Here is a 55,845-nt window from a genome sequence, read left to right as displayed (position 1 = left end):
TGATGCTGGCCCAGCCATCCACGCATGGCGTGGATCTACTGCCGAGTGGCTTCTACTGCCCGGCCTGCTTTGGTGGGTGCCGACCTTGGTCGGCACTGATGCTGGCCCAGCCATCCACGCATGGCGTGGATCTACTGCCGGCCGCGATCGTGCCGACCAAGGTCGGCACCTACCGGGATCGTTCGATGCCTACCGACGCTGCGTGCCGTCGTCGCGGCTGGCCTGCGGGAACTGGAATGCGCTGTCGGCGTCGTAGCCGCTGTTGGCGGTAGTGCCGCGCGCCGGCGGCGCTACGCTGCTGGTACCGCTGCCGAAGCCCAGGATCTGCACGCTGATCACCGACGGCTGGTTACGCCGTGCATCATCCTGGCTCTTGCGCATCACGTCCTGTGCCGCCTGGCTGGCGCTGTTGGCTGCCGCACTGGCCGCGGCCAGTGCATTGACGTTGACCGATGCCAGCACCGGCAGGCCCTTGCTCTCGCCCTGTACCTGGATGTTGGCCGCGTTGAGCACCTGCAGCGCGGCCAGATTGATGTTGCCGGAGACGCGTATACCGGCCTCGCCCGCATCGATGGTGCCCAGCGGTGCGATCAGATCGACGTCGCCCGGCGGCACTTCGGCGATGGGGTTCAAGGTCGCGATGCCAGCACCGCTGGCCGGGGCCTGCGGCGACAGGATCACATTGCCCCAACCGTCATAGACGCGGCGCGGTGGCGTGTACAGCAGGGTCGTGCGCGAACCACGACCGGCATTGATGTCACCCTGCTCCGACCACGCCAGGATGTCGCCGCCGAACGTGGTCATCACCCGCGACAGGCCCAGCAGCACGCTGTCCTGGCTGAACAGCCGGATATCGCCCTGCCCTTGGGTCACCAGTCCGGCACTGGCCGGGGGCACCACGCCCTGCACACCGATCACGATCTGCCCACCCGGTGCCATCAGCTCGATGTTGCCGCCCGCCTCGGTGCGCACGCCGGAGCCGCCGTACATCACGATATCGCCGGTACGGTCGATCGTCGCGCCGGTCGCAGCCTTGTCTGGCATCAGCGTAGCGATGGCCTCTCGCCCACGCAGGTAGGAGCCGAAGCGGGGTCCTTCTGCATCGGTATATTCCCGTCCACCTTCGCGCAGCTCGGCGTAATAGATCTGGCGCAGGAAGATGTGCTGCTGTTCCTGCGGCAGCGCATCGAAGGCAGCCAGCGCCCCGTCGCCGTCGGCAGCCACGCCGAAGCGCTGCTGCAGCCACTGCTTCAGTTCCTGGTCGTAGACCTTGACTGCCTTGCCCGGCTGCGACGCAAGCGATTGCGCGGGATCGGCAAGGTTGACGGGGTCCAGATAGCGGGCACGCAGGGCCGCGAAATCGATCTGCTGGTTGCCGGCCGTCAGCGCGATGCTGGCGCCGGGACGGGTGTCGCCCTGCACGATGCCACCGAGGCTGACGATGCTGCCCGCATCCTCCTGGCGCAGCTGGCGGCCGGCACTGATCTCGGTGTTGCCGGGGCCGGCGATGGTCGCGTTCAGATGCACGACGTCGCGGCCCGCCGCTGCCACCGTGATGTCGGTGGGCGCGGTGTTCAACGCGGTCATCGACACCCCGAGGATGTCCCGGCCTGCCCGCAGTTGCACGGCGCCGGCGGCCTCGAACCAGTTCAGCTGGGTGCGCTGCCCCACGTTGGGATTCAGCGTGCGCCGGGCGCCGGTGGCCAGACCGATGATGTCGCCCTGCACCGCGTAGAAGCGGCTCGGCGCCAGGGCCGCAGATACGGTGGACAGCGGAGAATTCGGACCGAACGCAAACAGCGGAAGCGACGCGTCCGGCGATGCAATGTTGCCGTCAACCGACAGGTTGTGCCGCGAGCGGGTCACATTGCCGCCGGAATCCCCCTGCTGGGCCAGGAATGCGGGGTCGAAGGGTCCCGGCAGCCGCGCGTCCGCACCCGAGCGTGCGATCTGGGTCGCGCCACGTTGGGCGAAGATGCTGCCACCGGCCAGCACGTCCAACCGTCCCGTTGCTGAGGGTGCCAGCAGGATCACATCCTGCGTCCCCGGCGTGGCGCTGATCCGGTCCAGCTTGATGTCGCCCTGCGCAGCAATGGCGCTGAAGCGCGAAGGATAGAGCCAGTAATTCAGCAGATCATCACCGCCACGCACATCAAGCTGGACCTGCTCGCGCCACAGATTGCTGCCGGTCACGTTATCCGGCCCGGCGAGGCCTGGCGCGAGGTCTCCACCGGCACTGAACAGATCCACGGCCGTGCTGGCGGTCCACAGGGAGAACCACGTGCTGCCTGCAGCGCGCGCGCCATCATCCTGCAGCACCGCGCTGTAGTTGGCCAGCGGAACCCGGCCTGCATCGGCAACCCCGCCAAGCACCACATCGCCCCGTGCCTGCAGCTGCGCGACCGCATCGCCCAGCACCAGCACCGGTCCGCCCATTGCGCGGGCGGCGTCGGCGGCGAACAGATCGGCCGCACGCAGCTGGCCCAGCGTCGCGTAGTTTTCCAGGGTGACGCCCATTGCACCGATGCGCCCGGCATCCAGCTGCAGGCTGCCACGCAGATTGCTGAAGGTACCGTTGAGGTCGAGATTCTGTCCCGCCCTGGAGGCATTGAGGCTGGAGAACGTCGCCCGCAGATTCGGATTCAGTGCGCCACCGATGCGCAACCGCAGGTCGCCGCCACCGGTCAGGTGCAGCTGGCCATTGCTGACGCGGCCGGTCGATCCCACCGCCGCGATGATCGCGCCCGAGCGTGGTGCGCTCAGCGAGCCCAGCGCGTCGCCCATCGGATCGCGGACGCCGGCATTGCGCCCGGCCTCAAGCGTCAGGTCGCCGCCACCCAAGGTGCCGAAGCCGGTGAAGCCGACCATCCGCGGAGAGGCGCCAGCGGCAGCGGACACGTTGGTGTAGGTACCAAAGTTCACCCACCAGCTGGTCGGCACCGGCTCCACGCCGGTGGTGCTCCCGGTTCCCTGCCGCCACAGCCAATTGCCGACCGCGGCACTGGAGTACAGCGCCCAGTCGCGCTCGCTGGTGCCCGACTCCGCGCGCGCGGTCCAGGCGTCGCCGACGATATCGCGCCCGGCTTCGACCCGCAGGTTGCCACCATGATCGGGATACCAGGCCTGGTAGCCTGCGATCGCTGCGTCATAGCTGCCCGGCACCAGGTTCGGCCCCAGCAGTGCAGTGTTCCAGGGAGCCGCTGCACGGGGCGAATTGAAGGCAGCGTCGTGGCCCCCACCCAGCGCGGTGGGAGTGCCGGCGGTGTAGACACCGAAGCCTGACTTCATCACGACGTCACCGGCAGCGAGCAGTTCCATGTCCCCCTTGCCGGTGCGCAGCACGCTCCACGCCGGCGTGCCCGCGCGCTTGCCGTAGGTAGTCACTTCGGTCTGCGTGCCGCCGCCGGCGCAGTAGGTGGGCGCGGTACTGCAGAACTCGTCTTCGGTCATGCCGAACATCGCGGCGAAGTCCTTCGCAGGGGTGCCCACGTAGGACTCGTCACCCCAGTAATCCAGCGAGCCCTGCGCGGCCACCTGGCGGGGTGCCGGGCCGCAGTAGTCGGCCGACATCGCGCAGAACTCATCTTCGGTGAAGCCGAACATGTCGGCCAGCTCTGCGATCGGGCGGCCCGCATAGGACGTGTCGCCGATCCAGTCCAGCGATGCCCGCTCGGTCAACGCACGATCACCCACCCAGATGATCTCGGTCTTGACCGTACCGATCGAGCCCTGGTGGGTATCGGCCAGCACCACGCTGCCTTCGCTGCCCCAGCGCCGGCTGCGTGGATCGGCCGCCCCGGCATCGGCACCGGCAACCACGGTCAGGTCCCAGGAGGTGGTGCCCTCGGCCAGCATCGGCGCCAGCGCCCAGTTGCGCCCCTGGTTGCCATTGGCATCGGCCGGCCTCAGATTCACCGGCGCGTCGCCGGGCAGCTCCACCTTGGTCAACGAGGGAATGTACGCGCCCACCTTGAGCGCGACTTCCCGTGCCAGGCGCAGCGCAACCGGCAACACCGCGCCGGCGGGCCACTCCTGTGCCGCCACCTGTACCGCACTGCGCAGGCGGAAGCCGGCTCCCAGCCGCGCACCTGCCGCCAGCACCAGCGGCTCCTGCAGCACGGTGCCCGCGGCCAGCGTCTGCCCGGTGTCGGTGGTCACTGCCGCACCCAGTACGGTACCCGCGGGCAGGCGCAGATTCTGCGAGATCACCATCGGCGCGGGCAGCACGGTACCAACCGGAAGCGTTACCGATTCGACCGGCACGTCGTAGTTCAGGCGGGTGCCGGCCTGGAACTCGGTGCCGGGCTGCAGCTTCACTCCGTCCACCGGCACCACCAGGCCGCTGCCGAAGGGGGTGTGCCCCGCGCTGCCATTGCGGCCCTCATACAGCTGCCAGCCCCCCTCATCCGGCGTGGGCGGTGGCGGTGCGAAGCCATCGTTGATGCTGCCGTAGACGTTGATGTTGCCTTCGGCCCGCAGCACCAGCGAGGCCGATTCGCCGAAGCCACGCCGCGATGGATCGGCGCGGTTGGCTTCGGGTCCGTAGCGGTAGCCGGACAGATCGATGTCGCCGGCAATGGTCAGGTCGCCGTCCGGGTTGGCGTCGCTGCGCCGCGCCACCACCTGCACGCCGGCACGAAGGCGGACGTCACCCAGCGCGCGCGTGCGCTGCTGCAGGTCCGGGTTGCCCAGCACACCATCGATCCACGCCACGCTGTGCGGATCGACCACCTGGTCCAGCCACTGCTGGGTAACCAGCTGCGCGCGATTGCCGCGCACATCAGCGGTGCTGGCCAGGGGCGCATCGTCGTAACGGCGGACACCATTGAGCTGGATGTCAGCCGCGCCATCGATGCGCAGGCCATTGGCCGCGGCAATCGCCGCGTCGTTGCTGCCCACCCGCGGCACATCGATCTTCAGCGAGCCCCGCGCCATGCCGTCGTTCTGTCCAGCGCCGTCGCCGACGGCCACGCCGCTGCCGGCACGCAGGTCCAGGTGCGCCGCGCTGCCCAGACCCACGGCGCCTTCGGCGCTGCCCAGCGTGATGGTGGCCCGGTTCGGACTGTCGATGATCTTGCCATGGCTGTCCACGCGCAGGCCGGTACCGTGCGCGTCCAGCGTGCCGTCCACCTGCAACTGGTCGCGGGCGTACAGGCGGATGCTGCCGACCTGCTCGCCGCTGGCATCGATGCGGCCGGCCACGGTCAGGCTGCCCGCGTCGACACTGATGTCGACCCGGCGCGCCTTCACTTCGTCGCCGATCCGAAGATCGCCTTCACCGATCTGGAAGCTGCGGCCGCCGACGATGCCACCGGCGGTCAATCGCTGGTTGAGGCCGGTAAAGTCCTGCAGCTGGCGTGCCCGCACCACAAGTTCACCACCGTCGTAGGGCACCAGCGTGCCACCGGCATCGTAGCGGCCACCTGCGGCGCCCTGCAGATCACCGGCCAGATCGGCTCGGCCAGCCATTGCGGTGACCGTCATGCGCCCGGCGCGGTTGTTGCGGGCGGAAACATCGATGCGGGAGGCCGCATCGGTGCGGATGTCACCCGTGTCGCTGGACAGCAGGACATCACCGCCCCAGCTGAACCTGTCCACGTCGTACAGCGGGACCTTGCGCCCGGCCAGGTCCAGCACCGCCCGGCCGCCAAGCGTGATGCCCTGGCGTGCGCTCGCCGACAGCCGTCCTGACGCCAGCGCGATCGTGCTGTCCAGCGTGATCCGGTTGGCGTCGATGCTCAGCTCACTGCCCAGTGCATCGCCACCCGCCTTGCCGGTGCCCCCGTGCAGGCGGAACTCGCCGCCGGAGCGCACGCGCAGCTGCGCGGCGGGATCGGCGGTCAACAGCGGGGTATCGATGCCGAGGCTGCCTCCGCTGTACTGCCAGCCCTTGTCGGCCAGATAGTCGCCGCGCTGCTGGAACACGTCCAGCGTGCCCTGCGCGGAGAACGACAGCTGCTCCGAAGCACTCAGGTTCAGCGCACTGAATCCGAGCACCTGCCGGTTCGCAGGTACTTCAGAGCTGGGACGGCTGAATGGCGCCCGCCCCAGCTGCAGCTGGCGGGTGACGATGTCCAGCTGCCCGGCGCCGAGCCGGTCCACCATCGGATCGGCCGGCGGCACCGACGCGTCGCTGCCCGGCGCCTGGCTCGCCGCCAATGCGCCGTCCCAGACCAGCGTGTCCACCAGGATGCGCGCGCGGTCGGTCGCCGCACCGTAGCCGCGGATGGCCTGCGCACCCAGCACGAGCGTCTGCAGGCCACTGCGGCCGGTGGCACTGTCGCGTGCGTCCAGGTCGACGCTGCCGAACACGTTGACAGAATCCCGCGCGACCAGGCTCAGCGTGTCCAGCGCCGGCGCGCCGGTCGCATCATTGCCGCGCAGCAATTGCTGCAGCACGGACTGGTTCATGGTCATGCCACTGGGCAGCGCCCCTGCCGCAGCGGCCTGCGCGATCGCTTCGGCACTGCCGAGGTTCAGCGCCGCCATGCTCAGGCCCAGCTGGCGGGTGCCATAGCTGGCCGAGTCGCGCATCTGCAGCGTGCCATCGGTCGCTACCGTGATGCTGCCATCGGAAACCAACCGGGCCTGGCCGTCGCACGCCGCCTGGCACCCCCCGATGTCGATCGCCACCGGGCCAGCCCCCACGTCGGTGGTGCCGGTGATCAGGTTCAACCGCTGGTTGGACGCTGCAAGCAGGCCGCCGGAGACCTGGTAAGGCAGGGTCGCGTTGGCATCCGCATTGGCGGATGCAAACGGCAGTGTATCGAGGGTCGCGCCGGCCTCGACCAGGATGCCGCTGCCACCGGAGGCCGCTGCCACCAGCACTTCCGGTGCGTTCAGGGTGACACCGGAACGCACCGCCACGCTGCGCGCCTGGCCGGTCACCGCCACCTGCGAGGCGACCTGGTTGAACTGCCCGCCGATGATCATCCGCGCCGGCAGGAAGGCATTGAGCGCGTCGTCGCTGAAGGTGGCGCCGCGATCACGCGCCTGCGATCGCGCGCTGCCGCCAACGATCTCCAGTGAACCGACCGCCGGGCTCGCCAACGTGGCTGCCAGCGTGCCGCCGCGCCCCTTGTCGGTAGCGGCGCCGAACCGCGCGGTGCCGGCGAAGCGGATGGCAGGCGTGTCTGCGCGACCGGCGCCTTCGCCCAGCGCAAGCGTCAACCCGAGCGCATCGATGGTCTGCCAGCCACGCGACTCGCCTCGACGGTCGGCCACCGATTGCGCGAAGCTGTTGTAGGAGGTTTCGTTGTAGCCCGAGTGCCGGCGCACCACTTCGGCGGGCGTCAGCAGGATGTCGGTGAGCAACGGCGAAATTGCCGCACCCAGTGCCGTGCGCTGCTGCCCGGACACGCGCCAGGTGCCGGTGCCGGTCGCCATCGGTTGCACGATCCCCGAGGTGCCGGTAGCGCCCAGCTCCACCCGGAATGCGCCGGGCTGCAGCGCATAGCTTGCCGGCATCAGCGTGTAGGTGCCGGCCGCCAGCCCGGGCACGCCAGCCGGCACGGTGATCTGCTGGCCCACCGCCGGAGCTGCGAATCCTTCTTCCCCGCTGGGGGCGAACGCCCCGGCGCGCCCCGGTACGATCGCGTACACCGGGTTGCCCGACGCACTGAACGCGTAGCGCGGATTGGCGTCGGCCAACGCCGTGCGCAGCACGTCGACAGAGCCGCCGCGCCCGGACACGAAGGCCGCACCGGTCAACTCACCACCGCCGGACATGTCCAGCAGTGCCCCCGACGCCACCTCGATCTCATTGGCCTTCAGGGTCACCCCCATCGAGGAGATGCCGGCCGGCGTCAGCGAGCTCAGGCTGCGCGTGCCTACCCGCCAGTCGACACCATCGACGGTGCCACCATAGGGCAGCGACAAGCCGGCACCGCTGGTGGAGGTAGCGCTGCCTGGCAGCAGTTCCACCCTGCTGCCGATGGTTCCGTTCTGGATCAGACCGCCCAGCTGCAGCGTGCCCATCGGCGCCTGTACGTTGCCGCCCTGCTGCACCGTGGCGGCCACCAGGCGAAGCGTGCCCAGCGCCGATTCCGGCGCCGGCTGCGTGGCCGCACCTGTGCCGTGGATTCGCAGCACGGCAGCTGGATCGGCCCAGTAATCAGCGGTCTGCACGGTCTGCGCCGAAGCGCCGGCCACCAGCGTGCCGACCGCGCCTGCGGTGGGGTACAGGCGCGCAGCGGTGACGTCCATCGAACCGGCCGTCATCAACGCGCTGGTTTTGCCACTGCTGGCAATGCCGTTGGTCAGGCGCACGTCGCTGCGGCTTTCCAGCGCCACGTGCCCGAAACCCGGCAACCAGGTGACGTCGCGGATATCGATCAGCGCGGCCTGCACCGCCAGCGCGTGATCGTCCGGCCCGGCCGAAGCGACCGACGCAGTGCCCTGCAGGTTCTCGCCCGCCAGCTGGCCCCAGCGCGCCTGCGCCAGGCGGACGTAGGGCGCACTCAGCCGCAACGCCGACGACGGCCCGGCATCCACGGCCATGCCCAGGCTCGAAGTGCCCTGGCCATGAATGCGCAGGCTCTGGGCCAGGCGCAGGTCGACATCGCCAACGGCGCGGATGTCACCGAACACGGACAGGTTGTCGAAGCCGCCCGCCTGCAGCTGCTCGACCGACAACGCGGCGTGGCCATACTCCAATGCGGCCGGCAGTGGCTGCACCGGTGCGCTGTGCTGGCTGAGGGTGATCGCACGTGCCCGCAGTACCTCCTCGCTGGCGCCACGTGCATGGATGCTGCCGCCGAAGGCCAGCCCAAGCGTGCCACCACGTGCGCCGGCACCACCGGCGGCCGCGTCCATTCCGCCCTCCAGATACAGCGCATTGGCCGAGCGCAGCACGATCTGCCCGCCGTCGCTGTCCACGCGTACGCGGCCTTGGCCGTCGATATCCAGCTCGGCCGACGCACCCCGCGCCTGCAGGCGCGCGCCGCGTTCGACCACTACGAACGCTTCCGGTGGTCGGTTGTCGACGAATGCTGCGGTCTCCCAGTCCAGCGCCCCGCCAATCTCAATGCGTCCGCCCGCGCGCACCTGCCCACGCAGACGGCCGCTGGGATCGGGCAGCGAGATCGCGTCCGCATCGGCATCCAGCAGCGCGCCTTCGGCGAAACGCCAGGTGCGTTCGGTGCGCTGCCCGGCGTACAGCGCATTTTGCGGACGCACATCGTCGATCACGATGCGCCCGCCCCTCGCACGCAGCATGCCTTCAACATCGATGTTGCCTGCACCCAGCAGCGAGATCGTCTGCCCTGGATCGACCGCCACCAGCGCATCCTTGCCGACGCGCAGGTCACCGCCCACGCTGTTGCGGTCCGAACGCAGGCTGATACTCGCACCGGCGCGCTGGCTGACGCGCCCGTTCGACGGATCGGCGCTGTACAGCGGCACATCCCACGCCGCCAGTGCGGACGCCCGATCGGTTGCCATCTGCGCGTCCTGGGTCAGGCGAAGGCCTGGCAGGGCAGCGACCAGCCGCGCGCCATCGGCCACCTCCACGCCTTGGTGGCCATTGATGTCGTACTGCGCGAAGCCACTGCCGAACAAGCCGGTGTCCAGTCGTAGCGACGCGCCCGCCGGGTCCGCATCGCCCACCCGAACGTGGCCACCTGTTCCCAGCGAGAAGGAACCACTGCCCTGTCCTCGACCACTGAACCGGCTCCCCTCACCCAGCTGCACCCGACCACTGCCGTCCGTCGTAACCGTGCTGCTGTTGGCCTGCAGGCTGACGCTGCCCCCTTTTCCGATGCGGGCCTTGCCGCGCAGGTCCAGCGCGGCGCCGGCCTCGACGTCCACCGTTGCCTCGGCGGCCACGACCACGTCATGACTGTTGCTCAGGCTCAGGCGGCCGCCATCCGTCCAGGCACCGCTGGCGTCGAGCGGCATCGGCAGTGACGCGTTGCTCCATTCGCCGGAGAGATCGATCCGCGTGCCACCGGCAATGGCGGTGCGGGCGCGGCCATCGTGCAGCAGCGCCGTCGGCCGCCCCTGGACATCCAGCAGGTTGCCCGCCGACAGCTGGCCGCCGGCAATGCCGATGTCGCCTGCCAGTTCGACCTCGCTGCCGGTCAGGTTGAGCTGCCCACCTGCCTGAAGCCGAAGGCTGCCGTCGATGCGGATGCGATCGGCGGTCGCCAGGTCGATCCGTCCCCACTGCTGGGCACTCAGCGCTGCGATATCCAACCACACCGTGTCACGCCGCTCCTCGTTGATCGGAGCCAGCAGCGACCACGCCGCCTTCGCCGGAGCCTTGTCATCCAGGCGCACATCCGAGCCGAACACACCACTGCGGCCCTGGCCGTCGTAGCGCCCCAGGTACAGCTGCGCATTGCGCGCCACTGCCGTCTGCGCCTGCGCATAGCCATCCAGCGCGGCCTCCGGCCTGCGGTTCTGCTGCGCGCCCTGGAAGGTGGTCGTCTCAACCTTCCCATCCAGCACTGCGGTCGGTGCGGAGACGATCAGCCGACCTGCATCGCGGCCGACGGTGTATCCGTTATCGACACGCTGCGCCGCGAATACGATCGGATCACGGAAGGTCTCAGTGATGCCCCAGCGCTCCTGCTTTACTTCATGGCCGCTGTACAGGCCATCGAACAGCATCTCCGCCGGCGCCTCATCAAGGCGGTAGACCTGGCCGTCGACGCCGCGCACCCAGCTCTGCCGGATCACGCCGCTCTGCACATCCAGGCTGCCGCCGGCAAGGTTGATGCGTGAGCCACCGTTCGTGATCACTTCCCTGCCACCCAGCAGGACGGTGCCTCCCTGCGCAGCCCATTCGCCGATCGAGTGTCCCTGGTTGTCGAGATAGCCACCCACCTCCAGCAGGCCGCCTGCAGCGTACCAGCGCTCCCCCTCGTAGCCCCCGGTACCGGCCGGAACGTGGACCAGCCTGCGGCGATCGACCCAGACTTCACTGCTGGTCAGCTTGCCGCTGTCGCGGTTGTCCAGGGCATCGCGCAGTTCGTTGCCCTGCACCTTGACCTGGACATTGTTGCTTTCCATCGACACCTGCACGCCCACTGCGCCGGACACGTCCACGCGCGCGGCATCGTCTACGTAGCTGCGGGCCGCCGCATCGGCGATGATCTGGCCGCCCGTGGCAACCGTCAGCGAATCCCTGCTGAAATGGATGTTGCCACCCGAGACGATCTCCACCCGCGACTGGTCCCGGCGATCATTGTGCTGGGACAGATTGTCGAAGGTTGCCGAGCGCGCGCCAGCGCGGATCGCGTCCTGCTCTGCCGACTCCTTGATGAGGCTGTCGCGCTGCGTATCCAGCACCGTGGCCTTGCCATCGTCCTCGATCAGCACCGCCGTAGTGGCGCCATCGGCGAGCGTGACGCTGCTGCCGGCATCACTGGCCGAGGCCAGAAGATGCACGGTGCCGCGCTGTGCGAGCGTGGTGCTGGCCACGGCCACACCGGCCTGCTCGACGCTGCGCCCGGCCAGAGTCACGTCACCCTCAAGCGCGCGCAGCAGGCCGGTGTTGCGCACGCTGCCAGCCGTGCTGCCGGCGATGAAGCGCGGCGCGATCTCATTGCCCCGGGTGGTGGAGCTGGTGTTGGTGGCCGTACCCACGCCGCGCCGGATCACGAAACTGTCTCCCGCAGCGAGCTGCACCTGGCCCTTGCGCGCCTCGATATGGCCAGCATTCTCCACGCTGTGCCCGGCCAGCAGCACGTAGCCACCGCCGCGCGTCGCACTGGTCGGCTCATGGGTCGCGATGCGGGCACCCTGCTCCACCATCACCTTGCCGAACGCATCGCTGAGCGTGCTGCTGCTGGCGTCGGCGCTGTACAGGCCATTGTCGCGGAACTGCGCATCGCTGATCCGTGCTGCAGCCGCCAGCAGATTGCGTACATTGACCTGGCTGTTGTTGCCGAACACCACGCCGTTGCGGTTGGCCACGAACACCGTGCCATTGGCCTTCAGCTGGCCCAGGATCTGGCTGGGCCGCGCCTGAGGATCGTTGACGCGGTTCAGTACTGCCCAGTCAGGGTGCTGCAGGAAGTTCAGCGTAGTGTTGCCGCCGATGTTGAAGGTCTCCCAGTTCAGGATCGCCTTGTCCGCGGTCTGCTCGACCGTGACCTGCACCCGCCCGTCGCTGCCCTGCGACTGGATCGCCTCGCGCGCGTTGAGCCAGCCACGGGTCAGCGGATTCTGGTCGACGCTCAGGCCGTCCTTGCCGAGGCCATCGGCAACGATGAAGCCAGCTTCGCGGCGCGCCTGCCGCGCCTGTTCCTGCAGGCGCTGCTGCAGGGCAATCGCCTGCGCCGCCGTGCCAAGATTGTCGATCGACTGCTGCAGCTTCTGCCGTGCTGCGTCCTGCTGCTGGGCCGGCAACTGGAACTGGATCGGCACGCCGTTGGGCATCCGGCCACTCTGTGCCGCGCTGCCCTGGGCCGCGCCCCGTTCGGCGAACCAGCCCGGACTGAACGCCTGCTGCGCCTGGCTGGCCGGGGCCACCATGCTCCCCAGTGCGACTGCGATGGCCCACGCCATCGGATGATTGCGGCGCATCGACGCGGCCGGACGAACAACGGACGGGAGCGGGTGCGACATCGGAACCTCATCAACCTGGTGGGCCGCGGCTGCGGCGACGATCGGGGAGGCACGCGCAACGCATGCCCTGCCACTGATAGACGGTTCACGTGGCACGAAGCCGACAGCGAAACACTGCGGCGGCGGCACCGTCGCGGAAATGGCGACGCCGGCCCAGAGGCCGGCGTCGCGTCAAGCAGGATTCAACCGGTGCTGCGGATTACAGCGGACGACCGATGCCGGCGCAGGTGCTGGGGTTGTTCAGGCCGGCAGTGCTGCTGGCCAGCACGAAGCGGTTGCGGATCGCATCGCGCCAGGCCTTGGTCAGCGGAATGAAGCCGTGGTCGGTGATCGACTTCTCATACGTGACGGTGTAGGTGGCCGGATAGTGGCGGGCCAGGAAGCCGCGCAGGCTGGTGGCAACGCTCGAATCCTTGTAGCACTGGCCGATCACCAGGTTGGTGTAGCCGGCGATCGGATAGCCAGCCGACGGGTTGCCGAACACCGGCACCCAGTTGGCGGGGTTCTCAGCATCGGTGCCGGTCGGCGGAGCGACGGTGTCCAGGGTGGCCTGCACGCTCACCTGGTCCGGCGAGAAGCCCTTGACCTTGGCGACCTTGGTCGCATCGGTCAGGCTCGGGATCACGTCCGGGCCGACGTAGCCGATACGGCCTTCAGCAGCGTAGACCGTGTTGTACAGCGAGGTGCCACCGGTGGCCGGGGCGGCCACCAGGAACGCCGGCAGGTTGCCGTTGGCATCGCGCTTGTACAGGTCGGCGAAGGTCGACTTGATGGCGAACTTGCCGCCCACCAGCTTCGAGGTTTCAGCGTTCTCAGCGGCACAGGCCGCGGTCAGGAAGCGGCTGAACATTTCGCTGGTACCGCTGCTTTCGGCGCGGTACACCACCTGGATCGGGCCACTGCGGTTGGCATCGATGGTCGACCAGTCGCTGATCGCACCCGAGAACACGCCGCAGATCTGCGCCACGCTCAGGTCCACCGCCGAACCGGCCTTGTTGAACGGGATGGTGACCGAGGTGGCCACCGACGGCACCTGGATCAGCGCGCCGTAGCGGTTGGCGTTGGTCGGCTGGTTGAAGTTGGTGGTGTAGTTACTCAGCTCGGTGCTGCTCAGCACCGAATCGCTGCCGGCGAAATGCACGGTGCCGGTGGTCGAGAACAGCGCCGAGTTGTTTTCCAGGAAGGCCTTCTTGCCGGTACCCGAACCGGTCACGGCGTAGGTGAAGTTCGCCGGCAGGATGCTGTCGGCCGAACCCTTGTAGAGGTCGGCCGGCAGCGAGGCACCGCCGCCGGTAACGGTCTGCGCCGAGGCGGCGCCCACGGTAGCGAGCAGCGCGGTGGCAACCAGCGCCGCCAGGGTCTTGTACTTGGTCATGATCTTCTCCTGAAGGGTTTACTGCGAAGGGAAACGCCAAGGGAGGAACGGTCACTACACGCCTGCTGCCGCCGAGGGCCTCCCAGCCCACTCTGCGGCGACGGGTCCATGCTGGTCCGCGCCGATGACAGGCCGCTTAAGAAACCTGTGGAAGATCGGAAAAAGGTGTGGAGGATTGTGTGGAGAAATCCAGGCACCAGTAGATCCACGCCATGCGTGGATGTGCCGCCCATGCGCGCGTCGGTTGATCCATCCACGCATGGCGTGGATCTACTGCACCAGCTGATTCATTTCCATGATCGGCATCAGCACGGCCAGCACGATCGTCAGCACCACGCCGCCCATCACCAGGATCATGGTCGGTTCCAGCAGCGCGGTCAGCGCCATCGCGCGACGCTCGATGTCGCGCGAGATCGTCTGTGCGGCGCGGTCCAGCAGTGGCGCCAGCGAACCCGTCTTCTCGCCGCTGGCCACCAGGTGCACCAGGATCGGCGGATAGACCTTCTGCACCTTCAACGCAGCACCCAGTGCCGCACCTTCGCGTACGCGTGCAGCCACATCATCGGCACAGCGCGCCAGCAACGCGTTGCCCAGGGTCTGCCGCGCCGCTTCCAATGCGCGCAGCAATGGCACGCCGGCATCCAGCAGGATCGCCAGCGTCGAGGCGAAACGCGCACTGTTCACGCCCAGCACGAAGCGCCCGACCATCGGCAGCCGCAGCAGCATCGCGTCCCAGCGCAGGCGCAGTTCCGGCCGGCGCAACGCCAACCGCCATGCCACCACCAGCGCAGCGATGCCGAGCCCCACCCACATGCCCCAGCTGCGCACGAACGCGCTGGCGGCCAGCATCACCTGGGTCAGCATCGGCAGCGTCTGCCGCGCCTGCACGAATGCGGTCACCACCTGCGGCACCACGTAGCTGAGCAGGAAGATCACGATCGCCACCGATACCAGGCTGATCGCCGCCGGGTAGATGAAGGCGGTCAGTACCTTGGCCTGCAGCGCATTGCGTTCCTCGATGTAGTCGGCCAGACGCTCCATCACCCGCGCCAGATCGCCGGAATCCTCACCTGCACCCACCAGCGCCCGATAGATCGGCGGGAAATCGCGTGGCCGCGCGGCCAGTGCCACGGTCAGGCGCTGGCCGGCGCGCACGTCAGCGCGCACAGCGGTGAGTGCCTGGGCCACGTGCGGGCGCTCGGCCTGTTCGATCACCGCACTCAATGCAGCTTCCAACGGCAGGCTGGCCGCCAGCAGGCTGGCCAGCTGGCGCGTGGCCCAGGCCAGCTCGCTGGCCGACAGGCGGCGAGCGCCCCAGCCAGTGCCTGCACTTCGCGCCGCGCTGACCTGCACGGGCGTCAGCCCGCGCCCACGCAGCAGCTGGCGAGCACCGCGCGGGCTGTCGGCATCCAATTGACCTTTCTCGATGCGGCCCTGCGCGTTGGCAGCCTGGTAGTCGAACAGTGCCATGCAGGCCTCAGTCGTCGCCGGTGACGCGCAGGATCTCTTCCAGCGTGGTCACCCCGCTGTCGACCCAGCGCTGGCCGTCCTGCCGAAGGGTCCGCATGCCGGCCCGCCGCGCCGCCTCGCGTAGCGCAGGCTCACCCCGCCCTTCATGGATCAGTGCGCGTACCCGGTCGTCCACCACGAACAGCTCATGGATGCCCGTGCGTCCGCGATAGCCACTGTTGGCACAGGCCGTGCAGCCCACTGCGCGCCATACGGTTCGGCCTTCGCCATCCAGCTCGGCACGCCGGCACTGCGTGCACAGCCGCCGCACCAGCCGCTGCGCCAGCACACCGCGCAGCGACGAGGCCAGCAGGAACGGTTCCACGCCCATGTCGGCCAGGCGGGTCACCGCCGAGACCGCATCGTTGGTGTGCAGCGAAGCCAGCACACCGTGCCCGGTCAGCGACGACTGCACCGCGATCTGTGCGGTCTCCAGGTCACGGATCTCGCCGATCATGATGGTGTCCGGATCCTGGCGCAGGATCGCGCGCAGTGCGGTGCCGAAGCTCATGCCGATGCGCGCATTGACCTGGATCTGGCCGATGCCGGCAAAGTCGTACTCCACCGGATCTTCCACGGTGAGGATATTGCTGGTGCTGCTGTCGAGCTGGCCCAGCGCGGCGTACAGCGACGTGGTCTTGCCGCTGCCGGTCGGGCCGGTCACCAGCACGATGCCGTGCGGCTGCCGGATCAATCCGGTGAACGTGGCCAAGGTGTCATCGGCCATGCCCAGGCGCTGCAGCTGCAGGCGGCCGGCATCCTTTTCCAGCAATCGCAGCACGGCACGCTCGCCATGCCCGGTCGGTACAGTGGAAACGCGGATGTCCAGCGGCCGGCCGCCCACGCGGATCGCGATGCGCCCGTCCTGCGGCAACCGCTTCTCGGCGATGTCCAGGTGGGCCATGATCTTGATGCGCGACACCAGCGCCGCGTGCAATGCGCGCCGTGGCTGTACCATGTCGCGCAGGGTGCCGTCCACCCGGTAGCGCACTACTGAATGGGTCTCGAATGGCTCGATATGCAGATCGCTGGCGCCATCGCGCGCGGCCTGTGCCAGCAGCGCATTGATCATGCGGATCACCGGTGCATCGTCCTGCGCATCCAGCAGGTCGGTGACCTCCGGCATGTCCTGCATCAGCCGGTCCAGATCGACTTCGCTTTCGGCGGCACCGACCACGGCAGCGGCATCACCGCCGTCACGGTACTGCTCACCCAACCGCTGCTGCCAGGTCGCGGCATCCAATGCCTGGAACGGAAGCGGGCCATGCCGCCGGCGCAGCTCGGCCACGGCCCACGCTGCGGTATCGTCCGTTCCCAGCAGCACCGGCTCGCCACCGGCTTCGGTCAGCATCACGCCGTGGCTGCGCACCCACGCGTACGGCAGCGGCACAACGGCGCTCACGGCCCGATCACCAGTTCCGGCGTGTAGCCCAGCCCGCGCAGCTGCTGCAATGCCGGGTCCAACTTCACCGGATCACGCGGCAGCCGCACGCGCAGGCGTTGCCCACTCTCGCCCGGCGTCGCCTCCGCGTAGGCCTGCAGGCCCAGCGCCCGCACCTGCGCCACGACCTGGCTGGCACGGCTCGGCTCCAGCCCCTGTGCGAACTGCACCAGCTGCGCATCGCCGTCACCGGCCGGATACAACGCTGCCAGGCTGGTGTTCTGCAACGGCTGGCCGTGGCCATCGCGCGCATTGCCCTGGCCGAGTACCGTCAGGTCCTGCGGTGGCAGCTGCGGCGCCGACAGCGCGGGCAAGGCCCAGCTCTGTACGGGCTGCGCGCCGGCCTGCGCATTGCGCATGTAGTCGTAGCGGTCGCGGGTCAGGCGCTGTCCTGCGGCCGGGTCGCGTACCACGTGCGGACGCAGGAACACCATCAGGTTGGTCTTGGCGCGCTTGCGCGTGTCGCTGCGGAACAAGGCACCCAGCACCGGGATCTTCCCCAGCCCCGGCACCGCATCACGGCCGTGGCTGACGCTGTCTTCCAGCAGGCCACCGAGCACCATGATCTGGCCATCGTCCAGCAGCACGCTGGTATCGAGTGCGCGCTTGTTGGTGATGATGCCGGCCGTGCTGTTCGCGCTCTGCGCGTCGATGCTGCTGACTTCCTGGTAGATGTCCAGCTTCACCGTACCGCCCTCGGAAATCTGTGGGCGCACCCGCAGCTTCAGGCCCACGTCTTCGCGCACGATGGTCTGGAAGGGGTTGTTGCTGCCGCCGCCACCGTCGGTCACGTAGCGGCCACTGACGAACGGCACGGTCTGGCCGACCATGATGCTGGCTGCCTCGTTGTCCAGCGTCATCAGGTTCGGCGTCGACAGGATGTTGGCGCCCCCCTTGCTCTGCAGCGCAGTGGCCAGCGCCTTCATGTTGAGAATCTGGCCGACACCGGGCAGGTTGATGGTGCCGTCGATCACGCCGATCTTCAGGCCATCCTTGGGCAGCACGTCCAGCGTGGTACGCGCACCGGTATTGAGCCCGCTACCGCCGGTAGCGCCCCCGAAATGGGTGCCGCCAAACGTACGGCCATTGCCCAGCATCCACTGCACGCCCAGCTCGGCCGCGTCGGTCTGGTTGACCTCCACGATCAGGCTTTCCACCAGCACCTGCGCACGGCGCTGGTCGAGCTGGTCGATCACCCGCCGAAGGTTGCGGTACACCGGCTCCGGCGCCGAAATCAGCAAGGTGTTGGTGGCCACGTCCGCCTGTACCGAAATGCCGTTCTGGCTGAAGCCGGTGCTTCCTGCATCGATCGGGTCGCCCCGGCTCGGGTCCAGCCGCTGCGATTCCATCGCATTGCCCCCGGGCTTGGCCTGCTGCGGCTGCGACGTCTGGGTGGGCGTGGGACGGTTGGCGTCACCCGGCAGCGGGGTGATTCCTTGGTTGCTGCCCATCGCCGGTGCATCGCTCTGTCCGGCTACCACGCCACGCAGCACACCGGCCAGCTGGTTGGCCTGGGCGTTGCGCAGGTAGACCACATGCAGGTTGCCGGACTCGTCCTGGGCACGGTCCAGCTTTTCCACCAGCTGCCGCGCCAGGCGGGTGCGGCCCGGGCTGCTGGAACGCAGCAGCACGCTGTTGCTGCGCGGGTCGGCCATCACCACCACCTTCTGGCCCGGCTCGGCACCCTGCGCATCCAGCAGCGGTGAGACCATTGCCGCCACGTCCACCGCAATGCCCTGCTGCAGCTTCACCACATCGGTGTCCATGCCGGCGGGCGTGTCGACGCTGGCGATCACCCGCGCGATGCGATCCAGGTTGTCGGCGTAGTCGGTGATCACCAGGGTGTTGTTGCCTGGATTGGCGCTGATCGGGTTGTCCGGGCTGATCATCGGCCGCAGCACAGCCACCAGCGCCGCCGCATTCTCATAGCGCAGCGCAAAGGTGCGCGTGGCGATCTCGCCCCCTGCACCACCGCTGCCCACCCGTCCACCGAGCAACTTGGCATCGGCCTGCGGCACCACCCGGCTGACGCCGCCGTTCTCGACCACGGCGAAGCCACGCATGCGCAATGCGCCCAGCAGCAACTGGTAGGCCTGGGTACGGCTGACCGGGCCATCGGAAACCACCGTCATCTTGCCGGTCACGCGTGGGTCGACCAGGAACTGGCGCCCGGTGAAGCGCGCCGCCATGCGCAGCACGCCGCCGATGTCGGTGTCGACCAGGTTCAACTGCACCGGCTCATCGCGGGTGTCCTGCGCCAGCACGGGTGCCGGCGCGTGGCCCATGCACACGATCAGTGCCAATGCAGCACTGCAGGCAAGGCTGCGCATCGCCCTCATGGATGGGCACCCGCAGTTGCCACCATCACGATGTGTCCTGAAATCCGTGCCGCCGGCATGTTCGCATCCCCTGTGCGTGTCAATTGCAGCTGCTGCAACTCGATGGCCGGGTCGGCCAGCAGCGGCAGCAGCCAGTTCCATAGCGCATCGGCGGGTACGGCCCGTACCTGCAGGTGCCAGCGCCCGTCGCGCGCTTGGATATGCAGGCCGTCGGCCAGACCGGCAGCCTTGATCTGGTCACGCAGCCCGGCCAGGGTCGGATGCTGGCCCTGCGCCAACTGCTGGCGCTCACGCGCGCGCAGCAGCGGCGCCAGTGCGCGGGACTGCGCCTGCAGCCGTGGCAGTTCGGCCTGCCAGTGCGTGCGCTGCTTCAGCAGGGGCTCCAGCCATAACGACCACAGGCCCGCCACCAGCAGCGCCACCCCCATCACCCACAGCATCAGCCGGTCGCGCGGTGGCAGGCGTTGCCAGCGCTGCTGCAGGCCCACCAGCCCCTGGCCCAGCCGCAGGGTTCGGGTCGTCACTGTCCCGCTCCGCTCACCCGCAGGCGTCCACCGGTATCGCGCGCCAGCTGCAGCCCCTGCGCCTGCATCGCTTGCTGCCAGCGCTCAAGCCGCTGTGGATCGTCGGCCAATGCCTGGGCATCGGCGTCCAGCTCCAGGTGCACCTGCCCGGGTTGGTAGTGCAGGCTGTGCACCTGACCCGCCAGCTCCGGAACCGCGTGCAGCGTGCGGGCGATCTGACGTTGCAGCGCCGGCAACGGCGGCGTCGGCGGTGGAACCGCAAGCGCTCGCCTTGCCTGCAACACCGGGTCCACCACATCGGTGACCTCCGGAAAGCGTGCGCTGAACTGCCGTGCCATGCCCTGCTGCAGCGCCTCACCCTCGATCCGCCAACGCGTGACCTGCCACTGCAGGCCAAGTGCAGCCAGCAGCACCGCCGCCAGTGCCAGGCCGATCGCCAGTCGCGGCGCTTGACGGCCTGCGCCGGGCAGCGGCAATGACCAACCCGGCAACGGACCACAGGCCTGCTGTTCATGCGCAACGGCGCTGGCCGGCAGGCTGTCCGGCCACGCCGGCGGTACGCTGTCGATCCATTGCACGGCCCGCACCCCAGCCTGTTGCAGGCGGGTGGCCAACGCCTGCATCACCGCGGACGCGTCACGTCCGCCATACCATTGGACAAGTCCCCGATCGCGCCCGCTGCGCACCAGCAGATGCTCGCCGCTGACCTGCAGCGTGGCGTGGCCGCGCTGCCAAGGCAGCAGCAGTGGCGTCGGATACAACGCCTGCAGCTGCAGCGCACACGAGGCCAGCAGCTGCTGCACCTGCGCGATGGCCTGCTGGCCGAGCCAGGCCACCGGAACCGTACCGTCTGCCGCCTGCGGACCGTGGGCCAGCGCCACGTCCTGCAGGTCATCCAGCAGCATGGCCTCAACCTCACCCTGCAACGCCGCCTGCAGGCGGCGCCCGGACAGCGGCGGCAGCTGCAGTTCCAGCAGGATCAGGTCGTTCGGGTCAAGGCAGGCATGCACTGTGGCCCGCGGATGCCGCAGACCCAGCGCGGCCAGCGTGTCGCGGCCGTGTGCCACTACCTCGTCCTTGTGCAGCTGCGCCCAGTCCACCGCGCTGTCGGCGCGCAGGTGCGCCAACGGCGGCAGGCGCACCCGAAGCTGCACCGTCATGCGCCGATCCTCGTCCACACCCGTTGTACACGTACCCCGTCGTCGCGGTACTCGCGCCAGAGCAGCGCGCGAAAATCAACCGCGCTGCCGTCAGCCTGCACCCGGCCCACGGCCAGGAACCACTCGCTATGGATACCCAGCGGAAGCACGGCCATCTGTTCGTTGCTCAGTTGGAGTCGGTTGGCGATGTCACCGCGGTTGAGCAGCCAGTGGCCGGCGTCGCGCTCAGCGAGCAGCGCCTGCAGCCTTGCCGGTTCCACCGCAGGCGCCACCGCCTGCAGGACGCTCAGGTCGCAGGTGTTGGCGTTGACCAGGGCCTGCGCCGGCAACACCACTGTGCGCCGCACCAACGCCTGCAACGCCACCGGGTCAGCGCCGACCAGCGCCTGTTCGATCAGTGATTCGCGCGGCAGCGGTGCCTGCGCCTGCACATCGCCGTCGCGCAGGCGCGCCTGGATGTGGTCCACCGCGGATGCGCAGGTGCCCTGGCCCAGCCCCTGCCCGGCGCACAACGCGACGAACGCGCCCCGCGCCTCGGGGTCCGGCCTGCCCTGTGCCAGCAGGTTGCGCAGGTTGAACATCGACTGCGCATCGACCAGTTGCAGCTGCACCGGCAATGGCGCCTGCAGTTCCAACGGGCGCGCCCAGCGCCCGCTGCGCACCGTGGTCAGCTGTTCCTTGACATCCTCACGCAGCTGCTGCGCCGCACGCTCCAGCGTCGCATCCACCGCCATGCGTACCTGTGCGCGCAACTGGTCGCCGCGCAGCGCGCGCAGCTGCGCCGACTGCCGGGTCAGCAGCGCAGTGGCAATCACGGCCACCAATGCCACCACCAGCAAGGCGACGATCACCGCCACGCCACGCTGGTGGATGCATGAAATCGAACGCGTCCGGGCTGCCATCAGCACGCCTCACAGCTGCCAGGAGCCGATGTCTGCGTTCCCGGCGTCGCCACCGGGCTTGCTGTCCGCACCCAGCGAGTACACATCGATGTCGCCATGAGTGCCTGGAACCTGGTACTGGTACGGATGGCCCCACGGATCATTCGGCAGGCGATCCAGATACGGCGTCACCGGCAACGCACCGCTGCCCTGCGGCGGCTTCACCAGCGCCTGCAGGCCCTGTTCGGCACTGGGATAGCGCCCATTGTCCAGCTTGAACAACTTCAGCGCCTGCATCAGCGCCGCGATGTCCTGGCGCGCCGCCACCACACGCGCCTGGTCCGGACGGTCCATCAACCGCGGCACGATCAGCGCGGCAAGGATGCCGATGATCACCACCACCACCATGATCTCGATCAGGCTGAAGCCCTGCTGCCGAGCCCTGCGACCACCTGCCTGCCTTGCCATTGTTCCGCCCTCGTCATCCTGGAAGAGACCGCTGCACCATGGTCAGCGGTGCATGTGTCAGTACGATAAACATCCGCCTGCGATTCGCGGCGCGGTTGCCTGTGCGGCCGCTCGTGCAGCCGGCGCGCGTGCCGCCTCGAACAGGTGAGGCGGCACGCTGGCCAGTGTTTCGTCGATGCACTCGCGCAGCAACGGATGCACGCACGCCTGCAACAGGCGCACGCACTGCGTCGGCGACCACGCGGTGCCGTGGTCGAGGCCAATGAACATCCGGTAGGCCTGGTGGTAGCGCAGGTCGTCGTACACACGCTGTGCACTGTTGAGATCACGCACGACCACCAGCAGCGCCGCACGTTGCAGCAGCCGCGCATCGGCTGCGCCAAGCGGCAGCGCGCTCATGGCCGCGTCGGGCCAGGGCCACAGCCGCAGGTCGAGGGCCTTTCGAAGTGCCGCCAGTGGATGCGCACTGCTGTCCAGTGCCGCCCAGCGTGCCGCATCCGCCCAGGCGTCACTGGACAGCACCCAGACCCACGAGCGCCCGTAGCGCTGCACGTTCAGTGGCGTGTGCCGTGCCTGTTCCAGTGACTGGCTCAGGTGGCGATCCAGCTCCAGCATGCTGATCCTGCGACTGTCTTCCATCTGCGCCGCCCGTGCTCCGCGACGCGTGGTGCGTCGTACTCTGGAGAAGACGTCAGCAAGGCAGGTGAAGCGACACCGCGAATGCAACTCTGTGCACGGGGTGGCGCTTCATCGGCAACGTCATCGCAGCGTCATCCGCCTGCAGGCTTCGCGCTGCAGCCGCGGTGCGTCACCCCCACAACGGCGGGCCAGTACCGCCACGTCGCTGCGGGCAGCGAATGCGACCAGTGCCTCGGTCATGTCCACGTCATCGCACCATGACGCCAGCGCGACGCGCAGTGCGGGCAGCTGCCACCCGTCCATCACCCCATGGGCGCCCGCCACGAACCAGTGCCAGAGCCGATGATGCAGCACCTGCTCATGCAGCTGCGTGAGATCGTCGATGCCATGGATGTCCGCCAACAGCAGTGCGCGTGCGAGCGCCGCAGGCGGCAGCGCCCCGGATTCGACCAAGGGCATCTCCTGCTGCTGCAGCCGCAGCAGCATCGCCAATGGGTGTGACTGCGGATTGAAGTCCAGCAGCACCGCCTGCTGCTGCCACTGCGCGTCGGACACCACGCACACCCAGGGCGAACCATAGCGATGCACCATCAAGGGCCTTCGCTGGGTGGTTTCCAGCAATGCAGACAGATTGCGACGCAGATCGAGCACACCGATGGTCTCGTTGCGCATCCTTGGCTTCTCCTCGCTTGCAACAGACCTGCGCGGCGCGCACGGCCAGCGCCTTCATCTATCCAAGGACGGCGATGCCACCCGGAAAGCGACGCAGATCCAGCGACATCGTCAGGCGCAGCTGCTCCAGTGCCGCGTCCGGATCATCGATGCGGAAGCGGCCACTGACCGGCGCGCGCGCCAATGCCGATTCACCCAGCAGTACCTTGCCCCGCCGGTAACGGTTGATCTCGTCCACCACCTCGCCCAGCGGTGCGCGGCGGAACACAAGCATGCCTTCGGTCCAGGCACTCACTTCCGAAGCTACGGCCTCGGCCACGACGCCACTGAGGCGCTCGTCGAACCGGGTCTGCTGGCCGGCCTGCAGCTGCAGGCGGCCCTGCGGGTGCTCGATACGGGCGCTACCCTGCAGGCAGGTCACCCGTACCTGGCCGTGGGTGTTGCGCACGTCCAGGCGCACCGCACCTTCATCGGTAATCACGCAACCCGGGCCCGCGAACAGCGCCAGGCGCAGGCCAGCGCCGGTTTCGATCGCGGCCTGGCCCTGCACCAGCTCGAAGCCTTCGCCCTGCGCGTGCGCGCGGCGGCGCAGGCTGCTCTGCGTATCCAGTTCGATCTTGAGCTGCGGCAAGGGCGCGATCTGTAGTCGTTCACCTGTGCCGGTGTGGAAATCGGCCGCCATCGCCGTCACCGAGGGCCACAATCCCAGCGGCGGGCGGAGCGCCGCCGCCACCACCAGACTGGCTGGCGCTGCCACCGCAGCGCCCAGGAAGGCGCGCCGGCTCCAGCGCTGGGCCGGTGTCGGCGCGACCGGTTGGCGCGCGGCGGCGGGCAGTCGCTCGCCGGCCAGCCGCACCTGCTCCCACTGCCGGCGCGCACGGCCAAACGCTTCACGATGACGCGGGTCGGACTCGCACCATGCACGGAACCGGCGCCCATCGGCAGCGGTCGCCTCGCCCGAGGTCAGCCGCACCACCCACGCATGGGCCTGATGCTCAACGGCATCCAGCGGGCGTTGCGGGCGGTCGTCAGGATCCATGGGTCTCATGCCGGACCCGCACGCTGCGGGGTTCTGCTCGGCGTCAAAGTGTAGACGGATGCCGTCGCTCAGAACCGCACCTGGCGCCCCTGCCCGCTGCGTTCGGCCAGGTAGTCCTGGGCTGCCTTCAGCTCCCGCTGCACCAACCGCAGCGACACACCGAGGTGGTCGGCCACGTCGCGCTGCTGCAGGCCATCGACGCGGATTGCCAGCAGGATGCGACGACGGCGCTCGGGCATGCGCTGCAGCAGGCCGACCATGTCTTCCAGCGCGAAGTCCAGCTCGGCCGCCTGCGCCGGCCCCGGCCCCGGGTCGGCCATGTCCATCAGCGTATCCACCTCCTCCAGGCTCAGCAGGCGGTGGTCTGCCCGTTGGCGGTCGATCACGGTGTTCATCGCCATCCGCAGCAGGTAGGCCGCAGGGTTCTGCACCGCGTCCAGGCGGTCACGGCGCGCACTCAGGCGCATCCACGTGTCCTGCAGCGCGTCGCCGGCCAGCTCTTCCGATCCGAGCTTGCGCACCAACCGGCGTTTCAGCTCGTCGTAGGCACCCAGGAGGTGGTCCATCAGATCAACCGCCCCAGCCGTACCGTTGCTCATGTTCGAATCCTTGAAGTCATGGAAGGGGCGCGCGCCGGCCGCAGTCGTGGTCGGTGCCGGAAGGACGGATCTGCAGCGTCACCGGCTGTGGCAGCGCGGCGGCCTCGGTCGCCAGCACCAGGCCTTGCAGCGCCTGCAGCAGGCGTGCGTCGCGGCGATCACTGCCACTGCCGGACAGCAGCTCCGGCTCGCTTACCTGGCCCGCGCCGTCGATGCGGAAGCGCAGCGTTGCGGCATAGCGGCCGGGCGCAATCTCCGGGTCGTCACAGAACGCCGCACGCAGCCGCTGCTGCAACCCGCCGTAGCGACGCCGACGTTCGGCCTCGGGAAGCCCCGCGCCAACACCGGGTTCCGCGGCCGAGGGTTTGCCCCGGCGCAGCACCACACGCTGCTCGCCGATCACCTCTGCCTCGATCCCGGTGTGCTGCAGCAGCGACTCCAGCGCCGCAAGCGGCGCCAGGCTCCCGCGCAGCGCATGGCTGCTGCGGCCCGCGGCAAGGTCGCCCGGGTACATCACCGACCACCCACTGATGACACTGAAGCGCTCGACCGCCTGTTCCAGCGGCTGCGCAGGGATGTCGTAGGCATGAACCGCGTCCTGTGCGGCAGCGGCAAAGGACAGCAGCAGCCATGCGGCGATGGCCACCTTCCAAGTTCTGACCGCATGGTGTCCATTCAGCCCCCTGACGTAGAACACATGACCCTCGGCAGCGACAGCAGCTGCAACGGTCGCGCACCACAACCGGAACCCCGGCCCGCGCGCGACCCGCAAGCGGGCTCAAACCGTACCGAGGGCACATGTCATTGCGATGACCGCCGCCACGGCTGACGCCGAGGCAGGCTCCGTGGGGCCAGTCACGCATCAGGAATCAATGAATCGAACAGACATGATCATCTGCCCCTGGGGTCAGAGCCCGTTGCGCAGCAACGGGATCCGCCCCCCGTGCCGACCCAAACGTGTCGACCAAGGTCGACACCCACCAAGAGCAGTTCATGCCGTTCCGGCAGATCGTGGAAATCTGTCGAAGGCGGGGTGGGTCCGGTTGCGGGGGCGTGAGCCGCATGGATGCGGCGACCGAGCTTACATGGACGTACTTGCAGCGTCCCCCGCAACCGGACCCACCCCGCCATCCCTCAGCAGGCCCGCTGTTGCCGTTGCTGTTGAGGTTGCCGGCCAGCGGCCGGCACTACCGGCGGGTGCCGGGTGCAACCCGGCCGCAAACCCCATCCCTCAAAGCGGCAGCTGGGTCGTCTGCTTGATCCGCTGCATCGGAATCTCGGTCTTGGTGTTCTGCACGCCGGCGATCCGGTTCAGGTGCTGCATCTGGAACTGCCGGTAGGCATCAAGGTCGGCCACCGCCACCCGCAGCAGAAAATCGCAGTCACCGGCCATCAGATGGCATTCCAGCACTTCCGGGAAAGACTTGATGCTGTTGATGAAGTGATTGGTGGTGTCCTCGTCCTGCCCGCGTAGCCACACCCGCACGAACACGGTGAAGCCGCGGCCCACCTTGGCCTCGTTCAACAGCGCCACGTAGCGGTCGATGTAACCGCCCTCCTCCAGCAGCCGCACCCGGCGCAGGCAGGCCGACGGCGACAGCCCGACCAGACGGGCCAGCTCCAGGTTCTGCAGGCGGCCGTCGCGCTGCAGGGCGTCGAGGATGCGGCGATCAAGGTTGTCGAGCTGGTACTGCATGAAATTTCGTCCTGGTCGACTCTGGTCGCATGGAATATCAATCATCCAGAATCCAGTGGCATCAACGCAACCCGATTTCGTGATCGGACCGCTAGCATGGGCCACCCCCACCTCGTCGTGCCGTTCCATGGACGCCCGTACCACCCTCCCCCTGCCAGACACCTGCGATACCGCGCCGCGTGCCGAATTCCTGCGCGGCCTGCGCGCCGCCGTACCGGTGATGATCGGCTTCATTCCGTTCGCCCTGGTACTCGGCGCGCAGGCGGCCCAGAAGGGCCTGAGCGCACTGGAAGTACCGCTGATGACCGGCCTCAACTTCGCTGGCGGTTCGGAGTTCGCCGCCGTCGAACTGTGGACCTCGCCACCGCACATCGCACTGATCGTGGCGATCACCGCGCTGGTCAACAGCCGCCACCTGCTGATGGGCGCCAGCCTGGCCCCGCTGCTGCAACACCTGCCACGCCGCCGGGTGCTGCCAGCGCTGTTCTTCATGTGCGACGAAAGCTGGGCGATGGGCGTGGCTGATGCGCGCCGACGCGCACTTGGCTTCAGCCTGGCCTACTACCTGGGCGTATCGGCAGGCCTGTACACCGTCTGGGTGGCCTGCACCGCACTCGGTGCGATCGTCGGGCCGATGTTGGGCGACATCCACGCCTATGGCTTCGACATGGCTTTCCCCGCCGTGTTCCTGGTACTGCTGCGCGGCATGTGGCAGGGCATGAAGGCGGCTAGACCGTGGCTGGTCAGCCTGGTCGTCGCCGCCGCCACCTACCTGCTGGTGCCAGGTGCGTGGTACGTGGCCAGCGGCGCATTGGCCGGCCTGGCCGCCGCCTGGCTGCTGGCGGAGGACGCCGCATGACCTTCAACGGCCTGATCCACTGGACCTCGGTGCTGACCATCGTGTTGATGGCTGCCGCCACCTACCTGACCCGCATCGTCGGCTTCCTCGCGCTGCGCAACCGCACGTTGAGCAAACGCGCCGTGACGGTGATGGAAGCCGCGCCGGGCTGCGTGCTGATCTCGGTGATCGCCCCGGACTTCGTCGCTGACAAGCCCGCCGACCTCGCCGCGCTGGCGATCACCCTGCTGGCCGCCACGCGGCTGTCGATGCTGCCGACGGTGCTGATCGGCGTGGTCTCGGCGGGTGTGCTGCGCTATCTGATGGGCTGACGCGCCCGCCGTTTCTGTAGAGCCGAGCCCACGCCCGGCAGCTGGCATTCCCGCTTGCCGCGCGAGCCAAGCACGGGCTCAGCTCCCTGCGACACCCGGTCGCAGCCCTTCGCGCCACCCGCTTGACCAATGTCAAACCGCCCGCTGCCGTGCGGGCGTATCTCTATGCAGGACCCGAACACGCCGGCGCTACCGGCATCCACAAGGACCCTGCGATGAGCTACACCCCCGACAACGCCCAGCTGCTGAACGCCATGCAGAACGTCATGGTGATCTCCACCACCGACCTGCAGGGCAACATCACCTACGCCAACGACCTGTTCTGCACCCTCACCGGCTTCGCCCGCGAGGAACTGATCGGCCAGCCGCACAGCATCGTGCGCCACCCGGATGTGCCCAAGGCGGTCTACAAGGACATGTGGGACACCATCAAAGCCGGCAAGACCTGGACCGGCATCGTGCCCAACCTCGGCAAGGGCGGCGTGCTCTACGTGGTCGACACCACCGTGCAACCGCTGTTCGACGCCGACGGCAACATCACCTCCTACATCAGCATCCGCCGCGTGGTGAACGACCTGATGCAGAACTACGACCTGGTCGAGTTCAGCAAGGAAAAGTTCGACGACTTCTACGAGGCCGCGTGAACGCCCTCCCGACCAGTACGCCCTTCAGCCGCCTGCTGGTGGGTTTCGCGTCCGAGTCGGGCAATGCCCGCGCCCTGGCCCAGCGCCTGGGCGCGGACCTGCAGCCGCACGCGCCGCAGGTGCTCCCGTTCAACGACATCGAGGTGGCCAGTCTCGGTCACGGCGACGTGCTGCTGGCGATCTCCAGCTCGTTCGGCGATGGCGAACCGCCGGCCAATGGCGAACAGTTCTTCGAAACACTGCGCCAGACCCCGACGCTGGCTGGGCTGCGCTATGCAGTGTTCGGCCTCGGTGACACCGGCTACCCGAGCTTCTGCGGCTTCACCAAGGCGCTGGATGCTGCACTGAGCGAGCGCCAGGCGCAGCCGCTGCTGCATCGGGTGGACGCCGACCTGGGCTACGAGCAGTTCTTCCAGCAATGGCGGCCGGTGCTCGGCCAGGTGCTGGAGGGCGACCTCAACGCTGGCCAGGACCTGCGCCTGCAGGTCACCGCCTATGGCGAAGACAATGCGTTTGCCGCCCCCATCATCGAACGTCGCCGCTTGAACAGCAGCGACCCCGCTGCCTGGCACCTGCAGCTGGACATTGCCGGCAGTGGCATGGCCTACCGCGCGGGTGACACCCTGCACTTGGTACCCGAGAACGATCCCGCCCTGCTGCAGGCATTGGCTGCCTGGTATGGCGACACCGCCGCCGTGGCCGCCCTGCATGACCGCGAGCTGCGCCTGCTGAGCAAGGGCGTACTGCGCGAACTGGCCAGGCTCGGCGGTAGCGAGGTACTGAAGGGCCTGTTGAAGGTCAGCCAGAAGCGCGAGCTGGACGCCTACCTGCACGGCCTGGACCTGCTGGACGTGCTGCAGGACCACGCCACCCCGGACAGCGTTCCTCTGGCCCGGCTGCGCGGGCTGCTGTCACCGCGGCTGCCTCGCGCTTATTCCATCGCCTCTCACCCTTGCGACGACCAGCTGAGCCTGTGCGTGCGCGAAGTGCGCTACACCCTGCGCGACCGCGAGCGCTTCGGCACCGCCACCGGCAGCCTGCTGCACGGCGGCGACCACGCCCGGGTGTACTGCCGTTCGAACCCCGGCTTCCACCTGCCCGATACCGGCCAGGCACCGCTGCTGCTGGTCGGCACCGGCACCGGCATCGCACCGTTGATGGGCCTGATGCAGGAATTGCAGGCCAACGCCTGCGAGCGTGAAGTGCACCTGGTGTTCGGCGAGAAGCACCGCCAGCACGACTACCTGTACCGCGACCAGCTGCAGGACTGGCACACGCGAGGCGTGCTGGCCGGCCTGCATACCGCGTTCTCGCGCGATGGCGCCGAAAAGGTCTATGTGCAGCATGTGCTGCAGCAGCGTGCCGCCGAAGTGCGCGATGTCCTGGCCCGCGGTGGGCACCTGTACCTGTGCGGCAACAAGAGCCACCTGGAAGGCGCGGTGCGCGAAGCCATCGATGCCATCGGTGGCGAAGGGCACTGGGACGCGTTGCGGGGCGAAGGCCGCACGCACTGTGAGTTGTATTGATCCATGACCACCGGACCGCACGGACCTTGAACCGGTAGAGCCGGCCGCTGGCCGGCTGCTCAGGATTCCGTGGTTGCCGGCCAGCGGCCGGCACTACCATCAGATGTGACCAACCATCGCCGGTGCGTCCATCACGGGTCAATCGCCGACGATACGGCCATCCACCACGCGCGCCACTTGCTGACCAAACATGGCTACGTCCTGCGGGTCGTGGCTGATCAACAACAACGGGATCCCGGTCTTGTCCAGCACCGCCTCCAACTCCTGGCGCAGATGCTGCCGAAGGTCATGATCCAGTGCGGAGAACGGTTCATCCAGCAGCAGCGCCTGCGGTTGCGTCACCAGCGCCCGCGCCAGTGCGGTGCGCTGGCGCTGCCCGCCGGAAATCTGCGAGGGCAGCAGATCACCCACGGTGTCGATGCGGAAGGCGTGCAACCACTGCTCCACCGCACCGAAGCGCTGGCGGTTCCGTGGATTCAACCACCCCTTCTCCAGCCCGAACGCCACGTTCTGGCGCACGCTCAGATGCGGGAACAACGCGTAATCCTGGAACACATAGCCCAGCCGGCGGCGCTGCGGCGGCAGATCCACGCCGGTGGCCGCATCGAACAGGGTCTGCCCCTGCACGCGCACATGACCCTGGCCCGGCCGCAGCAGCCCGGCCACCGCCTTCAAGGTCAGGCTCTTGCCCGCGCCCGAAGGCCCGAACAACACCACCTGCCGCTGCGTGCACTGCATCGATACGTCCAACACGAACTCCTGGCCGGCCGCCTGCAGGCGACGCTGCACCTGCAGGTCAAGCCACATCGCGCAGCTCCCGGCGACGCCCGCCCACCAGCCGCGCGGCCAGCAACAGGATCACGATGCAGACCACCGAGGTCAGGATCACCAGCGCATTGGCCTTGCCGTCCTGGCCGGCCTGTACCGCCTCGTAGATGGCGATCGACAACGTCTGCGTCCGGCCCGGAATGCTGCCGGCCACCATCAGCGTCGCGCCGAACTCGCCCATTGCGCGCGCAAACGCCAGCAGCAGGCCGGCGAGGATGCCGCGCCACGCCAGTGGCAGCGTGATGCGGAAAAACACCGCCACTTCGGACACACCCAGCGTGCGTGCGGCCTGCTCCAGCTGCCCGTCCACTTCCTCGAACGCCGCGCGTGCCGGCTTGAACACCAGCGGCAGCGAGGCCACCGCCGCAGCAATCACGGCCGCCTGCCAGGTGAACACCAGGTTGACGCCGAACCACGACTGCAGCCACGCACCGATCGGACCATTGCGACCGATCAACACCAGCAGGTAGTACCCCAGCACCGTCGGTGGCAGCACCATCGGCAGGGTCAGCAGCGAATCCAGCAGCTCGCGCCCGGGGAAGCGACGGCGGGCCAGCAACGCGCCCAGCGCCACGCCCAGCACCAGATTGATCGCGGTGGCCCAGCCGGCCACCTTCAGCGACAACCCCAGCGCGGTCCAGTCCAGATCCATGCCTCAGGGCTTGCCGAACCCGTGCTTGGCCAGAATCGCCTGGCCCTGTGCCGAACGCACGAAGGCAGCGAAGCGCCATGCCTCTGCCGGCTGCGTACTGGCCCTGGTCACCGCCAGCGGATACGCAATGCGCCCGGACACCGGCACCGCGAACGCACGGCGCACCCGGTCGGGCATCGCCTGCGCATCGGTGGCATAGACGAAGCCGGCATCCACTTCACCGCGCGCCACGTAATCCAGCGACTGACGCACGTTCTGCGTGGTGATGATCCTGCCCTGCACCGACGACCACAGGCCCGCCACTTCCAGCGCGCCCTTGGCATAGCGGCCGACCGGCACGCTGTCCGGGTTGCCCAGTGCGATGCGCTGCACACCGGCACCGGCCAGGTCCTTCAAGGTACGCGGCGCCGCCTTGGCCTGCGGCGGCACCACCACCCACAGCGCGTTCACTGCGAACACCTCGCGGGTGCCGGCCGCCAGCAGATCCTGCTGCTGGGCCTGGTCCATCGTGGTTTCGTCGGCCGAGGCGAACACATCCACCGGCGCACCGCGGCTGATCTGTTGCAGCAACACGCCGGACGCGGCGAAGTTGAAATCGACCGTGGTGCCCGGGTGTGCCTTCTCATAGGCATTGCCCAGTTCGCGGAAGCTCTCGGTCAGGCTCGATGCCGCCGAAACGGTCAGCGTGGCCGCCCAGGTCGGCACCGTGGCCAGCAGGCCCAGCAACAACAGTCCAGCTCGCTTCATCGTCGGCTCCCGGCCAGGTTCAGTTCGGATCGGATTCGTCGGCCACCGCCAGCGCGGCCAAACGCTCGGGCTGCAGCAGCAGGATCTCACGCTGCTTCACCGCGATGATCCCATCATCGCTCAGGCGGCGCAGCACGCGGCTGGCGGTTTCCGGCGCCATCCGCAGGTAGTTGGCGATCTCGGTACGCGCCATCGTCAGGTTGAAGCGCGTGGCAGAAAAACCGCGCCGCGCGTAGCGCTCGGACATGTCCAGCAGGAATGCGGCCATGCGCTCTTCGGTACGGTGGTTGGCGGCCAGCGTGGCGACCTTGCCGATCTCCGCACTGAGCAGGCTGAACAGCTTGGCCTGCAGCCCGGGCATGCGCGTGGCCAGCGAGCTCAGCTTCGGGAACGAGATGCGGCACAGATGCACCGTATCCAGCGCCACCGCATTGCAGGGGAAGCGCGAACCATGGATCGCATTCAGGCCGATCACTTCGCCCGGCAGGCTGAAGCCCAGCACCTGCTCGTTGCCCTGGCTGTCGTCGACGAAGGTCTTGACCATGCCGGCGCGCACCGCAGCAATCGAATCAAACGACTCGCCAGCGCGGAAGATGTAGTCACCCGCATGGAACGGACCGACGTGGTCGACCAGCACGTGCAGATCGCCCAGTGCGGTCTTGTCGTAGCCCTGCGACATGCAGGCGTCGGAAAACGCGCAGGTGCTGCAGAAGTGCAGCGCGTCGCCGTCATCGGCGGCGGCGGGGTTCGGGGTGGCCTGTCCAAGGCGGCCGTGCGAAGGCGGATTCGAAGACATCTGGGCAAGACTCACGCGATGGCGGCCGCCGGCCGGAAGCATGCGGCCATCATACGCCACAGCAGGCGCCCTTCTTCGGCCAGCCGCAGCACGCGCGCATCCCAGTGCGCCCAGCCGCGCGCCAGCAACGGTGCCAATGCTGGCAGCTGCCCGGCGAAGCATTCTTCAAACGGTTCATCGTTGCGCCATTCGAAGGCAGCCGCATCGAGCGCGTGATCGCAGGCGATACTCTGCGCCACCTCGGCCGCCAGTCGCTCGTCTTCGGACAGGATCAATCCGGCAGACACGCCCATATGCCCGGCCTGCAGCCGCGCACGCCATTCGCCCAGTTCATCCTCCAGGCGGTAGAACACCTCGCCGATCTGGCTGCAGGCGGACAGGCCAAGCCCGATGAAATCGCTGCGGTCGCGGCGTGGCACGCCGGCCAGGTCACAATGACGCTGGCCATCGCCCGGGCCATGCGGGATCGGCAGGTCGCCGCGCTGGTAGTGGTCACCACCGATCGGTTCGTAGCCGGCTGCGCGCAGCAGGCGCCAACTCTGCAGCCATCGTTCCGCCGAGGGATGCTCTGGCAGCGCGCAAGGCGCCGGCAGCAGGATGCGCTCGGGCGCTTCGGCCAGCACCTCATGCAGTCGTTCGATGAAGCCGGTATCCGCGCTGCCGGGCACCCGCAACTGGTAGTATCGCGCGGTAAAGCCCACCTGTCGCGCATGCGCCAGCAGCGTCGGCCCGGGTGCATCGGCGCGATCAATCACGTTCAGGCGGGTGCAGCCCACCGCACGCAGTTGTGCCGGCGCCAGCGCGCTGCCCGCGTCCAGCCGCACCTCCACCTGTGGCCGCGCCACGGTGCGCAAGTACTGCGGCACGGCATCCAGCAGCTGGCCCAGCTGTGGTGGCAGCAGCGTCTCGGCCAGCCCCAACTGCAGCACCATTGCCACCACCTCGCGATCTTCAGCCAGCGCGCCGGCCTGCAGGCGCAGCGCCAGCAGCAGGGTGTCCAGATACGCCTGCGGTGGCACGTCGCGCCCGCCACGACCCGCCTGGAAGCCGAGCGTCAAACCACGCGGGATCAGGTGCTCGTTGCTGGCGCGCACGGCGGCGCGCCACCCGCTTTCGCCAAAGCCGGTACTGAACTGGTCAGCCGGCGGAAACAGCACGTGCCGTGGCTGCCGCAGCAATGCCGCCTGCAGCGCAGTGTCCTCGCTCTCGTCAACGTGGAAGCTCATGGCAGACATCTTCGGGCGTTCCTCTTCGCGTGGCCCTGATTGAAATCAAGCGTGGCGCATCTGATGGTTCCTGCCGGCCAGCGGCCGGTACTACCCTTTCACCCACCACTCGGTCGTGCCGGCCGCTGGCCGGCATCACCCCTTCACCCGCCGCGCACCCGCTCGGCGGCGGCCGCGTCGATGGCTTCGGGCAGGTCGGTTTCGCGGTCGATCTGCGGGAAGTGGCGACGTTCCATGCGGCGGATCGCGAAATGCATCCACGCCAGTGCAGCCGCCACCAGCACGAACAGCAGCATGAAGCAGCTGCTCCAGATGCCCACCGCATCGTTCAACGCGCCAAACACGATCGGCAGGACGAAGCCACCGAGGCCGCCGATCATGCCGACCACGCCGCCCACCGCGCCCACATGCCTGGGGTAATACACCGGAATGTGCTTGTAGACCGCGGCCTTGCCCAGCGACATGAAGAAGCCCAGCACGAACACCAGCACGGTGAACATCACCACGCCGATGGCAAGATGGAAATGGAGCGGGCCGTGGATACCCTTCACCACATACTCGGTATCCGGGTAGGCCAGCAGGAAGGTGCAGATGGCCGACACGCCAAAGGTCCAGTACATCACCCGGCGCGCGCCCATCCGGTCCGACATCCAGCCACCGACCACACGGAACAGGCTGGCCGGGATCGAATAGCACGCCGCCAGCATGCCGGCGTGGCCCACGTCCATGCCATAGGCGCCAACCAGGTAGTGCGGCAGCCACAACGCCAGCGCCACGAAGCCGCCGAAGACGAAGAAGTAGTACAGCGAGAACCGCCATACCTGCAGGTTCTTCAGTGGTGCCATCTGCTCGGCGAACGGCACCGGCTTCACGCCTTCGCGGCGGCGCTGTTCCAGAGACGGGTCTTCCTTGCTGAAGAGGAAGAACAGCACCGCAGTGACCGCCAGCGCGACGGCCCAGACCTTGGCAACCATGGTCCAGCCGGCCGCCACCATCACCAGCGGCGCCAGCAGCTTGGTCACCGCCGAACCGATGTTGCCGGCACCGAAGATGCCCAGCGCAGTGCCCTGCCTGCTGGCCGGGAACCACTTCGAGACGTAGGCCACGCCCACCGAGAAGTTGCCGCCGGCGATACCCACGCACAGCGCGGCAACCAGGAACTGGCTGTAGGTCTGTGCGTAGGTCAGCATCCAGGTAGCGACTGCACCACACAGCATCACCAGCACCATCACCTTGCGGCCACCGAACTGGTCGGACCAGATGCCGAGGAAGACGCGGCTGACCGAGCCGGTCAGCACCGGCGTGGCGATCAACAGGCCGAACTGGGTGTCATTCAAGCCGAGCTGTTGACTGATCTGGATACCAATGATCGAGAAGATCATCCACACCGCAAAGCACACGGTGAAGGCGAACGTGCTCAGCCACAGCGCACGTTGCTGCTGCCCGGCACTGGCGGGGGCAAGGGCCTGGTTCATGAATTTTCCTCGTTCAAAGGGGTTCAGCCGATATCCGCTTCGGCTTCGATCTCATCCAGCCCGCGCACCGGGTAGCGTTCCTGCAACTGCAGCAGGTAGGCCTGCACCTCGCGCTGCCGCACCTGCAGCTCCAGGTAGTCACGCAGCTGCGGCAGCACGGCCTCGAACGGCTGCGGCTGGCCTTCCTCGCGGGCATCGACGCAGACCACGTGGTAGCCCCAGCGCGATTCCACCGGGAAACCGGCCAGGCCTTCGCGCAGGCGGAACACCTGTCGGTCGAACTCCGGCGTGGTCTGCCCACGCTGCAGCCAGCCCAGGTCACCGCCTTCGCTGCTGGACGGGCAGCGTGAATGACGCAGGGCGAAATCGGCGAACAGGTGCGGCGACTCCTTCAGCAGTCCGACCAGCCGCTCGCCCTCGGTGCGTGCAGCGAAGCGCCCGGCCACGTCGTCGGCCGGTGCGGCCAGCAGGATATGGCGCAGGCGCACACGGTCGGGGGAGCGGAAGCGCTCCGGGTTCTGCTCGAAGTAGCGCCGGCAGTCTTCATCGGTCGGCACGCGGTCTTCGATCGCGTCTTCCAGCAGCTGCTGGATCAGCACTTCCTCGTCACTTACCCGGTTACCCTCCGGCGCCTGCAGGCCCAGCCGCTGCGCTTCCAGGCGCAGCAGTTCGCGCACCACCAGTGCACGTGCCGCTTCGGCACGTGACTGTTGCGGGCGCATCGCCCGGTGGTGCTGCATCTCGCGGGCGATGTCGGCCTCGCTGATCGCGGTCTCGTCCACGAACAGCCGGCACGGTGCCGGCTGCCCGAGCGAACGCGGCCCCTGCGCCGCCGCGTCATGGTGGTGCGAATGCGCCTCGGCGGGAACCGGTGCGGCGGAGTCGATCACGGTAATCGGCAGGAATTTCGGCAGGCTGCCCATGGATTACTCCCGCGGCCCATAGCGCAGCGTGGCCTGACGGCGGCGCACCACCTGGTAGGGCCGCCACAGGTAACTGATCGGAATGCTCCATACGTGCACCAGGCGGGTGAACGGCGCGATCAGGAACAGGGTCAGGCCCAGGAAGATATGCATCTTGTAGACCCAGCTGACGCCCTCGATGTAATCAGCGGCACCGGCACGGAAGGTCACGATGTGCTGCGCCCACTCGGCCAGCTGCACCATCACCCCGCCGTCCAGGTGACCGGACGAGACGCGGATGCTGTAAAGGCCCAGGCACAGCTGCGCGAACAGCAGCACCAGCACCAGGGTGTCACCGAAGCTGCCGGTAGCCCGAACACGCGCATTGAACAGGCGGCGTACCAGCAGGATGCTGATACCGATGAAGCACAGTGCGCCGAACACACCACCGACCACCATCGCCAGCATCTGCTTCTGCGAGGAGGTGATGAAGTGCTCGTACACCGCGTGCGGCGTCAGCAGCCCGACCAGGTGGCCGCCGAGAATGGCCAGGATGCCGATGTGGAAGCAGTTGCTGCCGAGCCGCATGCCCTTGTCCGACAGCATCTGACTGGAGCCGGTGCGCCAGGTGTACATGGCCTTGTCATAGCGGGCCCAGCTGCCGATCAGCAGCACTGCCACGGCGATGTACGGGTAGTACTGGAAGGCGAATTGATGCAGGGAGTAACTCATGGCTGGACCTCACGATGCGAAGGACGGGCCGGCGAACGCACGGGCGGCTTGCAGTCTTCGGCAGGGGCTTCGGCGCCGAAGCGCACCGCCTCCTCCTCCCACAAGCGGTCCATGGCCTCGGCGGTATCGTCGCGGACTTCCTCGCTGGCACGCTGGCGCAGCGCCTGCAGATCGGCCTTGCCGTCACCGGCTTCGACCAGGATCTCGAACAGCACCCGGTGCGGCAGCTCACGCTCGGCGGCACGCGCGGCCAGCATCCCGGCGATATGGCCGATGTGGTGCAGCCACTCGCGGGCCTCGCTACCGGGGCGGTGGGCCAGGAACTCCAGCAGCAACGGCAGGTAATCCGGCAGCTCGCGGGCATCCAGTTCGAAGCCGTTGCGGCGGTAGGTTTCGACCAGATCGACCATGGCCTGGCCGCGGTCGCGCGACTCGCCATGGATGTGTTCGAAAAGCAACAGGCTCATCCAACGGCCGCGGTCGAAACTGGCCAGCCACGCCGCCTGTGCATCCAGCGCGTCGGTGGCCAGCAGCTGCTGCACGAAGCTGCGCAGCTGCTGGCGGCGGGCGGGGTTCAGCGCCGGGTCGTCACAGGCGGCGAGCAGCTCCTCGCCGTGCTCCCACAGTTCCTCGCGGGGGTAGTCCAGCAACACCCCGACCAGCTTGAGCACGCTCATCACACCACCTCCTTGCGGCGCTGGTTCGGGCCCTTGTCCACCACGAAGGTGGTGGTCTTGCGCTGCCCGAACAGGTCCGCCGGGCTGTCACCATTGCAACCGTTTCCGAAGGTGAAGCCGCAGCCGCCGCGCTCACCGAAGGCGTCGTTGGCGTACTCGCGGTGGCCGGTCGGAATCACGAAACGGTCCTCGTAGTTGGCAATGGCCAGATAGCGGTACATCTCTTCCACCTGGGCGATGCTCAGCCCGGTCTGTTCCAGCACCGCGGTGTCTTCCACGCCGTCCACGTTCTTGGCCCGGCGCCAGGCACGCATCGCCATCAGCCGCTCCAGCGCGCGTACCACCGGCGCCTCGTCACCGGCCGTCAGCAGGTTGGCCAAATAGCGCATCGGGATGCGCAGCGACGCCACGTCCGGCAGCTCGCCGCTCATGCCCACGCGGCCACGCTCGGCGGCGGACTGGATCGGCGACAGCGGCGGCACATACCAGACCATCGGCAGCGTGCGGTATTCCGGGTGCAGCGGCAGCGCCAGCTTCCAGTCGATCGCCAGCTTGTACACCGGCGACTGCTTGGCCGCATCCAGCCAGCTGTCCGGGATGCCTTCCTTGCGCGCGGCGGCGATCACTGCCGGATCGTTCGGGTCCAGGAAGATGTCCAGGTGGGCCTGGTACAGGTCCTTCTCGGCGGCTACCGAAGCGGCCTCGGCGATGCGGTCGGCGTCGTACAGCATCACGCCCAGGTAGCGGATGCGGCCCACGCAGGTTTCCGAGCACACGGTTGGCTCACCCATCTCGATGCGCGGGTAGCAGAAGATGCACTTCTCCGACTTGCCGCTCTTCCAGTTGTAGTAGATCTTCTTGTACGGGCACGCCGACACGCACATGCGCCAGCCGCGGCACTTGTCCTGGTCGATCAGCACGATGCCGTCTTCCTCGCGCTTGTAGATCGCGCCCGAGGGGCACGCCGAGACGCACGCCGGGTTCAGGCAGTGCTCGCACAGGCGCGGCAGGTACATCATGAAGGTCTTTTCGAAGGCGCCGTAGATCTCCTTCTGCACTTGGTCGAAGTTGTAGTCGCGTGAGCGCTTGCTGAACTCCGAACCGAGGATCTCCTCCCAGTTCGGGCCCCACTCGATCTTCTGCATGCGCTCGCCACTGATCAGCGAACGCGGGCGTGCGGTCGGCTGGTGCTGGCTGTCCTTGGCGGTGTGCAGGTTCTGGTAGTCGAAATCGAACGGCTCGTAGTAGTCGTCGATCTGCGGCAGGTCCGGGTTGGCGAAGATCTTGGCCAGCATGCGCCAGCGGCCACCCGCGCGTGGCACCAGCTTGCCGGCGCGGGTGCGCACCCAGCCGCCGTTCCACTTGTCCTGGTTCTCCCATTCCTTCGGGTAGCCGATGCCCGGCTTGGTTTCCACGTTGTTGAACCAGGCGTACTCGACGCCCTCGCGCGAGGTCCAGACGTTCTTGCAGGTGATCGAGCAGGTATGGCAGCCGATGCACTTGTCCAGGTTCAGCACCATCGCGATCTGTGCACGGACCTTCATCACACCACCTCCTTTACAGCTGCAGGTACTGCCTCATCGTCCAGCCAATCGATCTTGTCCATCTTTCGCACGATCACGAACTCGTCGCGGTTGGTTCCGCAGGTGCCGTAGTAGTTGAAGCCATAGGCCAGCTGCGCGTAGCCGCCGATCATGTGGGTCGGCTTGAGCACGATGCGGGTCACCGAGTTGTGGATGCCGCCGCGGGTGCCGGAAATCTCCGAGCCCGGCACGTTGATGATGCGTTCCTGCGCGTGGTACATCATCGCCATGCCCGGCATCACGCGCTGGCTGACCACCGCACGCGCGGCGATCGCACCGTTGACGTTGAACAGCTCGATCCAGTCGTTGTCGACGATGCCGGCACTGCGCGCGTCGTCCTCGCTGATCCACACGATCGGACCACCGCGCGACAGCGTCTGCATGATCAGGTTGTCGCTGTAGGTGCTGTGGATGCCCCACTTCTGGTGCGGGGTGATCCAGTTCAGCACGATCTCCTTGTTGCCGTTCGGGCGCTGGTTCAGCAGCGGCTCCACCGTGCGCGTGTTGACGGGCGGGCGATAGCTCATGAAGGCCTCGCCGAAGTCGATCATCCATTCGTGGTCCTGGTAGAACTGCTGGCGACCGGTCACCGTGCGCCACGGAATCAGCTCGTGCACGTTGGTATAGCCGGCGTTGTAGCTGACGTTGTCGTCTTCCAGTCCCGACCAGATCGGCGAAGAGATGATCTTGCGCGGCTGCGCCTGGATGTCACGGAAGCGGATCGCCTCGTGCTCCTTGCCCACCGCCAGATGCGTATGCTCGCGACCGGTGAAGGCGCCCAGCGATTCCCAAGCCTTCACCGCCACGTGGCCGTTGGTTTCCGGCGCCAGGTGCAGGATTACTTCGGCCGCGTCGATCGCGGTCGAGATGGCCGGGCGCCCCCGGCTTATGCCTTCTTCGTGCACGGTGTGGTTCAACTTGCCGAGGAACTCGACCTCGTGCTTCGTGTCCCAGCTCATGCCCTTGCCGCCGTTGCCCTGCGTGTCCAGCAGTGGGCCGAGCGAGGTGAACTTGCGGTACAGGTTCGGGTAGTCACGCTCCACCACCGTCATCGACGGCATGGTCTGGCCCGGAATGGCCTCGCACTCGCCCTTCTTCCAGTCGGCCACGCCGAACGGCATGCCCAGCTCGTTGGGGGTGTCGTGCAGGGTCGGCACCAGCACCAGGTCCTTCTCCACGCCCAGCACGCCCGGCGCCATCTCGCTCACGGTGCGGGCCACCTCCTTGAAGATGTCCCAGTCGCTGCGCGATTCCCACGCAGGGTCCACCGCCTTGGACAGCGGGTGGATGAACGGGTGCATGTCCGAGGTGTTGAGGTCGTCCTTCTCGTACCAGGTTGCCGTCGGCAGCACGATGTCCGAGTACAGCGCGGTGGTGCACATGCGGAAGTCGAGCGTGACCAGCAGGTCCAGCTTGCCTTCCGGCGCGTCGTCGCGCCACTTCACCTCCTGCGGCTTCACTGCGCCCATTTCGCCCAGGTCCTTGCCCTGCAGCCCGTGGCGCGTACCCAGCAGGTGCCGCAGCATGTACTCGTGGCCCTTGCCCGAGGAACCGAGCAGGTTCGAGCGCCAGATGAACATCATGCGCGGGTGGTTCTGGCTGGCGTCCGGGTCGGCGAAGGCGAAGTCCAGCGAGCCATCCTTGAACTTGCCCAGCGCGTAGTCCGCCGGGGCCACGCCGGCCGCTTCGGCCTCGCGTACCAACTGCAGCGGGTTGCGGTCCAGCTGCGGGGTGCTCGGCAGCCAGCCCATGCGCACCGCGCGCAGGTTCAGGTCGGCCAGGCTGCCGCTGTACTTGCGGGCATCGGCCAGCGGCGACAGCAGCTCGTCCACCTGCAGCTTCTCGTAACGCCACTGCCCGGTGTTGAAATAGAAGAACGAGGTGCCGTTCATGTGGCGCGGCGGCTTGCTCCAGTCCAGGCCGAACGCGAGCGGCTGCCAGCCGGTCTGCGGGCGCAGCTTCTCCTGGCCCACGTAATGCGCCCAGCCGCCGCCGGTCTGGCCCACGCAACCACACATGATCAGCATGTTGATCAGGCCGCGGTAGTTCATGTCGTTGTGGAACCAGTGGTTCATGCCCGCGCCGACGATGATCATCGAGCGGCCGTGGGTCTTGTCGGCGGTACGCGCGAACTCGCGGGCGATCTCGATCACCTCGGCGCGCGACACGCCGGTGATGCGCTCCTGCCACGCCGGCGTGCCCGGCACCCTGTCATCGAAGCTCGATGCCACGTTGCCGCCGCCAAAGCCACGGTCCACGCCGTACTGGGCCAGCAGCAGATCGTAGACCGTGGCCACCAGCGTCTCGCCGCCGTCGACCGTGGCCAGGCGGCGCACCGGAATGTTGCGGTCCAGTACGTCTTCGGCCGGTGCGGCGGTCCAGCCGTCGCTTTCAATGCCACCGAAGTACGGGAAGCTCACCGCCTCGATGCCGTCGTTGGCGTCGGACAAGCTCAGGCGCAGGCGCGTGTCGGCGCCATTGCTGGCCTTCTCTTCGATGTTCCAGCGGCCCTTTTCACCCCAGCGGAAACCGATCGAGCCATTGGGCACCACGATCTGGCCGCTGTTCTCGTCGTAGGCCAGGGTCTTCCAGTCCGGGTTGTTGGCTTCACCCAGCCCGCCCAGCTCACTGGCGCGCAGGAAGCGGCCCGCCACCAGGCGGCCATCGTCGCGGCGCTCCAGGCGCACCAGCATCGGCATGTCCGAGTACTGGCGGCAGTAGTCCTGGAAATACTGCGAGGGCGAATCGACATGGAACTCACGCAGGATCACATGGCCGAACGCAAACGCCAGCGCCGCGTCGGTGCCCTGCTTGGGGTGCAGCCAGTGGTCGGTCAGCTTGGCCAGCTCGGAATAGTCCGGGCAGATCGCCACCGTCTTGGTGCCGTTGTAGCGCGCCTCGGTGAAGAAGTGCGCATCGGGCGTACGCGTCTGCGGCACGTTCGAGCCCCAGGCGATGATGTAGCGGCTGTTGTACCAGTCGGCCGATTCGGGCACGTCGGTCTGCTCGCCCCAGATCTGCGGCGAGGCCGGCGGCAGATCGCAGTACCAGTCGTAGAACGACAGGCAGGCGCCGCCCAGCAGCGACAGGTAACGCGCGCCGGCGGCGTAGGACACCATCGACATCGCCGGAATCGGCGAGAAGCCGACCACGCGGTCCGGGCCGTACTGCTTCACCGTGTACAGATTGGAAGCGGCGATGATCTCGTTGGCCTCTTCCCACTGCAGGCGCACGAAGCCGCCCATGCCGCGGCGGGTCTTGTACGAACGCGCCTTCTCCTTGTCTTCAACAATGCTGGCCCAGGCATCGACCGGGGCCTTGCTCCTGCGCGCTTCGCGCCACAGGCGCAGCAGCGTGCCGCGGATCAGCGGGTACTTCAGCCGGTTGGCGCTGTACAGGTACCAGGAGTAGCTGGCGCCACGCGGGCAGCCACGCGGTTCATGGTTGGGCAGGTCCGGACGCGTGCGCGGGTAATCGGTCTGCTGGGTTTCCCAGGTGACCAGGCCGTTCTTGACGTAGATCTTCCAGCTGCAGGAGCCGGTGCAGTTCACCCCATGGGTGGACCGCACGATCTTGTCGTACTGCCAGCGGGCGCGGTAACTGTTTTCCCAGTCGCGGCCCTCGCTCTTGGCAAATCCATGGCCATCGGCAAAGGTCTGGGGGTCACGCTTGAAGAACTGCAAGCGATCGAGGAAATAACTCATCGGGGATCTCCCTTTGCGGACATCGGCATCGTGGCTGTGTGTGTCATCTGGCTGCGGTGCGTTTTCATGTCGTCAGCAGGGTGTCTCGGCACCGCGCCGGTAGTACCACCACCAGGTCACGGCCAGGCAGGTGACATAGAAAACAACGAATCCGTACAGCGCCATGTCGGGGCTGCCGGTCAACGTAATGGACGAGCCGTAGCTCTTGGGAATGAAGAAACCGCCGTAGGCGCCAATCGCACCGGAAAAGCCGACCACCGCAGCCGACTCGATGCTGGCCTGGTGCGCGGCGGTAGCCTTGCCCTCGGCGTTGTCGTTGGCCGACCAGCGCTCATGCAGCGTGCGGAAGATCACCGGGATCATGCGGAAGGTCGTGCCGTTGCCGATGCCACTGAGCACGAACAGCGCCATGAAGCTGAGCAGGAAGCCATGGAAGTTGCCGCCCTGGCCATCGCTGGGCAGGAAGTGCAACACACCGAACACCGCGGCGATCATCAGCGCGAACACCCAGAAGGTCAGGCGTGCGCCACCCCAGCGGTCGGCCATGCTGCCACCCACCGAGCGCATCAGTGCGCCCAGCAGCGGGCCGATGAAGGCGTAGGCCAGCGGGTTCACGTCCGGGAACTGGCTCTTCACCAGCATCGGGAAGCCGGCCGAGAAACCGATGTAGGAACCGAAGGTACCGATGTACAACCAGCACATCAGCCAGTTGTGCTTGCGGCGGAAGATCACCGCCTGCTCGGAGAACGACGAGCGGGCGCTGGTCAGGTCGTTCATGCCGAACCAGGCCGCGATGGCGCACAGCGCGATGGCCGGCACCCAGATGAAGCCGGCGTTCTGCAGGAACAGCGGTGCCCCACCCTCCACCGTGGGCTGCGGTGCACCACCCAGCGCACCGAACACGCCTACAGTGATGACCAGCGGGATCACCGCCTGCGCCACCGACACGCCCACATTGCCCAGGCCAGCGTTCAGGCCCAGCGCCAGGCCCTGCTTCTGCTTGGGATAGAAGAAGGAGATGTTGGACATCGACGATGAGAAGTTCGCGCCACCGAAGCCGCACAGGATCGCGATGGCCACGAACACCCAGTACGGCGTGGCCGGGTCCTGCACCGCAAAGCCGAGCCAGAGCGTCGGCGCCAGCAGCGAGGCGGTCGACAGCGCGGTCCAGCGGCGGCCGCCGAAGATCGGGATCACGAACGAATAGAAGATGCGCAGGGTCGCGCCGGACAGGCTGGGCAGCGCCACCAGCCAGAACAGCTGGTCGGTGCTGAAGTTGAAGCCGATCTTCGGCAGGCTGATCGACACCGCCGAGAACAGCACCCAGACCGAGAAGGCCAGCAGCAGCGAGGGGATCGAGATGACCAGGTTGCGGGTGGCAACCCGCTTGCCGGTGCGCTCCCAATAGCCGGGGTCCTCCGGCGTCCAGTCGCTGATGACGCGACCCGGACGGGCAGTGCTGCGGACAACAGGATCGCTACCGACGGTCATACATGGCTCCAAGGCTGTGGAATGACGTGGGTATTGCTTTCAAGTTGTGACCCGTCGTCGTGCAGCCATTAGGCCGTGCGGCAACTACGACGGGGTTGATCTGGATCAATCAGGGGCCGGTTTTCACCCTGCCCCTGACAAATGTCAAACCGATGAAGCGGTATTGCGGCGCGTGACTCCGCGCTGGCGCACGCTGTCGCGCACGTCCACATCGAACTGCAGCTGAAGCCGGCTGCCATCTTCCAGGGCAATGTCGAATGGCAGGCCATCCCGGCACGGCAGCCGCGCCGCCAAGGCCTCAACCGCCGGGCGCGGCAGCACCAGGCGGCAGAAGGTGCCACCATCGAGCAGCACCGGCCGCTCGCCGCCATGCAGCGACACCGCCATGCCCCAACCCTCGATACCGCCGAAGCGGGTCATGTTCTCGACCGATTCACCGGCCAGCAGGCGCGCCAGTTCGGCCTCGTCCAGGCGAAGCCGTACCGATTGGTCCTGCAACTGCACTTTCATGACGCAACATCCTCCCATTGTTCGGGGGTATTGCAGTTGACCAGCCCGGCCTCGTCAATCGGCGCCAGGGCCACGGAATTCACGCCAAGACGGCGCTGCAGGGCCTGCAGCGAGCGCGGGCCGTCCGGGTCATCCAGCATCGATCCAAGTACGTTGCGGCAAGCATCGTCTATATCCACCAGCATGGGCAGGGGGTGGCCCGCAAAGATCGTGCATGGACCGCGATGGCCGTCACGCAATTGCTGTAGCAATCGCGGCGGCAGCAGCGGTGTATCCACCGGCACCACCCAGGCCGGGCCATCGGGCATGCGCATCGCCACGCTGTAGAGCCCGCCCAGCGGCCCGCAACGTGCCACGCGGTCCGGTATGCCGCCGAACGCCGGGTAATTTCCGCTGACCCAGACCTCGCGTGCGCCAGCCTGCATCAACAGGCCCCGCATGTGTTCCAGCAGCGTGCGCCCCTGCCACGGCAGCAGCGCCTTGTCGCGGCCCATCCGGGTGGACAGGCCACCGGCCAGCACGATGCCGGTGATGCTCATCGCAGTAGAGCCACGCCATGCGTGGCTGCGCCGGCATCAATGTTGATGATCGTGCGCATGGTCATGGGCATCGGCGGGTTCACTGTCCGCGTGGCAGAGGCTGCAGCCCTCGCTCCACGCGCTGTCGCCGTCTTCGTAATGTTCCTGCTTCCAGATCGGGCACTGGTGCTTGACCACCTCGATCAATTGCCGGCAGGCCCGGAATGCCTCGTCACGGTGCGGGCTGCCGGCGGCCACCACCACCGCCACATCGCCGATGCCGAGTCGGCCCTTGGCATGGGCCACATACAGTTTCAGCTTCGGGCCAAACGTCGCCTCGACCTCGGCGGCCAACCGCTTGAACTCGTTCAACACCAGCGGCTCGAACAGGTCGTAGGTGATCCCGGTCACCGGCCGGCCGATGTTGACGTCGCGCACCTTGCCGATGAACACATCGATGCCACCGAAGCCCGGATCGGAGACCGCCGCGATGCCCTCGGCCGGATCGATCGCCGCCTGCGCGCGGTCCACCACCTTGGCAATGATCGTCTCGCTCATCGCTCAGCCCCCGCTCACCGGCGGCAGGATCGCCACCCGGCCATCGTCGGGCAGCGCCTCGTGGTCGCGCAGCACGCGTTGCTGATCGGCGAATGCCGAGTAATCCAGCAGGCCGGCACGGAAACCCGGCCAACGCAGTGGCAGCAGCTCGCGCAGCGCCTGGCGCAGATCGGCCACGGTGCCACCGGCCACCTCCACCGCGATTTCACGGCTGGCATCCAGATCGGAAAACGCACCGAACAACTGCAGATTCACCTGTTTCATCATGACTCCTGGCTCACCAGCTGCACCGGTTCGTGGTGACCCCAGCCCTGCACCCGCACGTAGGTGCCCGCGCTGGCCAGGTCTCCCTCGGACTCCAACACCACCCAGGCGTTGGCCTGCAGCATGGACATCAAACGGAATGATTCCTGCCCGGACAGCACGCGCGCACTCAGGCGCCCCTGCGCGTCCACTTCCACCCGCGCCCGCGCATGGAAACGCAGGCCCGGCGGCGTGCGCACGTCGGCCTGCAGCGGCAGCGTCAGCACCGGCTCCGGCGCCAGCCCCAGCAGGCGGCGCAGCACCGGCTCGACGAAGAAACGCTGGCCCACGGCCGCCGAGACCGGGTTGCCCGGCAGACCGAAATACAGCGCGCCATTGGGCAGCACCGCAAACAGCAACGGCTTGCCCGGGCGGATCGCCACCTTGTGGAAGACGATGCGCGCACCCCGGCCACGCAACGCATCGGGAACGAAATCGTAGCGACCGGCCGACACCGCGCCGGTGCTGATCAACAGCTGCGCACCCGCAGCCAGCGCTTCATCCAGCACCGCATTGAACGCGGCCACGTCGTCGCCCACCGTGCCCTGCCACACCACCTCGGCACCGGCGGCCTGCAGGCGGCCGACCAGATACGGCCGGTTGCTGTCACGGATCTGGCCGGATGCCAGCGTCTGCGCCGCCTCAGTCACCAACTCCTTGCCGGTAGCGATCACTGCCGCCTTCGGCCGCGCCACCACCGCCACCTCGCCCACGCCGATCGCATGCAGCAGGGTGCGCGCATTGATATCCAGCACCTGCCCGGCCTGCAGCACGCGCTCGCCGTCGCTCACGTCCTGGCCACGCAGGCGCACGTTCTGGCCCGGCTTCACGGTGCCCTTCAGGGCAATGCGGGTCGGGCGGCCGTCCTCGCTGGCGAGGATCTCCACATTCTCGACCGGCACCACCGTGTCCAGCCCAACCGGCATGCGCGCGCCGGTCATGATTTCCCAGGCACCCTCGCCGCCTTCGGCACCGGCATCGCCGGCCGCCTGCCAGCCCTGCACCCCGAATTCGGTACCGGCCTCGAACGTCGCGCCGTCGGCGCGCAGCGCGAAGCCGTCCATCGCCGAATTGTCGAACGGCGGCAGCGACTGTGCGCTGTGGATGTCACGGGCCAGCGTGCGGCCCGCGGCCTCGTGCAGCGGCAGGCGTTCGGCCGGCAGCGGCGTGGCCGCCTCCAGCAGGTGCTGCAAGGCCTCGCTGTAGGCAATCATCAGTGGCCACCGCCATCGGCCATGGCCAAGGCGTGGCCCAGTACCGGCGCCAGGATGTCCAGGCACTGCGCCGCCGCCTTCGGGCTGCCCGGCAATGCAAACACCAGCATGTTGCCCAGCTGCACCACCTCGGCGCGGCTCAGCCAGGCCATCGGCGTGTGCTGTGCGCTGAGTGCCCGCACCATCTGCGCCAGGCCATGCACCGGCCGCGCATTCAACGAACGCAGCGCCTCCGGGGTCAGGTCACGCGGGCCCAGCCCGGTACCACCGGTACACAGGCACAGGCGCACGCCCTCGGCGGCCAAGGCCTGCAGGCGGCCCGCCAACGGCTCGATGCCATCGGGCAGCACTTCGGTGGCTACCACCTCGCCCCCCAGCTTCTTTAGCCCGGTCACCAGGGTCGGGCCAGAGATATCCTCATAGGTGCCTTCGCTGGCGCGATCGCTCAGCGTGATCACCGCGCAGGCCGCGCCCTGCAGCCCCTTCGGCGCACGCGGCTTGAACCGCTCGCGCTCGGCCTCGTCCATGCCATCCGGGTGCAGCCAGACACCGCGCTTGCCGCCTTCCTTGAACAGCAGGCGGATACCTTCGATGCGCAGCGCCGGTTCCACCGGCTTGCTCAGGTCGTACAGGGTCAGCAGCGCCGCGTTGACGCCGGCCAGTGCCTCCATCTCCACGCCGGTGCGCGCCTCGCTGGCGCACTCGCACCACACGCGGATCGCCTGCCGCTCCGGCACCGGCGCGCAGAACACCTGCACCAGTTCCAGCGGCAGCGGATGGCACAGCGGCATCAGCATCGAGGCCATCTTGGCGCCCTGCAGGCCGGCAATCTCGGCCATCACCAGCGCATCGCCCTTGGGCAGGCGGCGCTCGACGATCAGCGGATAGGCCACTGGACCGGCATGCAACTCGCCCACCGCCACCGCACGGCGGCGGCTGATGCGCTTGTCACGGACATCGGCCATATGGAAGGCCGCATTCAATTCCCCACTCATCGTGTTGCTCATCCTCCGATGGAGGCCAGGTGCGGGGTCAGCCCGGTCTGGCCCTGGTGCAGTCCATGCCCGGCCGCTTTCAGGCCAAGCTGGGTGGTGATGCGTGCCAGCAGCGCGTCGTGGTCATCGTCGCGCTGCAGCAGCGGGCGCAGCGGCACGCCGAACTCGCCGAACAGGCACAGCCGCAGGTCGCCCTTGGCGGTCACCCGCAGGCGGTTGCAGCCCTTGCAGAAGTCACGCGAATACGGCGCGATGATGCCGATGCTGCCGCGATGGTCGGGGTGGCCGAACTCGCGCGCCGGGCCGGCATCGGCCGCGCGCGGGCGCTCGTGCCAGCCCGCGGCCAGCAGCTGCTCGATCACCCGATCGGCGCGCAGGTGGTGGCGCTGGAAATAGGCTTCATTGTCGCCGGTGCGCATCAGCTCGATGAAGCGCACGCTGAAGGGGCGGTCACGCAGGTAGTCCATCCACTGCGGCAGCTCGTCGTCGTTCAGGCCGCGCAGCAGCACCGCGTTGAGCTTGATCGCCGGCAGGCCTAACGCCTGCGCCAGGGCCAGGCCCTGCTGGATCTCCGGCAGCCGGTCATGCCCGGTGATGGTCCTGAAGCGTTCGCGTTGCAGGCTGTCCATGCTCACGTTCAGCGCGGTCAGGCCGGCGCGGTGCCAGCCCGGCAGGCGCCTCGGCAGCAGCGTGCCATTGGTGGTGATGGCCACCTTGCGGATGCCCGGCACCGCCGCCACGGTGGCGATGATCTCGTCCAGGTCCTTGCGCAGGCTGGGCTCGCCACCGGTCAGGCGGATCTTGCTCATGCCCAGCGCGGCAAACGCACGCACCAGGCGCGCGATTTCATCCACCTGCAGGAAGCGCGGGCGGCCATCGGCCTGGTAGCCCTCGGGCAGGCAGTAGCTGCAACGGAAGTTGCAGGCTTCGGTCAACGACAGGCGCAGGTACGGAAAGCTGCGTCCGAAACCGTCGGTGAGTTGGCTCATGGCTGGTCCACCTTGTTGCTCCACCGTCTTGCCTGTGCCCGGAACGGCCCGGATACCCTCGCCTGCTGGAACGATTGCCAGAGTACGCGGCCTTCAGTTCCATCGGCATGACTTAAATCAATCGCGTTCGGCCCCGCGCGGCAGGCGTTGTGGCAGCATGCGGCTTTCCGTGCAGCGGGCGTGTGACAACCCTCATGATGATGAACGATTTCCAGCAACTGCTGCACGCCGCCGGCGAGCAGGCTGAACCGCAACGCCTGCTGTTCGTATTCGTGCGCGCCGAGCTGCCCGAATCGCCCACCAGCGACCAGCGCGACCGGCATGACCGCCGCGAGGGCGGCACCCTGTCGCCGGTGCTGTGCGTGGACAAGCTGCCGGCCGAGGTGCCCAGCTTCCAGGCGCTGGCGGCCGAATCGACCACCACCGGCATCGACTGGGACCTGGTGTTCGTAGCGGCGCTGGATGGCCGTGGCGGTTTCGCGCCGAACAGCGACGAAGCCGCGCGCCCGTTGCGGCTGATGGTCAACGCCATCCATGACGGTCAGATCGGCCGCTTCGCCGCCTTCGACCGTGGCGGCGAGCCCGTTCAGTTCTATTGAGCCACCAGCTGCAGGGTCAGGAAGAAGATCACCAGCACGGTGTTCAGCCCCCAGGCCACGGTCAGCCCGCGCGCCGCCACGCCCAGGTTGGGGTTGTGCGCGGCGGGCGCCGCCCGCCAGACCGCCGGGATGATCCAGCCGGTATAGAGCAGCAGCACGGCAAATACGCCCAGCAGCAGCGTGGTGCGCTGGTTGGCCAGCGCCCAGAGGGCCACCGCCCACAGAATGTTGCTGGGAATGACGCCCTGCAGCCAGAACACACTCCACAGGCGGGAACGGCCTTGGGTGTCGGGGGTGGGGTGCAGCGAAGCGGTGGCGGTCATAAGTCTCCTTCTGTTTAGGAAACGTGCTGAGCAAGCCTGCGCTTGGTGGCTGGGAACGTCAACCCGAGTCGCACGTCACGCTTTGGCGCCTGTAGACGCGGGCCGTGCTCGACACAGGTCGCTCCCCGCAGAGCCTGTCGTCATCGCCCCTCCCCCCCTTGTTCCCTAACGCCCCCCAACCTCGACATCTGTCGCAGATTGCACGGTGCGGGCGGACCGCCGCGCCAGCCAGCGCTGGCAGTGCTTAACAGCATGGGAGAATGCCGAAAGCGTCTCCAATCGAGTGATGTTTGCAACTCTTCTGATTGGCATTGCACAGCGCCAGGGGCTCAGATGGCGTGCCACCGGAAAAGGGTGGCCGGGTTTCGAATCCCGAGTTGGTCCTGAGTGATTGCGCTTGCCAGTCGGCGTCCACATTCCGTGGCGCCGGCTGGCAATCCGTCTGCCGGCTATGGCGGGCGGTGCGTGGGGGCGTTCGCGCCCACCGGCTTGGGACCAACCCGGATTCGAACCACGTACCGCCCGCCACCTTTCGGGTGGCGGCTACCGATCGCCCTGCACGGAGCCTTGCCATGAACGAGTCGGACTTCCCGCATCTGCACGCCTACTGCAGCACCGCCGGCGACGACGGTTCGCCACAAGCCGCGCCGCCAGTGGACAGGAACACCTTCATTGCCAACCTCCACCGCATCGGCTCCGGTGCGGCGGCCGACGGGCAACCCTGGCCGGAGCGTCACCAGCTGCCCGGACGCTGCCTCGCCCTGGCCGACGCCGATTGCGCGTTGACCGGGCTGCGGGTGGTGCTGGAAATGCTGCTGGCGGCCGAACGCACCCGTCAGAACGGCGACCCCGGGCAGTACGTGGGCGACCGGGTGATGGAGGGGTTGGTCATGGCCTGTCAGTCGTTGTGCGCGCAGGCGGTGGGGCGCTTGCAGCCCGAAGGGTGAATGTCATGTGCAACGCCCTTCAGCGAGAACCGCCTTCCACCCGACATGCCAGCGGCGTAGCGCCCTTCGCCGAGGGAATCGCGAGTACATTCCAGCGCTCGGCCAAGGTGCGTTCGACGCGGAAAGAAAATGACCGTGCATCGGCGGGCATCTTCCCTTCAGAGAAGCCGATGGCTATCTCGAAGCGATCCAATCCGAAGTTCCCCGCCTCCAGTCCAGAGCCATCTTCCCGCTTCACTCCGACGTAGACGACAGGGCGCTTCACGTCCACCTTTGCTCTGGCAAGCTGGCGATCCAATTCAGCGCTGCCATCGAAGTACTGCATTCCTTCGTCCTTGGCGATAGAGCTGAGGGTCTGCTTGAACCGATTCACGCCCTCTTGGTCATGCACGCAGAACTGGATCATCTTGAAGGGCCGCTTTCCTACAGCCCATGCGCCGCCAGAGAATCCAAGTCCGACTCCAATCAGAAGGAGTGCTGTCAGGATCCTCACCATCATCAAGGCCCCAGTTTGCAGAGTGTGGCGGACAACGTCGCCGCAGGGCCAAAAATCATGACCCCAAGCACATCTCCGCTCGGTCTTCTCAGGCCGCTTCCCTTGGATGAGGGAGACCTTGTCGGGGGTGAGGAATCTGGGCACGGAATGTCCTTCAGGGCACTGCACCCGCCATCGGCAGATGCTCGATCCGCCATGTCCTGGCGTAGATGAGAATTACGCTTCCGGTCGAGGTGGTCTCGATACGGAAACACTTCAGGCCGGACAACGGATAGCCGACCGCCTTCCAACGATCAAGAAGATGAGCAAGCCCCGGCTCGTCGTCCTCGACCCTGGCGAACTCTATTCCCTCCTCCCCCAGTACGCCGAAGTTCATGAGCGCCGAGCACCCGTAGGCTTCCGAGAAGCAGACGGTTGCCTGCCGGCCGTCCGGCCAGCGCACGTGGACCTTTACCTCGTCGCATACGCCAGGTTTGCTCCTGTCAATGTTGATGGCCAGCAACGTGGCGTCACACCATTCGAGCAAGTTGAAATCTTCATTCATCCACTGGAATCCGTCAGATGCATACGACGGAGGTGCGACCCCGGTCGCCCCTTCCTCTCTCTCACCGCTCCTGGAGCTCCCCAAGATCGAGATCCCGGGCATAGGAGCGCCGACTACTGATCAGCACCGGCTTGGATGCGAACCTCCGGCCGTCCCTGCATTCAACGGCGAATTGGTAGCTCTGGGGTTCCGGCCCTGCAACGACCATCATGGGGACCGAGAATGTGCTTCCAACCGGTTTCGGCGAAACTACACCTTCGCCCTCCCCGAGCATGCTCAGCTCACAATCGAGAGCGCGAACGTCACCCTGACCTGGCGGCACGCTACCCGAGAGGCGCACGATCATATCGCCACCCAATGTTGCACAGCCGGCCAGAACCAGACTGGCAATGACAGCTGCGGCACACCTCACCTTTGGCATCCTCGGGTCCTCACTACGCACTGCGACGTATCACGCATACAACCATTCAGGTATGCATCAACCTCATCAATAGATACCCGCCATGATACGAATGTAGTCGTCGAGCGAATCCACCCGCCGATTGACTGCAATACCCCGTTCTTTCGCGAGCGATTGAAGCTCGAATATTAAAACTCCATACCCCGAGTCCCAGCCATCAGCTTCACCAGGCGACAGTTCCTTCGAAAATCGATCTCCAGGACGGAGCTTCCCGGAGGGCAAACGAAGCTCGTCTGCAACATGCTCCAGCAGCTCCACTACGGTTTCCTGATCCAGGCCACTGTCCGCATAGTATTGGTCATAGAAGCCAGTTGGCGACAGCGCCTCTCTTTCTCTCATTTTTTCTTTCATTTCCATTCGCCTCCATCCACCGCCTGCGCTGCAGCCACAATAGAGCATGGAGCCGACATCCCAGAACCCCTCCCATACAGTCGTCAACACGGCCACGCGCCCCAGGACCTGCCGGAACCTGCGATGCTCTGACAGCGCCTTCCCATTCGCGAACATGGCCAGTGGCGAGGTCGATGTGACCCATGCCCGACCTCGACGCTCGGCCGGAAAGTAGCGAATCAGGCACCGGGAAAGGACATCGCAAAGTGCCAGCCACGCATTTCGCTTCCCAGGCGAGACCGCCCAGCCACTTATAGCGCTATTCCGCTGTAAACAAGGCCCAGCTCTTCATCGCGCATGACCCAGCGGCCAACATTTCCCTCCGGACACAGATAGAACTTGCCGCCATGGCTTGACGCTCGCGACCACGCGTTGCGGGCAAACTGAGGAAATCTCCGCATGACTCGCGCGTCGGACATCTCCGGCCTGCTCACCAGCCTACATTCTTCGGGCAAAGCAAGAACCCCGCTGGTCAGGCGGAAAACCAGCCACGATTCATTTGTGTCCATGTCGTGCGACTCGCGTATGTTGACTGCATCCTCTGGCAACCATGAAGGCAACCATTTCGATTCACCGATTGCTTGCCTTGAGACGGCTTGATTGCGGTCTGCATACTCTGTGCTGGCAACTTCCATGCAACCAGAAAGTGCGATTGACAGCGTCACGATTGGGAGCAGCTTGGGAGCGTACATCTGAGGCATCCGAGTCATCAGTAAGGGGAGTTTCCACCGGGTCGATAGCTCCCGCACATCTGCGAGCAACTCCCCGTACGGCTCATTTGCCCAGATGATCGTCCGAGGCGGTTTGCCAGCTGATCCGCAGCGGAGTCAGCGGTGGAGTCGCCCTTGATGTTTTGATCGAACCACTATAGTTGTAAAACAACCCGCTCGCATCCGTGGCTGCTGGCCCGGGAAGCGCAACGCCAGTTCGAACGCCACACCATCGCCATCCGGATCGGCACTCGGAATCTGGCTGCCGAACACCTCGCTCTTGTTGCTCCACTCCCAGATCGCGACATCACGCACTGGATCGATCACGACACGCGGCGTGCCCAGATGATCCGGCTGCACGTAGGCCAGCTCCGGCACGCCGGTAGCCGGCACATTGATCAACGCCACCGGGTAGTTGTCCAGCCAGATGGCCTGCTGTTGCGCCTGGCCCGTGGCCGAGTAGTTGCCCAGCCAAGCCCTACCTCGTCATACAGGGTGATCTGCGCTGCGCCACCGGCCGGGGTACGCAGCACGCGCTCACCGCGATGATTGCATGCGTAGCTTTCCAGTACGGAATTGCCCTGCTTCACCGCGTTCATGCGGTTGGTATCGCTGCAGGTAAACGATCTGCTGCCAGAGCGTGGTATTCCCTGCTGCATTAGGGCTGCGTGCAGCGCGACGATTCGCTACCGTCCGCTGCCCCAGGAGCTGCCGCCGACTAATCGATCCGTCTGAACAGACCACGCCTCCAAAAGATGCTGCGCGCCCGATTCACCACCACTCTTCAGTACAGAGAGAATCGCATCCAATCTACTTTTAATAGCATTGGACATTGGCAACTTCAAAAGCGTCTTCAGCGTCGCATCCGCTGCCACGAAATCGCCAAGCCGGATGGCGGATATGTATTTTACCCATTCTGAATAGTCGCTTGTGAAGTCAAGACTGTCGACATAGAGCAACAAGTCTGCCGCCGTTCTCACTGCCTCAAGCTTTTTGACATGCGCCTCATGCATTCCACGGAAAAAAACTTTATCCACTTCCGCGCTTGCAATCCTCTGACCTAGAGACATGTGCAGGTAGGGCAAATCATCATATGTCGGAATTACGAAGGTCCATATATAGGTAGAGGATGGCGCAGGATCCAATGTGAAGCCTGAGATAACATCGCGCGTATGTAACGCGATCAAAAAATTGCCAACGACTCGCAGACCGCTCCTCTTG

Annotated in this window: 46 protein-coding genes and 1 pseudogene; 6 read left to right on the top strand and 41 right to left on the bottom strand. The window is 67.1% G+C overall.

Annotation, left to right across the window (positions count from 1 at the left end):
* Positions 1-189: 189 nt before the first annotated feature.
* The 15 genes from AC5P74_RS19595 to AC5P74_RS19525 form a co-directional block, all read right to left on the bottom strand.
* On the bottom strand, positions 190-12,573 hold the full coding sequence (locus tag AC5P74_RS19595; protein ID WP_495205037.1) for a putative filamentous hemagglutinin family protein: 12,384 nt from the start codon (positions 12,571-12,573) through the stop codon (positions 190-192).
* 199 nt (positions 12,574-12,772) lie between these two features.
* Entirely contained in the window at positions 12,773-13,948 is a 1,176-nt protein-coding gene (locus tag AC5P74_RS19590) for a substrate-binding domain-containing protein (RefSeq protein WP_053499834.1), read from the bottom strand.
* Positions 13,949-14,218: 270 nt separating this feature from the next.
* Complete coding sequence (gene gspF, locus AC5P74_RS19585; RefSeq protein WP_053499836.1) at positions 14,219-15,418, bottom strand: type II secretion system inner membrane protein GspF; 1,200 nt, start codon at positions 15,416-15,418, stop codon at positions 14,219-14,221.
* Positions 15,419-15,425: 7 nt separating this feature from the next.
* Positions 15,426-16,859: a type II secretion system ATPase GspE gene (gspE, locus tag AC5P74_RS19580; RefSeq protein ID WP_346607995.1), complete on the bottom strand. Its 1,434-nt coding sequence runs from the start codon at positions 16,857-16,859 to the stop codon at positions 15,426-15,428.
* Positions 16,856-19,237: a type II secretion system secretin GspD gene (gene gspD / locus AC5P74_RS19575; protein ID WP_053499840.1), complete on the bottom strand. Its 2,382-nt coding sequence runs from the start codon at positions 19,235-19,237 to the stop codon at positions 16,856-16,858. Before gspD ends, gspE begins: the two co-directional genes overlap by 4 nt.
* A complete protein-coding gene (locus tag AC5P74_RS19570) occupies positions 19,234-19,761 on the bottom strand; it encodes a type II secretion system protein M (RefSeq protein ID WP_053499842.1) in 528 nt (175 codons plus the stop codon). Before AC5P74_RS19570 ends, gspD begins: the two co-directional genes overlap by 4 nt.
* A complete protein-coding gene (gspL, locus tag AC5P74_RS19565; protein ID WP_053499844.1) occupies positions 19,758-20,921 on the bottom strand; it encodes a type II secretion system protein GspL in 1,164 nt (387 codons plus the stop codon). The genes AC5P74_RS19570 and gspL overlap by 4 nt, the downstream gene beginning before the upstream one ends.
* Positions 20,918-21,823 (bottom strand): type II secretion system minor pseudopilin GspK, encoded by a 906-nt coding sequence (gene gspK / locus AC5P74_RS19560; RefSeq protein WP_495205036.1) that lies wholly within the window; start codon positions 21,821-21,823, stop codon positions 20,918-20,920. Before gspK ends, gspL begins: the two co-directional genes overlap by 4 nt.
* A 9-nt stretch (positions 21,824-21,832) precedes the next feature.
* On the bottom strand, positions 21,833-22,270 hold the full coding sequence (gene gspG, locus AC5P74_RS19555; RefSeq protein WP_206620787.1) for a type II secretion system major pseudopilin GspG: 438 nt from the start codon (positions 22,268-22,270) through the stop codon (positions 21,833-21,835).
* 57 nt (positions 22,271-22,327) lie between these two features.
* Positions 22,328-22,885, bottom strand: coding sequence for a hypothetical protein (locus AC5P74_RS19550; RefSeq protein WP_229766051.1), 558 nt, complete (start codon positions 22,883-22,885; stop codon positions 22,328-22,330).
* A 144-nt stretch (positions 22,886-23,029) separates the two neighbouring features.
* Entirely contained in the window at positions 23,030-23,581 is a 552-nt protein-coding gene (locus AC5P74_RS19545; protein ID WP_053499848.1) for a hypothetical protein, read from the bottom strand.
* Positions 23,582-23,639: 58 nt separating this feature from the next.
* A complete protein-coding gene (locus tag AC5P74_RS19540; protein WP_206620786.1) occupies positions 23,640-24,620 on the bottom strand; it encodes a FecR family protein in 981 nt (326 codons plus the stop codon).
* A gap of 68 nt (positions 24,621-24,688) precedes the next feature.
* Positions 24,689-25,219 carry an RNA polymerase sigma factor gene (locus tag AC5P74_RS19535; RefSeq protein ID WP_005416809.1) on the bottom strand — a complete coding sequence of 177 codons (531 nt, stop codon included), beginning with the start codon at positions 25,217-25,219 and terminating at the stop codon, positions 24,689-24,691.
* Between the two features lie 16 nt (positions 25,220-25,235).
* Entirely contained in the window at positions 25,236-25,916 is a 681-nt protein-coding gene (locus AC5P74_RS19530; protein WP_171957102.1) for a TonB C-terminal domain-containing protein, read from the bottom strand.
* Positions 25,917-26,450: 534 nt separating this feature from the next.
* Complete coding sequence (locus AC5P74_RS19525) at positions 26,451-26,915, bottom strand: Lrp/AsnC family transcriptional regulator (RefSeq protein WP_005413654.1); 465 nt, start codon at positions 26,913-26,915, stop codon at positions 26,451-26,453.
* 127 nt (positions 26,916-27,042) lie between these two features.
* Here AC5P74_RS19525 and AC5P74_RS19520 point away from each other — a divergent pair, with 127 nt between their 5' ends.
* The 4 genes from AC5P74_RS19520 (at position 27,043) to AC5P74_RS19505 (ending at position 30,255) form a co-directional block, all read left to right on the top strand.
* Entirely contained in the window at positions 27,043-27,774 is a 732-nt protein-coding gene (locus AC5P74_RS19520) for an AzlC family ABC transporter permease (RefSeq protein ID WP_014037422.1), read from the top strand.
* Entirely contained in the window at positions 27,771-28,085 is a 315-nt protein-coding gene (locus AC5P74_RS19515; protein WP_069138383.1) for an AzlD family protein, read from the top strand. Before AC5P74_RS19520 ends, AC5P74_RS19515 begins: the two co-directional genes overlap by 4 nt.
* A gap of 215 nt (positions 28,086-28,300) precedes the next feature.
* Positions 28,301-28,729, top strand: coding sequence for a PAS domain-containing protein (locus tag AC5P74_RS19510; protein WP_005409905.1), 429 nt, complete (start codon positions 28,301-28,303; stop codon positions 28,727-28,729).
* Positions 28,726-30,255: a flavodoxin domain-containing protein gene (locus AC5P74_RS19505; RefSeq protein WP_206620783.1), complete on the top strand. Its 1,530-nt coding sequence runs from the start codon at positions 28,726-28,728 to the stop codon at positions 30,253-30,255. The genes AC5P74_RS19510 and AC5P74_RS19505 overlap by 4 nt, the downstream gene beginning before the upstream one ends.
* A gap of 138 nt (positions 30,256-30,393) precedes the next feature.
* Here AC5P74_RS19505 and AC5P74_RS19500 read toward each other — a convergent pair whose 3' ends face one another.
* From AC5P74_RS19500 to moaA, 19 genes are all read right to left on the bottom strand, one after another.
* The gene (locus AC5P74_RS19500) at positions 30,394-31,062 is read right to left on the bottom strand and encodes a sulfate/molybdate ABC transporter ATP-binding protein (protein ID WP_206620782.1); all 669 of its coding nucleotides are present in this window, start codon (positions 31,060-31,062) and stop codon (positions 30,394-30,396) included.
* On the bottom strand, positions 31,052-31,735 hold the full coding sequence (gene modB, locus AC5P74_RS19495) for a molybdate ABC transporter permease subunit (protein ID WP_206620781.1): 684 nt from the start codon (positions 31,733-31,735) through the stop codon (positions 31,052-31,054). Before modB ends, AC5P74_RS19500 begins: the two co-directional genes overlap by 11 nt.
* 3 nt (positions 31,736-31,738) lie before the next feature.
* Positions 31,739-32,482, bottom strand: a complete 744-nt coding sequence (gene modA / locus AC5P74_RS19490) for a molybdate ABC transporter substrate-binding protein (RefSeq protein WP_346607969.1) — start codon at positions 32,480-32,482, stop codon at positions 31,739-31,741.
* A gap of 19 nt (positions 32,483-32,501) precedes the next feature.
* Complete coding sequence (locus AC5P74_RS19485) at positions 32,502-33,278, bottom strand: helix-turn-helix domain-containing protein (protein ID WP_005416832.1); 777 nt, start codon at positions 33,276-33,278, stop codon at positions 32,502-32,504.
* An 11-nt stretch (positions 33,279-33,289) separates the two neighbouring features.
* Positions 33,290-34,504, bottom strand: a complete 1,215-nt coding sequence (locus tag AC5P74_RS19480) for an oxygen-independent coproporphyrinogen III oxidase (protein ID WP_206620779.1) — start codon at positions 34,502-34,504, stop codon at positions 33,290-33,292.
* 143 nt (positions 34,505-34,647) lie between these two features.
* Positions 34,648-35,979: an MFS transporter gene (locus AC5P74_RS19475; protein ID WP_053499730.1), complete on the bottom strand. Its 1,332-nt coding sequence runs from the start codon at positions 35,977-35,979 to the stop codon at positions 34,648-34,650.
* A gap of 23 nt (positions 35,980-36,002) precedes the next feature.
* Positions 36,003-36,902, bottom strand: a complete 900-nt coding sequence (locus AC5P74_RS19470; RefSeq protein WP_053499732.1) for a peptidylprolyl isomerase — start codon at positions 36,900-36,902, stop codon at positions 36,003-36,005.
* A gap of 3 nt (positions 36,903-36,905) precedes the next feature.
* Positions 36,906-37,613, bottom strand: coding sequence for a respiratory nitrate reductase subunit gamma (gene narI, locus AC5P74_RS19465; RefSeq protein WP_005416840.1), 708 nt, complete (start codon positions 37,611-37,613; stop codon positions 36,906-36,908).
* Positions 37,610-38,290, bottom strand: a complete 681-nt coding sequence (gene narJ / locus AC5P74_RS19460; protein ID WP_346607970.1) for a nitrate reductase molybdenum cofactor assembly chaperone — start codon at positions 38,288-38,290, stop codon at positions 37,610-37,612. Before narJ ends, narI begins: the two co-directional genes overlap by 4 nt.
* Positions 38,290-39,834: a nitrate reductase subunit beta gene (narH, locus tag AC5P74_RS19455; RefSeq protein WP_053499734.1), complete on the bottom strand. Its 1,545-nt coding sequence runs from the start codon at positions 39,832-39,834 to the stop codon at positions 38,290-38,292. Before narH ends, narJ begins: the two co-directional genes overlap by 1 nt.
* A complete protein-coding gene (locus AC5P74_RS19450; RefSeq protein ID WP_053499736.1) occupies positions 39,834-43,577 on the bottom strand; it encodes a nitrate reductase subunit alpha in 3,744 nt (1,247 codons plus the stop codon). Before AC5P74_RS19450 ends, narH begins: the two co-directional genes overlap by 1 nt.
* 72 nt (positions 43,578-43,649) lie before the next feature.
* Positions 43,650-45,068: a NarK family nitrate/nitrite MFS transporter gene (locus AC5P74_RS19445; protein WP_053499738.1), complete on the bottom strand. Its 1,419-nt coding sequence runs from the start codon at positions 45,066-45,068 to the stop codon at positions 43,650-43,652.
* Positions 45,069-45,212: 144 nt separating this feature from the next.
* A complete protein-coding gene (locus AC5P74_RS19440) occupies positions 45,213-45,578 on the bottom strand; it encodes a hypothetical protein (RefSeq protein ID WP_053499740.1) in 366 nt (121 codons plus the stop codon).
* Positions 45,575-46,117: a molybdenum cofactor guanylyltransferase gene (gene mobA / locus AC5P74_RS19435; RefSeq protein ID WP_053499742.1), complete on the bottom strand. Its 543-nt coding sequence runs from the start codon at positions 46,115-46,117 to the stop codon at positions 45,575-45,577. Before mobA ends, AC5P74_RS19440 begins: the two co-directional genes overlap by 4 nt.
* Positions 46,118-46,153: 36 nt before the next feature.
* Positions 46,154-46,654 carry a molybdenum cofactor biosynthesis protein MoaE gene (locus AC5P74_RS19430; RefSeq protein WP_095377080.1) on the bottom strand — a complete coding sequence of 167 codons (501 nt, stop codon included), beginning with the start codon at positions 46,652-46,654 and terminating at the stop codon, positions 46,154-46,156.
* A gap of 3 nt (positions 46,655-46,657) precedes the next feature.
* Entirely contained in the window at positions 46,658-46,918 is a 261-nt protein-coding gene (locus tag AC5P74_RS19425; protein ID WP_005416856.1) for a MoaD/ThiS family protein, read from the bottom strand.
* Positions 46,918-48,171, bottom strand: coding sequence for a molybdopterin molybdotransferase MoeA (locus AC5P74_RS19420; RefSeq protein WP_346607971.1), 1,254 nt, complete (start codon positions 48,169-48,171; stop codon positions 46,918-46,920). The genes AC5P74_RS19425 and AC5P74_RS19420 overlap by 1 nt, the downstream gene beginning before the upstream one ends.
* Positions 48,171-49,166 (bottom strand): bifunctional molybdenum cofactor biosynthesis protein MoaC/MoaB, encoded by a 996-nt coding sequence (moaCB, locus tag AC5P74_RS19415; protein WP_346607972.1) that lies wholly within the window; start codon positions 49,164-49,166, stop codon positions 48,171-48,173. The genes AC5P74_RS19420 and moaCB overlap by 1 nt, the downstream gene beginning before the upstream one ends.
* An 8-nt stretch (positions 49,167-49,174) precedes the next feature.
* The gene (gene moaA / locus AC5P74_RS19410) at positions 49,175-50,155 is read right to left on the bottom strand and encodes a GTP 3',8-cyclase MoaA (RefSeq protein ID WP_346607973.1); all 981 of its coding nucleotides are present in this window, start codon (positions 50,153-50,155) and stop codon (positions 49,175-49,177) included.
* A gap of 194 nt (positions 50,156-50,349) precedes the next feature.
* Here moaA and AC5P74_RS19405 point away from each other — a divergent pair, with 194 nt between their 5' ends.
* Positions 50,350-50,754 (top strand): hypothetical protein, encoded by a 405-nt coding sequence (locus tag AC5P74_RS19405; RefSeq protein WP_032954242.1) that lies wholly within the window; start codon positions 50,350-50,352, stop codon positions 50,752-50,754.
* On the opposite strand, the gene AC5P74_RS19400 is transcribed toward AC5P74_RS19405, so the two are convergent.
* Positions 50,748-51,077 carry a hypothetical protein gene (locus AC5P74_RS19400; RefSeq protein WP_346607974.1) on the bottom strand — a complete coding sequence of 110 codons (330 nt, stop codon included), beginning with the start codon at positions 51,075-51,077 and terminating at the stop codon, positions 50,748-50,750. The genes AC5P74_RS19405 and AC5P74_RS19400 overlap by 7 nt on opposite strands.
* A 572-nt stretch (positions 51,078-51,649) precedes the next feature.
* Here AC5P74_RS19400 and AC5P74_RS19395 point away from each other — a divergent pair.
* Positions 51,650-52,024: a hypothetical protein gene (locus AC5P74_RS19395; RefSeq protein WP_346607975.1), complete on the top strand. Its 375-nt coding sequence runs from the start codon at positions 51,650-51,652 to the stop codon at positions 52,022-52,024.
* Between the two features lie 19 nt (positions 52,025-52,043).
* Here AC5P74_RS19395 and AC5P74_RS19390 read toward each other — a convergent pair whose 3' ends face one another.
* The 6 genes and pseudogenes from AC5P74_RS19390 to AC5P74_RS19365 all read right to left on the bottom strand — a co-directional run.
* On the bottom strand, positions 52,044-52,523 hold the full coding sequence (locus AC5P74_RS19390) for a hypothetical protein (RefSeq protein ID WP_495222501.1): 480 nt from the start codon (positions 52,521-52,523) through the stop codon (positions 52,044-52,046).
* 151 nt (positions 52,524-52,674) lie between these two features.
* Complete coding sequence (locus tag AC5P74_RS19385) at positions 52,675-53,064, bottom strand: hypothetical protein (RefSeq protein ID WP_061479978.1); 390 nt, start codon at positions 53,062-53,064, stop codon at positions 52,675-52,677.
* Between the two features lie 487 nt (positions 53,065-53,551).
* Positions 53,552-53,881 (bottom strand): hypothetical protein, encoded by a 330-nt coding sequence (locus tag AC5P74_RS19380; RefSeq protein WP_005416874.1) that lies wholly within the window; start codon positions 53,879-53,881, stop codon positions 53,552-53,554.
* 284 nt (positions 53,882-54,165) lie between these two features.
* On the bottom strand, positions 54,166-54,606 hold the full coding sequence (locus tag AC5P74_RS19375) for a YbbD-related protein (RefSeq protein WP_141239332.1): 441 nt from the start codon (positions 54,604-54,606) through the stop codon (positions 54,166-54,168).
* Between the two features lie 175 nt (positions 54,607-54,781).
* Positions 54,782-55,296, bottom strand: a pseudogene (locus AC5P74_RS19370) (RHS repeat-associated core domain-containing protein); the annotation flags it as partial.
* 14 nt (positions 55,297-55,310) lie between these two features.
* Positions 55,311-55,845: hypothetical protein (locus tag AC5P74_RS19365; protein ID WP_495222500.1), on the bottom strand; the 535-nt coding region annotated here is incomplete at its 5' end.

It is taken from the genome of Stenotrophomonas sp. YJH_SMC_94-11 (assembly GCF_059370435.1).
The sequence above is the reverse complement of the archived record's forward strand: the minus strand, read 5'-3'. Positions and strand labels throughout refer to the sequence as shown.

Coding starts and splice junctions, on each gene's coding strand:
- AC5P74_RS19590 (WP_053499834.1), bottom strand. CDS start 13,948: ATGACCAAGTACAAGACCCTGGCGGCGCTGGTTGCCACCGCGCTGCTC.
- gspF (WP_053499836.1), bottom strand. CDS start 15,418: ATGGCACTGTTCGACTACCAGGCTGCCAACGCGCAGGGCCGCATCGAG.
- narH (WP_053499734.1), bottom strand. CDS start 39,834: ATGAAGGTCCGTGCACAGATCGCGATGGTGCTGAACCTGGACAAGTGC.
- AC5P74_RS19470 (WP_053499732.1), bottom strand. CDS start 36,902: ATGGGCAGCCTGCCGAAATTCCTGCCGATTACCGTGATCGACTCCGCC.
- modB (WP_206620781.1), bottom strand. CDS start 31,735: ATGGATCTGGACTGGACCGCGCTGGGGTTGTCGCTGAAGGTGGCCGGC.
- AC5P74_RS19375 (WP_141239332.1), bottom strand. CDS start 54,606: ATGTACGCTCCCAAGCTGCTCCCAATCGTGACGCTGTCAATCGCACTT.
- AC5P74_RS19380 (WP_005416874.1), bottom strand. CDS start 53,881: ATGGAAATGAAAGAAAAAATGAGAGAAAGAGAGGCGCTGTCGCCAACT.
- AC5P74_RS19405 (WP_032954242.1), top strand. CDS start 50,350: ATGATGATGAACGATTTCCAGCAACTGCTGCACGCCGCCGGCGAGCAG.
- moaCB (WP_346607972.1), bottom strand. CDS start 49,166: ATGAGTGGGGAATTGAATGCGGCCTTCCATATGGCCGATGTCCGTGAC.
- AC5P74_RS19400 (WP_346607974.1), bottom strand. CDS start 51,077: ATGACCGCCACCGCTTCGCTGCACCCCACCCCCGACACCCAAGGCCGT.
- AC5P74_RS19395 (WP_346607975.1), top strand. CDS start 51,650: ATGAACGAGTCGGACTTCCCGCATCTGCACGCCTACTGCAGCACCGCC.
- AC5P74_RS19535 (WP_005416809.1), bottom strand. CDS start 25,219: ATGAGCAACGGTACGGCTGGGGCGGTTGATCTGATGGACCACCTCCTG.
- narJ (WP_346607970.1), bottom strand. CDS start 38,290: ATGAGCGTGCTCAAGCTGGTCGGGGTGTTGCTGGACTACCCCCGCGAG.
- AC5P74_RS19485 (WP_005416832.1), bottom strand. CDS start 33,278: ATGTCTTCGAATCCGCCTTCGCACGGCCGCCTTGGACAGGCCACCCCG.
- narI (WP_005416840.1), bottom strand. CDS start 37,613: ATGAGTTACTCCCTGCATCAATTCGCCTTCCAGTACTACCCGTACATC.
- AC5P74_RS19595 (WP_495205037.1), bottom strand. CDS start 12,573: ATGTCGCACCCGCTCCCGTCCGTTGTTCGTCCGGCCGCGTCGATGCGC.
- gspD (WP_053499840.1), bottom strand. CDS start 19,237: ATGAGGGCGATGCGCAGCCTTGCCTGCAGTGCTGCATTGGCACTGATC.
- AC5P74_RS19520 (WP_014037422.1), top strand. CDS start 27,043: ATGGACGCCCGTACCACCCTCCCCCTGCCAGACACCTGCGATACCGCG.
- AC5P74_RS19445 (WP_053499738.1), bottom strand. CDS start 45,068: ATGACCGTCGGTAGCGATCCTGTTGTCCGCAGCACTGCCCGTCCGGGT.
- gspL (WP_053499844.1), bottom strand. CDS start 20,921: ATGACGGTGCAGCTTCGGGTGCGCCTGCCGCCGTTGGCGCACCTGCGC.
- modA (WP_346607969.1), bottom strand. CDS start 32,482: ATGAAGCGAGCTGGACTGTTGTTGCTGGGCCTGCTGGCCACGGTGCCG.
- AC5P74_RS19525 (WP_005413654.1), bottom strand. CDS start 26,915: ATGCAGTACCAGCTCGACAACCTTGATCGCCGCATCCTCGACGCCCTG.
- AC5P74_RS19420 (WP_346607971.1), bottom strand. CDS start 48,171: ATGATTGCCTACAGCGAGGCCTTGCAGCACCTGCTGGAGGCGGCCACG.
- AC5P74_RS19510 (WP_005409905.1), top strand. CDS start 28,301: ATGAGCTACACCCCCGACAACGCCCAGCTGCTGAACGCCATGCAGAAC.
- AC5P74_RS19540 (WP_206620786.1), bottom strand. CDS start 24,620: ATGGATCCTGACGACCGCCCGCAACGCCCGCTGGATGCCGTTGAGCAT.
- gspK (WP_495205036.1), bottom strand. CDS start 21,823: ATGGCAGCCCGGACGCGTTCGATTTCATGCATCCACCAGCGTGGCGTG.
- AC5P74_RS19545 (WP_053499848.1), bottom strand. CDS start 23,581: ATGCGCAACGAGACCATCGGTGTGCTCGATCTGCGTCGCAATCTGTCT.
- AC5P74_RS19390 (WP_495222501.1), bottom strand. CDS start 52,523: ATGATGGTGAGGATCCTGACAGCACTCCTTCTGATTGGAGTCGGACTT.
- AC5P74_RS19450 (WP_053499736.1), bottom strand. CDS start 43,577: ATGAGTTATTTCCTCGATCGCTTGCAGTTCTTCAAGCGTGACCCCCAG.
- AC5P74_RS19515 (WP_069138383.1), top strand. CDS start 27,771: ATGACCTTCAACGGCCTGATCCACTGGACCTCGGTGCTGACCATCGTG.
- AC5P74_RS19475 (WP_053499730.1), bottom strand. CDS start 35,979: ATGAACCAGGCCCTTGCCCCCGCCAGTGCCGGGCAGCAGCAACGTGCG.
- gspG (WP_206620787.1), bottom strand. CDS start 22,270: ATGGCAAGGCAGGCAGGTGGTCGCAGGGCTCGGCAGCAGGGCTTCAGC.
- AC5P74_RS19430 (WP_095377080.1), bottom strand. CDS start 46,654: ATGAGCGAGACGATCATTGCCAAGGTGGTGGACCGCGCGCAGGCGGCG.
- mobA (WP_053499742.1), bottom strand. CDS start 46,117: ATGAGCATCACCGGCATCGTGCTGGCCGGTGGCCTGTCCACCCGGATG.
- AC5P74_RS19425 (WP_005416856.1), bottom strand. CDS start 46,918: ATGAAACAGGTGAATCTGCAGTTGTTCGGTGCGTTTTCCGATCTGGAT.
- AC5P74_RS19550 (WP_229766051.1), bottom strand. CDS start 22,885: ATGCTGGAGCTGGATCGCCACCTGAGCCAGTCACTGGAACAGGCACGG.
- AC5P74_RS19480 (WP_206620779.1), bottom strand. CDS start 34,504: ATGAGCTTCCACGTTGACGAGAGCGAGGACACTGCGCTGCAGGCGGCA.
- AC5P74_RS19500 (WP_206620782.1), bottom strand. CDS start 31,062: ATGTGGCTTGACCTGCAGGTGCAGCGTCGCCTGCAGGCGGCCGGCCAG.
- AC5P74_RS19440 (WP_053499740.1), bottom strand. CDS start 45,578: ATGAAAGTGCAGTTGCAGGACCAATCGGTACGGCTTCGCCTGGACGAG.
- AC5P74_RS19385 (WP_061479978.1), bottom strand. CDS start 53,064: ATGAATGAAGATTTCAACTTGCTCGAATGGTGTGACGCCACGTTGCTG.
- moaA (WP_346607973.1), bottom strand. CDS start 50,155: ATGAGCCAACTCACCGACGGTTTCGGACGCAGCTTTCCGTACCTGCGC.